Source organism: Nocardia sp. NPDC047648 (assembly GCF_040642815.1).
Lineage (GTDB): Bacteria > Actinomycetota > Actinomycetes > Mycobacteriales > Mycobacteriaceae > Nocardia > Nocardia gamkensis.
The window spans coordinates 227,861-282,902 of the sequence record NZ_JBEYSX010000001.1; the positions used below are offsets into that span (position 1 = coordinate 227,861).

Below are 55,042 nucleotides of genomic sequence, written 5' to 3' on the forward strand. Positions count from 1 at the left end.
CCATCCGCAATGCCACCGTCGTCTTGCCCGTGCCGGGCCCGCCGGTGAAGCTCATGTGCATGGTCGGCCGCGACGAAGTCAGCCCGAATCGCTGCCGCGCGCGGTCGATCAACAGCAGCGCCGCGATCTCGCGCACCCGCCGCTTCACCGGGGCCAGGCCGATCAGTTCCGCGTCCAGTCTGCGCAGCGTCTCCTCGACGTCGTGGCCTGCGATGTCGGCCGACAGATCCAGCACCGCGTCCTCGCCCAGGATCTCCGGCGCCTCCGTTTCGGCGGGCGCCGTCGGCACCGCGCCGGGGAGGTCGGTCCCCGGCCGGTGCAGACGGAATCCCGAGCCGTTGGGCTCAGCCGCCATACCGGTCTCCCGGGCGGACGGTCGTGGCATACGAGTGCAGGCCGTAGGTCTGCCTGCGGTCCGGGCCCTCGGTGCGGGTCAGCACGAAGCCGGGCTCGTCGGGCGGCCGCTGCACCAGGAAACTCAGTGCTGTCGTCTGCCTGGTGTATCGGGCGTCGTAGGCCAGCACCCGTACGTAATGCCGCGGGAAAGTGGCTCGGCAGGCGTTGATCTCGGCCAAGACACCGTCGGGCTCGTCCAGGTCGAACAGCGGCAGTCCCCACATCTCCCAGTAGGCGTTGCGTGGATGCGGATCATCGGTGTATTCGATGGATACCGGCCAGCTGTTGAGCAGCGCGTAGCGCACCTGGGCGGCGATCTGCTCATCGGTCAGCGGCGGCAGGTAGCAGAATGTTCCGTGCCGTAGATACATCGGTTTCTCCTTCCGGGATGGTCAGCGGCTGGCCGTCGGCACGGCGTCCGGCGCGTCGGTGGAGGTGTAATCGAAGGTGACATCGCCCCAGGTAGCGAGGGCGACGTCGAGCGGGCGGCAGATCTCGGCCGCCTTGCGCAACACCTCGGGCCCCTCCTTCAGCAGGTCGCGGCCCTCGTTTCGGGCCTGGACGACCGCCTCCAGCGCGACCCGGTTCGCCTCCGCGCCCGCGGCGATGCCGAGCGGATGCCCGATCGTGCCACCGCCGAACTGCAACACCACGTCGTCGCCGAACAGGTCGAGCAACTGATGCATCTGCCCGGCATGGATACCGCCGGAGGCCACCGGCATCACGCCGGGCAGGCTCGCCCAGTACTGGTCGAAGAAGATCCCGTTCGCCGGTTCGGTCCGAATGTGGTTCTCCCGCAGGGTGTCGTAGAACCCTTTGGTCGTCGCGGGATCGCCCTCCAGCTTGCCTACCACGGTGCCCGCGTGCAGATGATCGACGCCGATCAGCCTGCACCACTTGGCCAGCACCCGGAAGCTGACACCGTGCGTCTTCTGCCGGGTGTAGGTGGAATGCCCGGCGCGATGCAGGTGCAGCAGCACCCCGTTGCGGCGCGCCCAGTGCGACATCGACTGCATCGCGGTGAATCCGACGGTGAGGTCCATCATGATGACGACGCTGCCGAGTTCCTTGGCGAACTCCGCGCGCTCGTACATCTGCTCCATCGACGCCGCGGTCACATTGAGGTAGTGGCCTTTGATCTCGCCGGTCTCGGCCATCGCGCGGTTGACGCCCTCCATCGCGAACAGGTATCGGTCGCGCCAGCGCATGAACGGCTGGGAGTTGATGTTCTCGTCGTCCTTGGTGAAATCCAGGCCGCCTTTGCACGCCTCGTAGATCACCCGGCCGTAATTGCGCGCCGATAGCCCGAGTTTCGGTTTCACCGTCGCACCGAGCAGTGGCCTGCCGTATTTGTTGAGATATTCGCGTTCCATCACCGTGCCGTGCGGCGGCCCCTGGAACGTCTTCACGTATGCCACCGGAATGCGCATGTCTTCCAGCCGCAGCGCCAGCAGCGGCTTGAAACCGAACACGTTACCGATGATCGACGAGGTCAGATTGGTGATCGAGCCCTCCTCGAACAGGTCGAGATCGTAGGCGATGTAGGCGAAGTATTCGCCCGGCCGCCCGGGGACCTCATCGATGCGGTAGCACTTCGCCTGATAGCGCGAGTGCGCGGTGAGCCGGTCGGTCCACACCACCGTCCAAGTGGCCGTGGAGGATTCACCCGCCACCGCGGCGGCCGCCTCGATCGGATCGACGCCGCGCTGCGGGGTCACCCGGAACACGGCGAGCACGTCGGTCTCCGTCGGCTGGTAGTCGGGCGCGTAATACCCCATCGAGGCGTAGGTTTGGACACCCGGATCCCAGCGGTCGCGTTCGATTTCTTCGGCCATCGTTCCTCCTGCTGTGCCACTGCGGGACACCCGCACCCGGGCGAACGGGCGTGCCTTGGGATTTCCAGGATGACGGGCCGGATACCGACAAACAATTTGATTGTTCCTCGCGATACTCAACCTTTTCTTCGAGTTTGTTACCGTCGTTCGGTGGGTATGGTGAGCGCGGCACGGATGGAAACCTTCCTGGCCGTCGCCCGCCACGGCGGCATTCGCCGCGCCGCGGCGCAACTGCACATCACCGAAGCCGCCGTCTCCGCGGCCGTCGCGCATATCGAGAAACAGCTGGGGGCCAAGCTGATCGCGAAGTCAGGGCGCGGCATCACGCTCACCGAGGCGGGCCGCGTCTACGCCGAATACTGCCGCGGCATCCTCGGCCTGATGAAGGAGGCGCAGGCCGCGGTGCGCCGCGCCGAGACCGGGCGCCTGCGCATCGGTGTGGTCGCCACCGCGGGTGAATACGTTCTGCTGCGGCCGCTCGCGTCGTTCCGCCGCCGGTTCCCCGACATCGAACTGAGCCTGTCGGTGCATCCGCGCGACGCGCTGTTCCTCGAATTGCAGCATCACGAAACGGATCTAGTCATCGCCGGTCGCCCACCGCGCGATACCGGGCTGGTGGTGCGCGCCAGGCGGCCGAGCAGCCTGGTCGTGGTCGGCCTGCCGGAATTCGATCCGTTGCATGCCACCTGGCTGCTGCGCGGGCGCGGCTCCGGCACCCGCGAGGCCACCCTCGGCCTGCTCGACCGGCTCCGAATCGAACCGGCCACGCTGACCCTCGGTTCGCACGGCGCCGTCCTGGCCGCCGCGCGAGAAGGCCTGGGCGTCACGCTGATCCACAGCGATGCCATCTCCCATGATCTGGAGAACGGCGTGCTGCGCGTGCTTCCGATCGAGGGCACTCCGCTGGACCGTCCGTGGCATGCCATCACCACTCGCACCCCGACGCCGACCACCCGGCTGTTCCTCACCCATCTGCTCGACCCGGCCGAAGTCGGCTCCGACGCCTTCCACCCCGGTTGATCGCGTTCCCGGGCGGCACGCCGGGCGCGCAGAATCGCCGGATGGATGTGACAGACTGGCTGCCATGACCCGAGGGGACGTACCGTCCGACGTGTCCGACACCGCGCGCTGGGTCGCGGCCTACCGTGCGCGCGAGACGACGCGTCGAGACGCGCTGTTCCGCGATCCGCTCGCCGACCGGCTGGCCGGAGAACGCGGCCATGCCATCGCCGACAGCGCACCCCCCATGATGCGGGACGGGTGGCCGATCGTCACCAGGACCAAGCTGATCGACGACCTCGTCGCGAAAGCGATCGCCGAGGGTTGCGACCGCGTGCTCAACCTCGCCGCCGGCCTGGACACCCGACCCTATCGGCTCGAGCTCCCGGCCGGGCTGCTCTGGATCGAGGCGGACCTGCCCGGGATCGTCGCCGAGAAGGACGCCGCGCTCGCCGGTGAGACACCGCACTGCGTGCTCCTGCGCCGAGCGGTCGATCTGGCCGACCCCGAGGCCCGCGGGAAGTTCCTCGACGAGGCGCTCGGCGCGATCGGCCCGGTCACCGCCCCCGCGTCGAAGGCCCTGGTGCTCACCGAGGGGCTGCTGATGTACCTCGATCCGGCTACGGTGACCGAGCTGGCGGACGCCCTGACCCGTCCGGAAATCGCCTGGTGGCTGCTGGATCTGAGCCTGGGCATGAAGAAGATGCGTTCCGGGGACACCTTCGCCAACGCGCCGATGAAGTTCGAGCCGCCCAACGGCGTCCGCTTCTTCGAAGACCTCGGCTGGCAGCCGGTCGAGCTGGAGAGCCTGCTGGTGCACGCCCGCAAGTTCCGCCGTGCACCTTGGTACCTGCGCCCGTTCACCTATCTCCCCCAGCCCGACCCCCGCAAACCCATGCGCAACCCCTGGTCGGGCATCATCCGCTTCCGTCACGCCTGACCACGGCGATCGGCGACGGTGATCGTCTTGTTCCGGCTTGCGTCGCCGTCATCTGCATGAGCCAAGAGGCCTCACCGCGGCGAGGCCTCTTGTCGGTCGGCGTTGCGATCGGTGAATCAGCGGTTGTCCTGCTGGCGTTGCTCCCACTCCGCCTTTCTGCGCAACCATTCCGCTTCGCGCCGGTCGCGGGCTTCCTCGGTGTTCGATTGCCGATACCACTCGTCTCGCTCGGTACCGGCGAGGTCGTCTTTGAATCGCTCGGGTAGATCGTCCGCGTTCATCTGCGGTGGCCGTGCATCGAATTCTGCGAACGCTGCCTCGGCTGCGGCTCTTACTTCGGGCGGAATGTCATGCACCGGCACCCCGAACGTCTTCCCGATCGCCCTGTATTTCCCATGCTGCTCCACGGCGGTCTCCTAATTACTTCGGAATAACTTCGATCATCTGAATTACCGTGCGGCCGGTCACCCAGTCGGTAGTGATGTTTGTCGGACGGAAAGTGGTACCGGTCTTGAAAAGCACTTCCGGGTTACCGGGCGCGGAATATTGCGTAACGTCTTTTCCGGTTTGCGAGAAATACCGAAATTCGACATTGCCTTCCCGGATACCGCCACCATCTTTCAACGGTGACGTGCTGGTGAACGCATCCTCGGTGACACCTTCGCTTCTTCGCCATGCCGCGTAGTACTTATCGATCTCGTCCGGTTCCAAGTTAGTGACGCGGGTGAGCGGCCCTTGATGGTCCGGCAGTTTGTCCAGCGCGGAATTGAGCGTGTCGACGTAGCGTTGCTGCTCCGGAGTGAGGGGACGCCCGGCCCGCAAGGGGAGATTCGCGTACTGGTGTCCCGATCCGGAGTAATCCGCGATCGCGTCCACCTCGGCACGCGACAGCGACGCGGGTCTCGTCGGCGCCGCAGCCCTCTCCCCCATCCGCTTGAGCCGCTGCAGCTCCTTCTCCTTCTGCGCCAGGCCACCGAGTCGATTAGCCCGGAAGGGCTTGGCTTTCCTGGCGATCTTCCACCCCTCGACCAGCGCACGGATAGGCGTCGCGACCTTCGCGATGATCTGCGCCGCCCGTGCACTTCCGGCAGCCGCGCCCAATCCGGCGGTAACGACGGACGCGGCAGCGGCTATCGCAATCGTGATCGCCAACTCTTTCAACAGCTCTTTGCCCAAGTCCTCCAAGAGGAGAACAAGCTTTTCCCGCAGCTGCTTCAAGTCCTCTTCATGGTCCAGGCAGGACATCGAGAACTCGTCGAAGGCGGCAATGGCATCGTTCGCGGCATCGCGCAGCGTCGCGATATTCTGCACGATGAGCGAAATCTCCGGCGCGGCATTCTGCTCGATTTCCTTGGCAATCTGGTCGAGCGTATCCGGAAAGCCGGTCACCGACGGATCGTTTCGAATCTGCTTCCACGCATCCGCTACGGCCCGCAATTTATCGGTATCGCCATCCGGGACTGTGATACCGATTGCCTCTATCAGCTCGACAGAATCTGAAACCAAGCCGTTTCCGGGACCACCCGCGCTGGGCAGCGGCACCCTGCACAGGTACACGGCCGGAGGAAATGGAGCAGGTTTCTCCGGTCCACTACCGCCTGCGTTGACGGTGGCTGTGTGTTCGGCCATCGCGTAGTTGTGGCCCACGGTCTGCAGGACGGATGCGAAATTCCCACTCGCTTCGGCGATGAGCGTGGTCTGTCGCAGCAGTTCTCCGGCACCGTTGTCGTAGGCTTCCGCCCATTCACGAGCCTCCTTATAGCTTCCCGCCATGCTCGAGCAGTTCGATAGCGCGCCGAAACGTCCGTCGATGGCGGAAAACCAGTTGGTAGCGGCCTCCTGCAATCTGGTCGCTGTCGAGTAGTACGTCTGCGGGTCGACATCCATCACAGTCATGCGGTCTCAGGTCTCCAGCATCCGCATGTTGGTGGTGATCGCCTCGCTGTAGGCGGCATGTGCCGCTGCCGCAGCGGCACGCATGGTTGCGATGCCGTCGCGGACGTCGGCCGCGCCTTCGGCCCAATCTCGGTGCGCCTCAGCGTGGGTCGCCGCAGCGGCACCGGTCCATGCGCGGTGCAGCGCGGTTACCCGTTGCTCGACGCCGGTGAAGGTGTCCTCGGTGAATCCGACGAGCCCGGCGATACGGGCGGTCACGGCGTCCAAGTGGTCGAGGTCCACCCCGAACGCGGAAGTCACGGCAGATCCAGCGAGGATGTCGCGGCCATGATGGCCTCGGTGCGGGCAGTGTCGGTGCCCACGACTGTGTCGACCGATATGCCCAGCAACTCACCCATGCCGTGCAGGGCCTCCAAAATGCTGATGGCGCCCTGACGGGCCTCGCCCCATGCCGTGGAGTAGGCATCCGCGGCCGAGCCGCGCCATGTCGCCATGAGCCCGGCCACCTCGGTATCGGCCGAGCGGATGCCGTCCCGCAGTGTTTGCGCGGCCTGCTGGATGTAGCGGCCCGTGTCGGAGACTTCGGCTGGGACCATAGCGAAATCTGTTCCGAAGCCCGCTGTGTCGGTCATGCAATCCCCTGCCTGCGTAGTGCGTCATACGTGTTTCATCTGTGATCTCAGGTTTAGACGTACCGTCCGTCACGCTGGTTCCGATCGAGTCCACTTCGAAACCAGAAAGGCCGCAACGGTCACCGTGTCCGATCGGCGGACACGTACCGGGATTACAGCTGGCCGTGCGGGGAGTCGAAGGTCAGGACACGGCCGCCCAGTTGGATCTGGGCGCCCGGGGCGAGGGTTACCGGCAGGCCAGGGGCCGCCCGGACCCAGTCCTGACGTCCGGGATGACGAAGGTGGGTGCCGTTGGTGGAACCGCCGTCCACGACCGTGACGTCCCAGTCGACGAGGCGGATCTCCGCGTGTGCTCGCGACATCCCGCCGGAGCTGTCCTCCAGCCGTATCGGTCGCGCGCCACGCGCGACCGCCTCCGAATACTCCGGCTCGCGACCCAGAACGCAGTCGTTGTCCAGCACGAACGACGTGCCGTCGTCGAGGAGCAGCACACCCAGCGGTGGGCGCACCCCTTCGCTGAGCACGCAGGTGAGCTGATCCATCCGGATGCCGCACACCGCGCAGAACGACACTCGCGGATCGTTGTGATGATGCCGGGCGCACTGGAAGCCGTGCACGATCACCCGGTGTCCCAGCGGGTTCGAACCGGTCGAGCCGAGCGCGTCCGCGACGACCTCGGAGGAGGGCACCATCGTCTCGGCGAGATTCGCGTCGTTGGCGATCGCGTATTCCCGATCGGTGCGATGGGCGGGCCGCGCTGGAGCCTGCTCGGAACCCGGCGGTATCGGCTGCGCGACCGGAGGTGTCATGCCTTCGCGTGGCGCGGCCCGCCGCGGCGCCGCCTGGAGATCGACTTCCGTTGCGGTGTCGTTGGATTCCTCGCCTTTGCGCAGGCTCGGCGCCCGCCGTGGCGGTGCTCCGGACACCTGCCCGGAACCCGGCTCAGTCGCGGGACGATGCGGTTGCTGCGCGAGCTGCGGCCCCGTGGCAGGGCGCGGGTGCGGCGCCGCGACCGCGGGCGGCTCCAGGGGGACAGGCGGTTCGGCCGCTGCGCGTCCTTCGAGGTGCTGTGGCACTGCCGTTCGCCGGGGTGCGGGGCCGGGCTCCCGTGCCGATGTAGCCGCGGGCGGCTCGTGCACCGATCGGGATGGCCGCATGGACTCGGTGACGCCCAGGTTCTCCGGTTCGCCGTGGACCGCGCCCGGCCACCGCACCGCACCCGACCCCGGGGCGGTCCCCTCGCCGAGCGCGAAGATCCCGCGCCCCGGCAGGGCCTGCGCGGCCCAGCCCGCCTCGTCCACGAACAATCCCGCGCCGCCGGCGGGTGCGGGCGTCACCATGCGGTCGACGGTGAATCCGGCGTCCCGGCCGCGCAGCACCTCCGGGTGGCCTGGACCGGCGAGCACCGCGGTGACCCCACCGTGCAGGAACACCGCGAGGCCGTCGTCCACCGGCGTGATCACCCCGAATTCGACCTCGTCCTCCGCACCGTTGGACAGGCTCATCAACCACGTCGTAGCCAGTCGCGCCACCGCGCGCCCGCTGCGGTGCCGGTCGCGCGCGACGGCTTCACGCACGATGCCCAGCAGCGCCGTCATCGTCCGGGCCGCCATCGTCTCCGCCGTCACGGCGCTGTCGCCCCGGTGCGCGACGACCACGACCACGCCGCTCGCGCTCGCCACCAGATGAGCGCCGGGCAGCACCTCGATCTGCGCGCTCACAGGAACCGGCCACCCTGGAACCGCCACCGGTGGAACACCACCCGCATCGGCCCGTTCACGATGAGCCAGAAGACGATCCACGTGAGAACGAATTGAATGCCGAACGCCGCGGGCGAGGGACGCAGATGTTCGGGCAGCACCACCGTGGTGTGGCGCACCAGGACCCACATCAGCGCCCCCTCGTTGACGATGGTGATCAGACCGAACAGCGTCGGCCAGTCCTTCTCCCAGCGGAACTGCTGCAGGAAATGGTAGAGCAATTCCCAGAGCACACCGACCAGAACGGTAGCCACCAGGACCGACAACGTCACCCGGTACGCCTGCCCGATGCTCGACGAGCCGGTCGGCAGAAACGGGGTGATGATCAGCGCGACGACGAAGCCGATCACGCTCAGCGCGAGAAGACGGGTCTGGATTCGCCCGTTCAAGGTAGGAAGCATGTGCTCAGATCTTCTCGTTCGTAACCCACAGCCACCATTGCCGCGTCGAGCGCAGCGGACCCATCCTGCGGCAGAACCCGACCGCGGCCAGATCGTCGGCGATCTCCTGCGCGGCGATCTGTAGCCCCAGGAAAGTGTCCACACCCGCGAACGGCCCGCCCAGCGTGGCACTGCCGGAGGCGTACATCCGCCCGGTGCCGCTGCGGGTGCCGATCAGTTCGAACGAGGTGTCCACGTCGAGCCTGCCCAGCGGATTGCGCCCGGCACCGGTGTGGTCGAGCAGGTCGGCCAGCAAACGGTGCTCGCGGATGTCGGCTTCCAGCCCGGTGCAGTCGACGATGTAGTCGACGGTCGTGTCGAACGGTTGCGTCGGCGGCGGAAACGGCAGCGGCGCAGTGGCGTCCGGAAGAATCGTCGCGACCACGCCCTGGCGTCCCCCTGCGGGGCGCGGAGCCCGCATCGTGCCAGCCATCACCTGATACCACCCCTCCCTGCGGCCCCGGCGCAACTGTTCCTGCCAGTTGTCCCGGATCGGGGTGTTGGTGCCGGAGATCTCCTTGTACGCCCGCGCCCGTTCCTCGCCTTGCAGGTTGCGCACTTTCTGCTTCAACTGACCGCCCCATACCGACTTCGGGTAGTTGAACCCCTGATAGGCCCACCCGTCGCCGCCCTTGCGCCTGCTGAAGATGTTCTTGCCGTGCGGGCCGGCGACATACGTGCGGAACAGATGCAGTATCCGGGTGTCGAGCCGGTACTTGTCGCGATCGTCGATGAGTCGTTGCAGGACGCGGCTGGCCACGATCCCACTGCCGCGGATCAGCACGGTACCGGGCCGCCTCTGCAGCGCCTGGTAGACGTGCTCGTGCGGCTCGTAGGCGTTGACCACCCGTGTCGGGTCACGGTGGGTCTCGCGATATTCCTGCAGGTCCGGCAGCAGCTTCAGACCCGGATATCCCACCGCCACATGGACATACGTGCTGCGGAAGGCGACCCGTTTGGTCGGCGCCGCGCCCGCCGGCGGGGTGAGGATGGTGAAGTACCCGCCGCCTTGGCGCTTGCGCACCATGCGTACCTGGCCGCGATGCAGGGACCGGGCGTAGCCGATGCGGTGGAACTCCCGCTCCATGGCGGTGAACGCCTGGCCCGCGCGCGGGGTGTAGTAGTTGGCGAAGATGGGCTCGACGAAGACGTTCCACAGCGGTTTGATCGACTTGTCCGCGACGGCCTCCCGCACCGCGTACGAGGGGAAGCCCCACATGTTGTCCGGCATCGAGGCCGAGTCGCTGCGCAGGCGCTCGCCGCGCGGAATCTGCGAGACCCGGGTCAGGTACTCGTAGGAGGCCCAGGGGTGCTCCTGCGGGCCGAGGACCGCCATCGCCTCGGCGGGCACGCCGAAGATCCGGAGCGTGTCGTAGGTGACGAACGATCCGATTCCGCTGCCGATGGTCACGAACGGCACGTCGATCACCGGTATCCCGGCGCTGCCCAGCATTTCATCGGTCCATACGTCGGTGTCGACGAGGGCCTGGGTGATATCTCCCCGCATCGGCCGGACTCTACCGGCAGATTCTTATCAACTGCTTGCCATCGGCTTTCGGCCGATGACGCCGCTGCTGACGCGCGGTGCACGACGCGCGCGAAACCATCTGCGCCGAACCTGCCACGCGGTCCGCCCTCGCGGACGTACCATGCCGTTCGTGGCCGATTCCCCTCGTTCCACCCCTCTGCGGGTTCTCGTGTACAGCAACGACGCCGACACCAGGCGCCAGGTGATCCAGGCCTTGGGCAAGCGTCCCAGCCCGGAGTTACCGGAGTTCGAGTACCTCGAGGTCGCCACCGGTCCGGTGGTGATCGCGCAGATGGATGCCGGTGGCATAGACCTGGCCATTCTGGACGGTGAGGCGAGCCCGACCGGTGGACTCGGTATCGCCAAGCAGTTGAAGGACGAAGTGGACGCGTGCCCGCCGCTTCTGGTGCTGACCGGGCGGCCGGACGACGCATGGCTGGCGAGCTGGTCCCGCGCGGAGGCAGCGGTGGCGCACCCGATCGATCCGCTCCGGCTCACCGAGGCCGTTGTCGCGCTACTGCGCAGCCGTTCCGCGGCTTGATCACCGAGGCGTCCCCTCGGTCATTCATAGCGATCATGAATTAGTCGCGTCCGGCCCCCGACCGCATTTCGGCGCGGAGAAACGCTGTCCCAGGCCTTCCCCCGTCGGCCCTCCCGGGCACCGTACCTCCATTGCCGTTTCCTACTCTGATCCCGCTCGGGACCACATTCGACGTCGCGATATCCGCCGTCGGCCATCAGCCAACTGACCGTTCACCCAACGTCGCGTGCATCCGCGCGGATTACCACCGTTTCGGTCATAAATGCTTGTACTGAATTCGATCAAACGGCGGCCCCAAACCCGCTGCGGAGCGACTGTTCGGTTGTAGGCTGTGCCCTACCTCACATGGAACCGGATCCAGGAATGACCGGTTCCGTGTGGAGCCGAGGGGCGAGTCCGTCCGAGGCGGACACCGACGTCAGCCCGCCTCGGACGCTGTTATCAGCTGCAGCTCGCAAGAGGGGAAGTGCAGTCGTGAATATCGAGGTGCCGACGCTCGTACTGGGCGCGATCGCGGCGGCGTTCGCGCTGTTCTCCATCGCCCTATCGGCCCTGGTCGGGCCGAAGCGGCGCAATCGGGCGAAGCTGGAACCGTACGAATGCGGGATCGAACCCACCCCGCATGCCGTGGCGGGGGGTCCGGGAAACGCTACGGGACAACGCTTTCCGGTGAAGTACTACCTCACCGCGATGTTGTTCATCATCTTCGACATCGAGATCGTGTTCCTCTACCCGTGGGCAGTCCACTTCGATGCGCTCGGTCTCTTCGGTCTCGCCGCGATGGCGTTGTTCATCGTCAACGTCTCGGTGGCCTACGCCTACGAGTGGAAGCGCGGCGGTCTCAGTTGGGACTGATTGCCGCGCAACCGAATTCGTAGCAGACGAGTGGAAGCGAGTCAGTAGAACATGGGTCTCGAGGAAAAACTGCCCAGCGGCTTCCTGCTGAGCACGGTCGAGGATTTCGCCGGATACCTGCGCAAGGGCTCGCTATGGCCGGCCACCTTCGGGCTGGCCTGCTGCGCCATCGAAATGATGGCCACCGGCGGGGGCCGCTTCGATATCGCCCGCTTCGGCATGGAGGCATTCCGCGCCTCGCCGCGGCAGGCGGATCTGATGATCGTCGCGGGCCGGGTGAGCCAGAAGATGGCCCCGGTCCTGCGCCAGGTCTACGACCAGATGACCGAACCGAAATGGGTACTGGCGATGGGCGTCTGCGCCTCGTCGGGCGGGATGTTCAACAACTACGCCATCGTGCAGGGCGTCGATCATGTGGTGCCGGTCGACATCTACCTGCCCGGCTGCCCGCCCCGGCCGGAGATGCTGCTGAACGCGATCCTGGCACTGCACGCCAAGATTCAGCAGATGCCGCTCGGCGTCAACCGCGAAGAGGCCATCCGCGCCGCCGAACAGGCCGCGCTCGCCTCGACGCCGACCATCCGGATGGAGGGTCTGCTGCGATGACCTTCGACACCCCCGACGACACCGACATCCCGCCCGCGCACGACGCGATCGACGCCGCGGCCACAGCGGGCCCCGAAGGCACTTTGCCGGAGGAGGATTCCGCGCGGAGCGGAGCCGACGTGATCGGGGTGCGCCGCGGCATGTTCGGCGTCACCGGCACCGGCGACACCTCCGGTTACGGCGGCCTGGTCCGCCCGGTCACGCTGCCCGGCAGCACACCCGCCCCCTACGGCGGGTACTTCGACCAAGTGGTCGACGCGCTGCGCGCCGCCCTCACCGCCGCGGGCACCCGCCCGGACGCGGCGCTGGAGAAGGTGATCGTCTTCCGCGGCGAACTCACCCTGCACGTGCACCGGGAGCAGCTGCTGCCGGTGGCGCGCGCGCTGCGCGACGATCCCGCACTGCGTTTCGAACTCTGCCTCGGCGTCGACGGGGTGCACTATCCGGAGGATTCCGGCCGTGAACTGCACGCCGTCTATCACCTCATGTCGATCACGCACAACCGCCGCGTGCGAGTGGAGGTCTCCGCACCGGACGCGGACCCGCATATTCCCTCGCTCTACGAGGTGTACCCGACCACCGACTGGCACGAGCGCGAGACCTACGACTTCTTCGGCATCTTGTTCGACGGGCACCCCTCGCTGACCCGGATCACCATGCCGGACGACTGGCGCGGCCACCCCCAGCGCAAGGACTACCCGCTCGGCGGGATCCCGGTCGAATACAAGGGCGCGCGCATCCCGCCGCCCGACGAGCGGAGGGCTTACAGCTGATGAACGACACCGACACCGCGCCCGGCGTCGCCGAGGGCGTCGCACCCGAGCCCGTCACGGTCACCGTGGCCGGGCAGGACTGGGACCAGGTGGCCGAGACGCTGGCAGGCGCGGGCGAGGAACGCATCGTCGTCAACATGGGCCCGCAGCACCCGTCCACGCACGGTGTGCTGCGCCTGATCCTGGAGATCGAAGGCGAAACGGTCACCGAGGCCCGCTGCGGAATCGGCTACCTGCACACCGGGATCGAGAAGAATCTCGAATTCCGCAACTGGACCCAGGGCGTCACCTTCGTCACCCGGATGGACTACCTGTCGCCGTTCTACAACGAGACGGCCTACTGCCTGGGTGTGGAGAAACTGCTCGACATCACCGAGCAGATCCCGGAGCGCGCCACGATCGTCCGCGTGCTGCTGATGGAACTCAACCGCATCTCCTCGCATCTGGTCGCCCTGGCCACCGGCGGCATGGAACTCGGCGCGCTGACGCCGATGCTGTTCGGCTTCCGCGAACGCGAGCTGATCCTCGACGTGTTCGAGACGATCACCGGACTGCGCATGAACCACGCGTACATCCGCCCCGGCGGCCTGGCCCAGGACCTGCCCGACGACGGGGTCACCAAGGTACGCGAACTGCTCGCACTGCTGCCCAAACGGCTGCGCGACATGGAACACCTGCTCACCGCCAACCCGATCTGGAAGGCGCGCACCCAGAACATCGGCTATCTCGATCTGCAGGGGTGCATGGCCCTCGGCATCACCGGCCCGGTGCTGCGCGCCACCGGCCTGCCGCACGACCTCCGCAAAGCCCAGCCCTACTGCGGCTACGAGAACTACGAATTCGACGTCCCCACCACCAGCGGGTGCGACTGCTACGGCCGCTACGTCATCCGGGTGGAGGAGATGAAGGAGTCGCTGAAGATCGTCGAGCAGTGCCTGGACCGGCTGCGGCCGGGCCCGGTCATGATCGATGACAAGAAGATCGCCTGGCCCGCCGACCTCCAGGTCGGCGCGGACGGCCTCGGCAACTCACCCCGGCACATCGGCAAGATCATGGGCACCTCCATGGAGGGGCTGATCCACCACTTCAAGCTGGTCACCGAAGGCATCCGCGTCCCCGCGGGCCAGGTGTACACGGCGGTGGAGTCGCCGCGCGGCGAGCTGGGCGTGCACATGGTCAGCGACGGCGGCACCCGCCCCTACCGGGTGCACTATCGCGACCCCTCGTTCACCAATCTGCAAGCGGTCGCGGCGATGTGCGAGGGCGGCATGGTCGCCGACGTCATCGCCTCGGTCGCCAGTATCGACCCGGTCATGGGCGGAGTGGACCGATGAACCCGACATCGCACAGCGAATCCACCGACGGCGGTGCCGGCGTGCCGGGCGGGACGCGAGTTCTGCTGAAGCTCGGCACCCGGCCCGAGCCCTATCAGCCCTTCGTGCGCGAACGACTCGAGACCGACGCCAAGGAGATCATCGCGCGCTATCCGCATCCGCGCTCGGCGCTACTGCCCCTGCTGCACCTGGTGCAGTCCGAGGAGGGCTACGTCACCGGAACCGGAATCGAGTTCTGTGCCGAGCAATTGGGCCTGACCGGCGCCGAAGTCACCGCGGTGGCCACCTTCTACTCGATGTTCCGGCGCACACCCACCGGCGACTACCACGTCGGAGTGTGCACCAACACGCTCTGCGCGGTGATGGGCGGCGATGCCATCCTCGCCACGCTCGAGCACCATCTCGGCATCGGGCACGGCGAGACCACGGCGGACGGATCGATCACGCTCGAGCACGTCGAGTGCAACGCGGCCTGCGATTTCGCGCCGGTGGTGATGGTCAACTGGGAGTTCTTCGACAACCAGACCCCGGAATCCGCGCGCGCCCTGGTCGACGCGCTGCGCGCCGGACAGCAGGTCACCCCCACCAGGGGCGCGCCGCTGTGCACGTTCAAGCAGACCGCGCGCATCCTGGCCGGGTTCCCGGACGAGCGCCCCGGCGTGCTCGACGGCGCCGCGGGCCCGGCCACGCTCGCCGGTCTGCGGATCGCCCGCGAACAGGGCATGCAAGCCCCTGCGCCGCAAGAGGATCCGGAGGGCCCGCGATGACGCTCACCCCGGTATTGACCACCCACTGGGACGATCCGCGGTCCTGGACGATGGACGCCTACCTGCGCCACGACGGCTACCAGGCGCTGCGCACCGCCCTGCGGATGGAGCCGGACCAGATCATCCAGACCGTCAAGGACGCGGGCCTGCGTGGCCGCGGCGGCGCGGGCTTCCCCACCGGCATGAAGTGGAGCTTCATCCCGCAGGGCCCCGGGCCCGACGGCGTCACCAAACCGCACTACCTGGTGGTGAACGCCGACGAGTCGGAACCCGGCACCTGCAAAGACATTCCGCTCATGCTCGCATCGCCGCACACGCTGATCGAAGGCGTCGTCATCGCCGCCTACGCCATCCGCGCGGCGCACGCGTTCATCTACGTGCGCGGCGAGGTGGTGCCGGTCCTGCGACGGTTGCAGGCCGCGGTGGCCCAGGCCTACGAGGCGGGCTTCCTCGGGCACGACATCCTCGGCTCCAGCTACGACCTCGAGCTGATCGTGCACGCCGGAGCGGGCGCCTACATCTGCGGCGAGGAGACCGCGCTGCTGGACTCGCTGGAAGGCCGCCGCGGCCAGCCTCGCCTGCGCCCGCCGTTTCCCGCCGTCGCCGGTCTCTACGCCTGCCCGACCGTGGTCAACAACGTCGAATCCATCGCCAGCGTGCCGCCCATCATCCGCAACGGCATCGCCTGGTTCCGCTCGATGGGCAGCGAGAGGTCGCCCGGATTCACCCTCTACTCACTGTCCGGGCACGTGGCCCGGCCAGGGCAGTACGAGGCGCCGCTGGGCGTCACGCTGCGCGAACTGCTCGGCTACGCGGGCGGCGTGCGCGCCGGGCACCGGGTGAAGTTCTGGACCCCGGGCGGTTCGTCCACGCCGCTGTTCACCGAGGAACACCTCGACGTGCCGCTGGACTACGAAGGCGTCGCGGGCGCGGGATCCATGCTCGGCACCAAGGCCCTGCAGATCTTCGACGACACCACCTGTGTGGTGCGCGCCGTGCTGCGCTGGACGGAGTTCTACGCCCACGAATCCTGCGGCAAGTGCACCCCGTGCCGGGAGGGCACCTACTGGCTGGTGCAGCTGCTGCAACGGATCGAAGCGGGCGCGGGCGTCACCGCCGACCTGGACAAGCTGCTCGACATCAGCGACACCATCAACGGCAAGTCGTTCTGTGCCCTCGGCGACGGCGCGGCCAGCCCGATCATCTCCTCGCTGAAGTACTTCCGCGAGGAGTACGCCGAACACCTGCGGCTCGGCGGATGCCCATTCGACCCGGCGCGCTCCACCGCGTGGGCCGAGTCAGGAGAAGAGGTCCGATGAAACCGGTATCGCGCAGCGATTCGATCAGGGGTGGCGGTCGGGCGACGAGTGGGCCCGCCACGGTGGGTGACCGCACCGGCGGGCCCGCGCCCGCCGATCTGGTGACCGTGACCATCGACGACACCGCCGTCAGCGTGCCGCCCGGCACGCTGCTGATCCGGGCCGCCGAACTGATCGGCATCCAGATCCCCCGCTTCTGCGACCATCCGCTGCTGGACCCGGTCGGCGCCTGCCGTCAATGCCTGGTCGAGGTCGAGGGACAGCGCAAACCGGTCGCCTCCTGCACCATGGCCGTCACCGACGGCATGGTGGTGCGCACCCAGCTCACCTCTCCCGCGGCCGACAAGGCGCAGGAGGGCGTGATGGAGCTGCTGCTGATCAACCATCCGCTCGATTGCCCGGTATGCGACAAGGGCGGCGAGTGCCCGCTGCAGAACCAGGCGATGTCCACCGGCCGCGACGAATCCCGGTTCGACGGACGCAAACGCACCTATCCGAAACCGATTCCGCTGTCGACAGCCGTGCTGCTGGACCGGGAACGCTGCGTGCTGTGCGCCCGCTGCACCCGTTTCTCGCAGCAGATCGCGGGCGATCCGTTCATCGAGCTGATGGACCGCGGTGCGCTGCAACAAGTCGGCACCGCGCAGGCCGAGCCCCTGGACTCCTACTTCTCCGGCAACACCGTGCAGATCTGCCCGGTGGGCGCGCTCACCGGCACCGCCTACCGATTCCGCGCGCGTCCGTTCGACCTGGTTTCCAGCCCGAACGTCTGCGAGCACTGCGCCTCCGGTTGCGCACAGCGCACCGACCACCGGCGCGGCAAGGTGCTGCGCCGACTGGCCGGGGACGACCCGCAGGTCAACGAGGAGTGGAACTGCGACAAAGGCCGCTGGGCGTTCGCCTACGCCACCGAACCCGATCGGCTCACCACCCCGCTGGTGCGTGGGTGGGACGGCGAACTCGCACCGGCCTCCTGGTCGGAGGCGCTGGCCGCGGCCGCCGAGGGACTGGCCGCGTCGTTCGGCAACGCCGGCGTGCTCGTCGGCGGCCGGGTCACCGAAGAGGACGCCTACGCCTACGGCAAGTTCGCGCGAGTCGCCCTCGGCACCAACGACATCGACTTCCGTTCCCGCGCGCATTCGGCGGAAGAGGCCGACTTCCTCGCCGCCCGCGTCGCGGGCCGGTCCGCCACGGTGACCTACGACAGCATGGAGGCCGCACCGGTCGTCCTGCTCGTCGGATTCGAACCCGAAGAAGAGTCGCCGATCGTCTACCTCCGATTGCGCAAGGCCGCGCGCAAGCGCCGCCTGCCGATCTACTCGCTGGCGCCGTACTCCTCGCGCGGGCTCGAGCGCATGTCCGGACGGCTGATGCGCGCCGTGCCCGGTGCCGAACCGCATCTGCTCGACGCCATCCGAGGCGGCGAGATCACCACGCCCGGAGCGGATCCCGCCCAGCTCGCCGATCTGGCCCGGCTGCTGCGCGAACCCGGCGCGGTGATCATGGTCGGTGAGCGGATGGCGGGGGTCGTGGGCGCATTGTCGGCCGCCGTGCGCCTCGCCGACGAAACCGGAGCCGCCCTCGCCTGGGTGCCGCGCCGGGCAGGCGAGCGCGGTGCGGTCGAAGCGGGCACCCTGCCCGGCCTGCTCCCCGGCGGCAGGCCGGTCGCCGATCCCCGTGCCCGCCAACAGGTTCGAGCCGTCTGGAACGTGCCGGAACTGCCCGTCGGCGCGGGCCGCGACACGACGGCCATCCTGGAGGCCGCCTCCGGCCTCGGCGCACTGGTCATCGGCGGGGTCGACATCGCCGACCTGCCCGACCCGGCCGCCGCGCTGGCCGCGATCGACGCTGCCAGGTTCGTGGTGAGCCTGGAACTGCGCCGCAGCCCGGTCACCGAACGCGCCGACGTGGTGTTCCCGGTGGCCGCGGCCATGGAGAAATCCGGCACCTTCCGCACCTGGGAGGGCAGGACGCGCCCGTTCGCCGCCGCGCTCGGCGAGGACATGGTGCGCCGCCGCTCCGCGCCGCTGTCGGATCAGCGGGTGCTGCACGCCATCGCCGAGGAGATGTCGGTGCGCCTGGGCCTGCCCGACATCGAGTCCGCCCGCGCCGAACTCGACGAACTCGGCGCGTGGGACGGCGCGCCCGTCACCGCGCCCACACACCAGCCGCATCCGCTGCCGCGGCCCGAGCCCGGCACCGCGGTGCTCGCCAGTTGGCGCATGCTGCTGGACGCGGGACGCATGCAGGACGGCGAACCGAACCTGGCGGGCATCGCCCGGCCGCCGATGGTGCGCCTGTCGGCCGCCACCGCCGCCGAACTCGGCGTACAGCCCGACGATCCGGTCACCGTCGCCACCAGCCGCGGCGCGGTCACGCTCCCCCTGATGATCAGCGACCTGCCCGACCGCGTGGTGTGGCTGCCGCAGCACTCGCCCGGCTGCTCCATCGCCGAGCAGCTCGCCGTTCAGCCCGGCGCGATCGTGCATCTGCGGCACGCCGACGAGAGGATGAAGGAGCACCGTCATGAGTGAGCTCGCCACGCTCGTCACCGCGTCGGCGGTCACGCACGCCGCTGCCTCCGATCCGTATACCCCCGCGGGCTTCGGACACGACCCGCTGTGGCTGGTGATCGCCAAGGCCGTGGCCATCTTCGTCTATCTGATGCTGATCCCGCTGATCGCGGTGCTCGCGGAACGCAAGATCGTGGCACGCATGCAGATGCGGATCGGCCCGAACCGGACCGGCCCCCTCGGGTCGCTGCAGAGCATCGCCGACGGCGTGAAGATGGCCCTCAAGGAGGACATCGTCCCGGCGATCGTGGACAAGCCGATCTACATCCTGGCGCCGGTCATCTCGGTGGTGCCGGCGTTCATGGCGTTCGCGGTGATCCCGCTCGGACCCGAGGTGTCGGTCTTCGGCGTCACCACCCCGCTGCAACTCACCGATCTGCCGGTGGCGGTGCTGTACATCCTCGCGATCACCTCCATCGGCGTCTACGGCATCGTGCTGGCCGGCTGGTCGTCGGGCTCCACCTATCCGCTGCTGGGCGGATTGCGCTCGACCGCGCAGGTGATCTCCTACGAGATCGCGATGGCGCTGTGCTTCGCGACGGTGTTCCTGCTCGGCGGCACCATGGCCACCTCCGGCATCGTGTCCGCGCAGGAGGGCACCTGGTATGTGTTCCTGCTGCTGCCGTCGTTCCTGATCTACTGCGTCTCGATGGTCGGCGAGACCAACCGGGCCCCGTTCGACCTGCCCGAGGCCGAGGGCGAGCTGGTCGGCGGCTTCCACACCGAGTACTCCTCGCTCAAGTTCGCCATGTTCATGCTGGCCGAATACGTCAACATGGGAACGGTTTCCGCGCTGGCCACCACCCTGTTCCTGGGCGGGTGGCACGCACCGTGGCCGCTGAACATGTGGGACGGCGCGAACTCCGGCTGGTGGCCGGTGCTGTGGTTCACCGCCAAGGTCTGGACATTCCTGTTCGTCTTCATCTGGCTGCGCGGCACACTGCCCCGGCTGCGCTACGACCAGTTCATGAATCTCGGCTGGAAACTGCTGATCCCGACCTCGCTGGCCTGGGTCATGGTGGTGGCCACCGCACGGGTGCTGCAGGCCGAGGGCTACCCGGTGCAGACTCCGATCCTGGTGATCGGCGGCTTGGTGGTCACCGGCTTGCTGGTGCTGCAGTTCCTGCGGGCGGGGCGGGCCATGGGAACACCGCAGCAGGTCGAGGAACCCGTGGCCGCGGACTCCACCGATTCGACGGTATTCCTCGGGTTCCCGGTGCCGCCGCTGCCCGCCGACGCGCACGCGCGTGACGCCACCCGCACCAAGGCCGGCCTGCTCGAGCCGCTGGCCGGGTTCGCGGTCACCGCCGCGACCATGTTCAAGAAGCCGAACACCGAGTTCTATCCGGAGCAGAAGACCCCGACCGCGCCGCGCTACCACGGCAGGCATCAGCTCAACCGGCATCCCGACGGCTTGGAGAAGTGCATCGGCTGCGAGCTGTGCGCGTGGGCCTGCCCCGCCGACGCGATCTACGTCGAAGGCGCCGACAACACCGAGACCGAACGGTTCTCGCCCGGTGAACGGTACGGGCGGGTCTATCAGATCAACTACCTGCGCTGCATCGGCTGCGGATTGTGCATCGAGGCCTGCCCCACCCGGGCGCTCACGATGACCAACGACTACGAGATGACCGACGACAACCGGGCCGACCTGATCTACGAAAAGGATCGGTTGCTGGCGCCGCTGCAGCCCGGGATGACCGCGCCGCCGCACGCCATGCACCCCGGCGCCGACGAAGCGGACTACTACCTCGGCCGGGTACCCGGCGACGCGCCGGCCACCAACGGTGCCACGGCGGTCCCCCACCCGGGCGAGGCGCCGCGGCAACCCGCCGCCGCGGCCGCGGAAGGAGTGACACGGTGACCGACTTGATCCTGGCGGCTGAGCCGTTGACCCGCGCCTCCACCGGCGAGACCGTCCACTTCTGGATCCTCGCCCCGGTGGCGGTGCTCGGTGCGCTCGGTATGGTGTTCGCCCCCAGAGCGGTGCACTCCGCGCTGTGCCTGGCCGCCACGATGATCGCGCTGGCCGCGTTCTACATCGCCCAGGACGCGCTGTTCCTCGGCGTCGTGCAGATCGTGGTCTACACCGGCGCGGTTATGATGCTGTTCCTGTTCGTGCTGATGCTCGTCGGCGTCGACTCCGCCGAGTCGCTGCGAGAAACCATCCGCGGACAGCGGCTCGCCGCCGCCGCGGTCGGCGTCGGCTTCGGGTTGCTGCTCAGCGGCGGAATCGCCCACGGCGTGCGCGAATCCGGAATCACCTTTACCGCCAACGGATTTCCCGGCCGCAACGTGATCGCCGAACTGGCCGAGCTGATCTTCCTGCGCTATGTGTGGGCCTTCGAACTCACCGGCGCCCTGCTGATCACCGCCACCATCGGCGCCATGGTGCTGGCCCACCGCGAACACTTCGGGCCCCGTACCGATCAGCGTGAATTGTCGCGCCGCCGGTTCCGCGAGAAAGGGCACCGCGCGACCCCGCTGCCCACCCCCGGCGTCTACGCCAGGCACAACGCGGTGGACGTCCCCGCGCGGCTGCCCGACGGGTCGTTCGAGGAACTGTCGGTCAGCACCATCCTGCGGCACCGCCGCACCAAGGCGCTCACCGAAGCGGCCGTCATCTCGGTCGGCACCACGCCCGCATCGGACGGGACCGACAACCCCAGCGACGAGGAAGGCAACCGGTGAATCCCGAGAACTACCTGTTCCTGTCCGCCCTGCTGTTCACGATCGGCGCGGCCGGAGTGCTGCTGCGGCGCAACGCCATCGTCGTGTTCATGTGCATCGAACTCATGCTCAACGCGGTGAACCTCGCGTTCGTCACCTTCGCCCGGATGCACGCCGACCTGGACGGTCAGGTGTTCGCGTTCTTCACGATGGTGGTCGCCGCGGCCGAGGTCGTCGTCGGCCTGGCCATCATCATGACCATCTTCCGCACCCGCCGCTCGACCTCGGTCGACGACGCCAACCTGCTGAAGTTCTGACGTGGACACCGCAACGCTGTGGCTGCTGCCCGCCCTCCCCCTGGCGGGCGCGATCGTCCTGCTGCTGACCGGACGCTACGCCGACAAGTGGGGCCATCTGCTCGGCACCGTCATGGCGCTGGCCTCGTTCGGGGTCGCGGCGTTCGCGTTCGCCGACATGCTCGGGCGCGACACCGCCGACCGCGCGATGCGCGAGGACCTGTTCAGCTGGGTCCCGGTGACCGGCCTCCAGGTCGATTTCGCGCTGCAGCTGGACCAGCTGTCGATGTGCTTCGCGCTGCTGATCACCGGCGTCGGTTCGCTGATCCACGTCTACTCGATCGGCTACATGAGCCACGATCCGGCGCGGCGGCGGTTCTTCGCCTACCTGAACCTGTTCCTCGCGGCCATGCTGCTGCTGGTCCTGGCGAACAACTACCTCGTGCTCTACCTCGGCTGGGAGGGCGTCGGCCTGGCCTCCTACCTGCTCATCGGGTTCTGGCACGAAAAGCCTTCGGCGGCAACGGCCGCCAAGAAGGCGTTCGTCGTCAACCGGGTCGGTGACATGGGCTTGGCGATCGCGATGATGGTGATGTTCGCGACCTTCGGGTCGGTCGACTTCGGCGTCGTGTTCGGCGCCGCGCCCGGGGCGAGCGAGGGCACGCTCACCGCGATCGGCCTGTTGCTGCTGCTGGCCGCGTGCGGCAAGTCCGCCCAGGTGCCGCTGCAGTCCTGGCTCGGCGACGCGATGGAGGGCCCAACCCCGGTGTCGGCGCTCATCCACGCGGCCACCATGGTCACCGCGGGCGTCTACCTGATCACGCGCTCCAACGCGATCTTCGATCTCGCACCGAACGCGCGCCTCGGCGTGGTGCTGGTCGGCGCGGTCACCCTGCTGTTCGGCGCGATCATCGGCTGCGCCAAGGACGACATCAAGAAGGCGCTCGCCGCCTCCACGATGAGCCAGATCGGCTACATGGTGCTGGCGGCCGGGCTCGGGCCCGCCGGATACGCCTTCGCCATCATGCATCTGCTCACCCACGGGTTCTTCAAAGCCGGGCTGTTCCTCGGCGCCGGTTCGGTGATGCACGCGATGGACGACGAAACCGACATGCGCCGCTACGGCGGACTACGCACTCTGCTGCCGATCACCTATGTCACCTTCGGCCTCGGCTACCTCGCCATCATCGGGGTGCCGCCGTTCGCCGGGTTCTTCTCCAAGGACCGGATCATCGAGGCGGCGTTCAACCAAGGCGGCTTGGGCGGGATCGCGCTGGGACTGGCGGCGCTGCTCGGCGCGGGGCTCACCGCGTTCTACATGACGCGGGTCATGCTGATGACGTTCTTCGGCGAGCGCCGCTGGAAACCGGACACCCACCCGCACGAATCCCCCGCGGTGATGACCGGTCCGATGATCCTGCTCGCCCTCGGCTCGGTCGGAGCCGGTGCGGTGTTCGTCTTCGGCTCCTCGCTGCAGAATTGGCTCGAACCGGTCGTCGGCGCCCACCACGGCACCGAAACCGTTCCGGCGGCGCTGGTCACGATTCTCGCGCTCGGCGTGGTCGCGGTCGGTGTCGCGGTCGCCTACGCGCAGTACGCGCAGCGCGAGGTTCCCGAGACCGCGCCCGAATCGGTCTCCGCACTGACCGTCGCGGCGCGGCGCGATCTGTACGGCGACGCGGTCAACGAAGCCGGGTTCATGCGGCCCGGACAGCACCTGACCCGGGCGCTGGTCTTCCTCGACAACCGCGGCATCGACGGCGTCGTCAACGGCACGGCGGCGCTGATCGGCGGGTTGTCCGCGCGGGCCCGGCGAGTGCAGTCCGGATTCGTGCGCTCCTATGCCCTGTCCATGTTCACCGGCGCGGCCCTGGTGGCCGCCGCCCTGCTGGCGGTGAGGTTGTGGTGAACGAGTTTCCCTGGTTGACGACGCTGTGGCTGGCCCCGGTCGTCGGTGCGGCGATCGTGCTCGCGCTGCCCGCCGCGCAGCGCACCCTCGCTCGTGCGGTGGCGCTGGGCTTCTCGGTGCTGGTGCTGGGAATCGGCATCGCGCTCGCCGTGCGCTTCGACACCGCGGGCGCCCAGTACCAGTTCGTCGAATCCCATCGGTGGATCCCGGCGTTCGGCGCGGGGTACACCCTCGGTCTGGACGGCATCGCGCTGGTATTGGTGCTGCTGACCGCGGCGCTGGTGCCATTGCTGATCCTGGCGGGCTGGCACGACGATCGCGAAGTCGGCAGCGGTAGACGGGTGGCCCACACCTACGTCGCGCTCACCCTGCTCGTCGAGGCGATGGTGCTGATCTCCTTCGTCGCCTTGGACATCCTGCTGTTCTACGTGTTCTTCGAGGCGATGCTCATCCCGATGTACTTCCTCATCGGCGGGTTCGGGCCGCGCACCGGGGACGCGCTGCTGCGCAGGCAGCGCTCCCGCGCGGCGGTGAAATTCCTGCTCTACAACCTGTTCGGCGGGCTGATCATGCTGGCCGCGGTCATCGGGCTGTACGTGCTCACCGCCCGGGAAGGCCTGGGTGAGGGTTCGTCGGGCACGTTCGACTTCCGCACGGTGGTCGCCGCCGCCAACGCCGGGCAACTCGGCGCCGGACCCGCGGTGCTCAATGCCCTGTTCCTCGGCTTCATGTTCGCCTTCGCGGTCAAGGCGCCGCTGTGGCCGCTGCACACCTGGCTGCCCGACGCCGCCGTCGCGGCCACGCCGTCCAGCGCGGTGCTGATGATGGCGGTGGTGGACAAGGTCGGCACCTTCGGGATGTTGCGCTACTGCCTGCTGCTGTTCCCCGACGCGTCGGACACCTATGCGCCGCTGGTGATCACGCTCGCGGTGATCGGCATCGTGTACGGCGCCCTGCTCGCCATCGGCCAGACCGACGTGATGCGGCTGATCGCCTACACCTCGATTTCCCACTTCGGCTTCATCATCCTGGGTGTCTTCGCCATGACCAGCCAAGGCCAGACCGGCGCCACGCTGTACATGGTCAACCACGGCATCTCCACCGCCGCGCTGTTCCTGGTGGCCGGATTCCTGGTCTCGCGGCGAGGGACCAGGCTCATCGCCGAGTACGGCGGGGTGCAGAAGGTGGCCCCGGTGCTGGCAGGGACGTTCTTCATCGCCGGTCTGGCGACGCTGTCGCTCCCCGGGCTCGCCCCGTTCGTCAGCGAATTCCTGGTTCTGATCGGGACATTCACCCGCTACGGGTTCGCCGCCGTGATCGCAGCCAGTGCGCTGGTACTCGCGGCCCTCTACGTGCTGTGGCTCTACCAGCGGATGATGACCGGACCGGTGAAGGAGGGCAACGAGCGGATCTATGATCTGGCGCCGCGCGAAGTCGTCGTGGTGGTCCCGCTGATCGCCGCGCTGCTGTTCCTCGGCATCTATCCGAAAGTCCTCACCGACTTCATCAATCCCGCGGTGAGCCAGACCCTCACCACCATCGGCCGCAACGATCCCGCTCCCTCGACGCCCCCACTGCCCGAGGCGGGCTCGGCCCACCATCCCGGAGGTGCCCACAAGTGAACGACCTCGCCTCCGCTACGACACTCGCCGCGAGCGTCCCCGCGCCGAGCATCGAATACGGCGCCTTGTCTCCCATGCTCATCGTGTTCGGCGCCGCCGTGCTCGGCGTACTGGCCGAAGCGTTCGGCGCCCGCGATTACCGCTATACCGTTCATCTGGTGCTGAGCGTGGCGGGCCTGGCCGCCGCGCTGATCGCCGTAGTGGCGTTGGCGGGCACCGAATCCACCGCCGTCGCCGGTGCGGTCGCGATCGACGGCGTGACGCTGTTCCTGCAAGGCACGATCCTGGTCGTGTCGATCCTCGCCATCCTGTTCATCGCCGAGCGCGGAGCCGAGCCTCGTCCGCAGGCGCGGTCCGGACCGGGAACCTGGAGCCGCGCCGCCGCCACCCGCGAGCGCGGTGTGGACGCGTTCACACCACAGGCTTCGGCGGTGCCCGGCAGCGCGGCCGAAACGGCGGCGCTGCGCGCGGGTGTGGCGACCACCGAGGTGTTCCCCTTGACGCTGCTCGCCGTCGGCGGGCTGATGCTGTTCCCGGCATCCAACGATCTGCTGACGATGTTCGTCGCGCTCGAAGTGCTCTCGCTGCCGTTGTATCTGCTGTGCGGACTGGCCCGGCGAAAGCGGTTGCTGTCACAGGAGGCGGCGCTGAAGTACTTCCTGCTCGGCGCGTTCTCCTCGGCGTTCTTCCTCTACGGTGTCGCGCTGTTGTACGGCCAGGCGGGCACAGTGCGGCTCGGCGGCATCGCCGACGCCATCGCCCAGCATCCGGACAACGCGACGCTGGCGGTGCTCGGGGTCGCGATGCTCGCCGTCGGTCTGCTGTTCAAGATCGGCGCCGTGCCGTTCCAATCCTGGGTGCCGGACGTGTATCAGGGCGCTCCCACCGCGATCACCGGTTTCATGGCGGCGGCCACCAAGATCGCGGCGGTCGGCGCGCTGGTGCGGGTGCTGCAGGTCGCGGTGCCCGGCCTGCGTGACGACTGGCGGCCGATCCTCGCGGCCGTCGCGATAGCCACCATGGCCGTGGGCGCGGTCATGGCGATCACGCAGACCGACGTCAAACGAATGCTCGCGTATTCCTCGGTGGCACATGCCGGTTTCCTGCTCACCGGCCCGGTGGCGGCGAACGACCGCGGTGTCGCGGCGGTGCTGTTCTACCTGGCGGCCTACGGCATCGGCACGCTCGGCGCGTTCGCCGTGGTCAGCCTGGTCCGCGAACCGGACGGCGACGAAGCCACCGGCCTGCCCCGGTGGGCGGGGCTCGGCCGCCGCTCCCCATGGCTGGCCACCGTTTTCGCGCTGTTCCTGCTTTCCTTCGCCGGTTTGCCGCTCACCAGCGGATTCGTCAGCAAGTTCGCCGTGTTCGAGGCCGCCGCGTCGGGCGGCGCGGCGGCGCTGGTCGTCATCGGCGTGATCTGCAGTGCCATCGCGGCGTTCTTCTATCTGCGGGTCATCGTGCTGATGTTCTTCACCGACCCGCCCGCCGACGCTCCACTGCTGGTCACCCCGCCGATGACGACGACGATCGTGGCGATCACCGCGGCGGTCACATTCGCGCTCGGCGTATTCCCGCAGCCGCTGCTCGACCTCGCCGATCAGGCGGCGACATTCGTCCGCTGACGGGCCTCGGCCGCTGCGATGCCGTCGCTGGGCGACAGCGGCGGCATTGCCGTTTCCGCGCTTCGGTGCGCTCAGGAGCCGCGCCGGCGTTCCAAGGCCTTCGCGATCGAGGCCCGGGCGCGATCGCCGTACTCGGCTTGGTCGGCGAGGATCGCGAAGGTTCTCTCGTGCAGGGCGATCTCCGACGGCCGGGTGATGGTCAGTTCGGCCGAGACCGTCTCGGTGAGCACCTGCGCCCGGTCGTAGATGACGAAGTTCGTCGCGGGGGCGCGGTAGTCGGCGCAGATCGGGATGATGCCCAGCCGGACCCTCGGATTGGCCATCACCGCGAGCAGGTGGGTGAGTTGCTCGGTCATGGTGGCGGCGTCGCCGACCGTGCGCCACAGCGCGGCCTGGTTGACCACGAAGTGGAAGCGGTGTTTGGCCCGGAAGAGCACTTGCTTGCGGGCCATGCGCGCGGCCACCGCGTCCTCCAGGTCGTCGCGTCCGCCGGTGACGGCAATGCAGGCGGTCAGGATCGCCCGCGCGTAGCCCTCGGTTTGCAGCAGTCCCGGCAACGTGTCCGGCGCGTACCAGCGGATCTGCGTGGTCTGCGCCTCCAGGTCGATCGACTGCCGTTGCCTGCGCGCGTGTCCGGAGGCGACGGTGCGCTGCCACTCCAGGTACATCGACTGCAGATTGCGCGCGTTGGCCACCAGATCGTCCAGCACCGCCGTATTGCCGCACGCCTCGCACCACGCGGCGAGGTCCGCCTCCGAAGGCGTCTGCTTGCCGCCCTCGATCCGGGAGACCTTGCTCGAATGCCAGCCGCACCTCGCGGCCAGTTCCAAGCCGGTGAGGTGGGCGGCGCGACGTAGTTCACGCAGGCGCGCGCCCAGCACCTCGCGTGCGTCCGACACACCGTTCACTCGTCTACGTGCTCACTCTCGCAATATCGTTGATGGTCGATCCCCTTGGGCCACAGCCGCTCCCGCACCCGTGAGTAGCGGGCGACCAGCGCCGGGTCGGTAGTGATCGACAACCCCGTGAACGCCCCGTCCTCGGCGAAAGTGTTGAAGGCGACCGTGTTCGTGTCGAACAGCCAGTAATCGTCGTAGGGCAGATCGGCGGGATCGACCAGATGTCGCGGCAGCCAGCGCACCGCCTCGCCGGTGGCGATGTTGTCGTCGGTCGCCGACAACAGCCACCGGGTGTAGTCCGTGTGCGGCACCGTCACGACGCGTAGTCGTTCGAGCGCGACCCCGCGACCGGCTGACTCGACCATCAGAGCATCCCAGGCTTTCCACGACTCGGGCTGTTCCTCTCGCTCGTACGCTACTCCGGCATCGAAGCGGCGCAACGCCTCCTGTTCGTCGTCCATCCGGTACTGATCCCGAACCTCCAGATGGAACGCGCGGAACCGAGCCGCCCGGAACAGCGGCTCGTAACAGCGGTCGCCGACGACGTGCAGCATCAGCGCACCACCACGGCGGTTTCGTGACATTCGAGAGTCAGCTGGGCGAGCAACTCGGGATCGGTGACCGGTTCCCCGGCCACCAGTACCGATCCACAGGTTCCGCTCGCCTCCACCCGTAGCCGCATCCCCGGCTCCAGCCAGTCCAGCAGCTGGTGCGGCACCAGGACCGTCCCGGTGCGGTCGGTGGCATCGCCCTGCACCACGAGCACGCCGGTGTCGCTCGCGTACACGGCGGGACAAGCTCCATGATCGGATCCGGATCCGAGAAGTCGCAGGTTCATAGCTGATCCTTTGCGAGAGCTGGCGGACGATGTCGTGCAATCGTCCCTACCGGAGGCTCTGCGGGTCAACGCACTTCGCAAAGTCGCGCAAAGTCGTGGCGGCGGTACCGCTCGGCTTCTACCGTCGATTCGGCAACTCGGGGCCACGGCGCCGGCGTCGATCCCGGGCTGCCTTTCTCCCCCGAGGGAAAGGGCTCCGACATGATTAGACGACCCAGGACTGCCGCCGATTTCGCGGTGCTGGGTGTGCTGGCGCCAGGCGGATTGCTCACCGTCGAGCAACTGGCGCAGCAGGCGCGACTGACCGCATGGTCGGTACGCAGCGCATTGCTGCGGCTGCAGTCGCGCGGTTTGATCATGGACTGCCGCCACCGCGGTCGCTGGACCATCACGCAGCGCGGCCGCGGCGAATGGGCCGCGAAGGGACGCCGATTCACCTTGTGAGCCGAGGCGGGACGGCTTCGCTCGGATCGCCGATAAGGTGCGGGTGGCCGGATCGGCGTCGCGTACGACCAATGGACGTTTAGCATTCCGGTATGGACCGCCGGAGGTGGCTGAGGGCCGCACTGTGTTCGGTCGTGCTGAGCGCCGGTGGATGTATCGGGGCGGTCGACCGCGGCGACTTCGAACAGGATTTGCGGGCGCGGGGCGGCGGACTGGTGAACGGGCTGGCCGATTCGGCGATCACCGCGGTGCGAGAGCATCTGGGAATCGCCGACTTCCAGGCGAATGTCATCCTGCTGACCGCGCCGAATTCCACCCGGTTCCGCCTGGTGTCGGTCGATCAGCCGGACCAGGTGACTCGATTCCTCTCGGCTCGGCCGGATCTCACCGCACGGCAAGCGGCCGTTCGACTGCGCGTGCGCGATCCGGACGGATCCCGCCGCCTCGACGACTACTCGTTCACCCTCGGTGCGCTCGGCGCGCCGCAACCCGTGCGGGTTTCGGCCTTCGACGACATCGACGGTGAGAACTTCGCGATCGGCGAGGTGCCGGGACTCGGGCGGATCGAGGACATCGTCGATACCGCGCTGGTTCGCAGCGAACTCGCCGACGGTCAGGTCACCGTGATCATCGTCAGCCGCTTCGGCCGGGATATCCGGATCGTCGCGAACGTCACCTCCCCGCGGACGGACATGGTCGCCGAGTTCGACCGCACCGGCGCGTTCCTCCGAATCCGGCAGATGTAAGGCCATGGCGAGACCGCTCACCACCGCTTTGTCGACCGGTGTCGGCGTCGGCATGTTCAGCATCGTGATACCCGTGGCGATCTGGCCCGGCGAAGCGGAACTCACCGCGCCACTGTTCTGTGCGGACCCCTACCGCGAACCCGTAGTGGTGTCCGACACCTACCATGACTCCGAGGGCACCTCGGTCGACTACACCCTCTACTGCGTCACCGACCGTGGCGCGGTCACCGACGAGGGATTCTTCCTGCCGTTCCTCGTCCTGATGGCGGTACACGTCGCGATCATCACCGCCGTGGCCTTCCTTGCCGGATGCTGGAGCCGTCGCAGCAGCGCGCCCCCGGTCGATCCGCAGACCACGGCATTCGAACCACCTGTCCACGGATCGCGCGAGCCCGACCCCCTCTGATCACGCCTGGCCGACCGACCCCGGCGGCCCGGAAGCGGTGCCGTGGCGGCCTACTGCTCGGCACGGCGACCGCCGAGACGGCTGTGCCGGGATTATCGCGGTGGCATGGGCAAGCGGCAGATTACTGTCCGGGCCTGCACTGCGGCGGCGGGCCGTCCGGGTGATCGCCGGGCGGCGGGCCATCGGGGTGATCGCCCGGAGGCGGGCCGTCCGGACGCTCGCCGGGCGGCGGACCCTGCGGGTGATCGCCAGGAGGCTGGCACTGCTGTCCCGGCACCGGTCCCTGAGAAGGGTCGGCGCCGGCCACACCGGCCCCGATGCCGAGCGCACCGAGCGCGAGGGCCCCCGTCACGGCGGTCATTGCCAGCTTCGATGTGAAGCTCATCTGCGTTCCTCCTGTTGTCGGATCAGGTCCGAAGCCGTCGGCCCCTGCTCGAGGCCGACCCGAGAATCGTTGAGCGTCAACATTTGTCCTTCGTGGGCGGAAGCTATGTGCCGGCTGTGAACCGCGGCGCGGGCCCGGTTGCGCCGAGCCCGTGCTCACAGCGGACACATAGGTACGGCACAGCGAGCCCCAAGCGTTCGTGGCCATGGTGGGACGATGTCCGCGACGACCACCGGGAACGGCCCGGCCGAACGAGTTGTCCTGCGCCGCGTCGACGGCAGCCCGATCACCGTCCTGGTGGTCGACGACGAGCCCGTGCTGGCCGAGATGATGTCGATGGCGCTGCGGTACGAGGGGTGGGAGGTCACGACCGCCGGAGACGGCCGGACCGCCATCGCCAAGGCCCGTGAGGCCCGCCCGGACGTGGTGGTGCTCGATGTGATGCTGCCGGACATGACCGGTCTCGAAGTACTCGGAAAACTGCGCGCGCAGCTCCCGTCCCTGCCGGTGCTCCTGCTGACGGCCAAGGATTCGGTGGAGGATCGCATCGCCGGGCTGACCGCCGGTGGCGACGACTACGTCACCAAGCCCTTCAGCATCGAAGAGGTGGTGCTGCGGCTGCGTTCGCTCCTGCGCCGCACCGGCGTGGCCACCGAGGACAGCGACGCGCAGCTGGTGGTCGGTGACCTCGTGCTCGACGAAGACAGTCACGAGGTCACCCGTGCCGGTGAGGTGATCGTCCTGACCTCCACCGAATTCGAATTGCTGCGGTACTTCATGCGCAATCCGAAGCGGGTCTTGAGCAAAGCGCAGATCTTGGACCGAGTGTGGAGTTACGACTTCGGCGGCCGGTCCAACATCGTCGAGCTGTATGTCTCCTATCTGCGCAAGAAGATCGACAACGGCCGCGCACCGATGATCCACACGCTGCGCGGCGCCGGGTATGTCCTCAAGCCCGCAGGCTGAGGCGGCGCGCCGGGTGCTTCGGCCACGGCGCTGGTCGTTGCGGGCCCGCCTGCTGGTCGGTCAGGTGTTGTTGCTGGTGATCGTCGTCGTCGGGATCGGCGCCGCCACCGAATTCGCGCTGCGGCAGTTCCTGGTGCACCAATTGGACACCGAACTGATCGACGTGCAGAAGCGCTCGCTCGGTGATGTCGGCGGCGGTCCGAGTCTCGGGCCACCCCCCAGCGGGCAGCCGCCACCGCCACCACCGCCTCTTCCACCCCCTGGCACCGGTCCGGGACCGGCCTTCCTCGACCGGCGGGGCATCCAGCCCGACATGATCGGCGCCATCGTGCACGAAGGAAGCGTCACCAAAGCGGGCCGCGTGGGCGCCGACGGCACACAGGGGTCGCTGTCACGGCGCGCGCAACAGCAACTCGCCGCGGTGGCCGCCACCGGCAGACCGGTGGATGTCGCTCTCGGCGGCCAGGGCCGGTATCGAGTGGTCGCGGACAAGACCTGGTCGGGCGACGTCGTCATCACCGGTTTGCCGTTGACCACTGTCGACGCGACGTTGCTGCGCGTCCTGCTGATCCTGGGAATCGTCACGGCGGTCGTGTCGATCGTCGCCATACTGGTCGGCATCTGGCTCATCCGGCACGCGCTCGCGCCGCTGGACCGGGTCGCGGCGACGGCCGCGCGGGTGGCCGGCCTCGAACTCGGTCGCGGTGAAGTGGTCCTGCCCGTGCGGGTTCCGGCCGCCGACGCCGATCCGCGCACCGAGGTCGGCCAGCTCGGCTCGGCGGTCAACCGGATGCTCGATCACATCACCGGCGCGTTGTCCGCGCGCCACGACAGCGAGACGCGGGTCCGGCAATTCCTCGCCGACGCCAGTCACGAACTGCGCACCCCGCTGGCCGCCATTCGCGGTTATGCCGAACTGGCGCAACGCAAACGCGCGGAGGTGCCCGGTGAGGTGGCCAACGCGATGGCCCGGGTGGAGTCCGAATCCCGGCGGATGACGGGTTTGGTGGAGGACATGCTGCTGCTCGCGCGGTTGGATTCCGGCCGCGGACTCGAACACGAGCCGGTGGATCTGACCCAGCTCACGGTGGACGCGGTGAGCGACGCGCACATCGCGGGGCCCGAGCATCGCTGGGATCTGGAGCTACCCGACGAGCCGGTAATGACCACCGGTGACGCTGCCCGGCTGCATCAGGTGCTGGCGAATCTGCTGACCAACGCCCGGGTCCATACCGGCCCCGGCACAACGGTGCTCACCTCGCTGAACTTCCACGGCGACGGAGGAGCCGTTCTACAGGTGACCGACGATGGTCCGGGCATACCGGAAGCTCTGCAGCCCACGGTTTTTCACCGTTTCGCGCGCGGCGACTCCTCGCGCTCGCGGCGGGCGGGCAGCACCGGCCTCGGCCTGGCGATCGTCGCGGCCGTCGTCAAGGCGCACGGCGGTGACATCTCGGTGGCCAGCGAACCCGGCCACACCGAATTCACCGTGCGCCTGCCCGGTTCCGCGCACTGATCGGCCTGTCAGCCGCATCAATGCCTGTTGAGAACAGCGCAACGTCGTGGTTGTGCCTACGCTGCCGGTTCGTTCGTCACGGGTACACGATGCTCTTCGCGCCCACCATGCGCACCAGGCTGAAGATGGGCAGCCCGATCACCAAATGCTCGATCCCCGTCGAGATACCCACCCACAGGTCACTGGACAGGGCCAGTGGAATGATCACCGCCGCGGCGGTGAGGATTCCCACGATCCAGCTGAAGAACAGTTCCGGTGACGGAGTGCCCAGCCGAAGCAGATACCAGAGCACCCCGCCCAGCAGAGCGCAGATGAAGGCCACCACCGCGAACCAGTACGCGTCCTGGGCCATCGGGTTCCACACCCCGAAATTGCCGCTCTCGCTCACCCTGGTTGCGATGATTTCGATGATCCAGGCGCACAGCCAAGCCGCCAGCGCGGTCACCACCGCCGCCGCGATCACACCGCCGGTGAACATGCCGATGTTGACCTCCGGCCCCTGCTGCGCCCGGGATCGCTGCTGGTCCGGATGATCGGACTGCTGATACGCGCTGTATTCGGGCTCCCGGCCGTAGCCGGCGCCCTGGCCGTATCCGGGATCCCGGCCCTGCCCAGGGCTTTGGCTGTACCCGTGATCTTGGCCGTATCCGGGATCACGGTAATTCCCCGGCTGATAACCGGCTTCGTAACGTGCGGTGTGCTGGTCGCGCGGATCCATGGGATTCAACCGCCGATCACCTCCGTCGAAAGCGTGTGTGTGCGTCGAGTGTAGGGCCGGACCGGACACGCCGCTGCCCCCTGTCCCACTCCGCTCGGCCCGTGAGCCGGCCGCGGAAGGTAGCCGCGCTCGGACGAATCCCACCGTCTCTCAACGGGCTTACATCTGCTCGCGTCCGGCGCGACCGGGCCTGCCGTTGCCGCTGCTCGCTGAACGGCGGTCGACCAGCGAAAACCGCTACGTCGGTCCGGAGCGCAGTGACCCACCCGACAGTGCATTCTGGAATGATTCCAATAAAGCGACGGTTGGTCCTACTGAAGGATTCCGAAAGGAGTACAACCATGACTGCCGCACCCCGGACCGAGCAGCGGACCAATCGCCGCCTCGCCGACGATGTCCGGAATTTCACCGCCTCCCCCCGGCTGGCCGCAGACCTACAGCGCGTGCTCGTCGATCTCATCGAGCTGCATCTGCAAGGCAAGCAGGCGCACTGGAACGTCGTCGGGACCAACTTCCGCGACCTGCACCTACAGCTCGATGAACTCGTCGACGCGGCCCGCGAGAGCAGCGACACCATCGCCGAGCGGATGCGAGCCCTCGACGCCGTCCCGGACGGGCGTTCCGACACCGTCGCCGCGACGACGAGCCTGCCGCCCTTTCCCGCCCAAGAGGTGAACACCACCGACGTCGTCGATTTGATCACGACGCGGACCTACGCGGCGATCGACACCATCCGCGACGTGCACGACGCCGTGGACGCCGAGGACCCCAGCACCAGCGATCTGCTGCATCAGGTGATCGCCTCGCTGGAGAAGCTGGCGTGGATGATCAAGTCGGAGAACCGCGGCAGCTGACCGCCCGCCCCGCCGCGCGCTGCTCGCTCGCGGCGGGTCCGCCTCAGAAGTGCGCGGCGCCGCCGTCGATGGACAGCGGCACCGCGGTGATGTACTTCGATTCGTCGCCGACCAGGAAGAGCACCGTGTCGGCGATCTCCTCGGCGGTCGCGGCCCAGCGCGGCAGGAACGGGGTGCCCATCCCGTTGAGCAGCGGGTTGGTCTCCCCCGCCGCGGCGAGCGCGGACTGCATGTCACCGGAACCCATGGGCGTGTTCACCCCGCCGGGATGGATGCTGTTGACCCGGATCTCGTACTTGCCGAGTTCGGCGGCGAAGGCCCGCGCCATCCCGGTCACCGCGTGCTTGCTGGCGGTGTAGTGCACCATGAACGGCTGCATCTTCACCCCGGCGTAGGAGCTGGTGAGCACGATCGAGCCGCCGCGGCCGCCCGCGATGACGTGCGGGGCGGCGACCATGACCGTGTTCCAGACTCCGATCACGTTGGTGTCGATGGTGTCCCGGAACGCCTGGGGGGTGATTTTGTCCCATGCGGCCGGGATACAGATGCCCGCATTGGCGATCACGATGTCGAGTCTGCCCAGTTCGGCGACCGCGGCATCGGTGGCCGCGCGCAAGGCATCGATATCGCGCACGTCGGCGATGGTGGCGACGATCCGTCCGCCGGCCTCCTTCACCTGCCGCACGGTCTCGTCCAGGTCGTCGGGGGTGGGCGAGTCGTAGGGCACGCCGGGCAGCGGCCCGGCCAGGTCGATCGCGATGATGTCGGCGCCCTCCTGGGCCAGCCGTACCGCGTGTGCCCGGCCCTGACCGCGCGCCGCGCCGGTGATCAGCGCGACCTTGCCTGCTACACGTCCTGCCATGACGGATCCTCTCAGATGCGAAGAAACGACGGGTCCGGGGTGAACCCGCCGGGGACGGTGACCGGCGCGGCGAGCATCCCGGCCGCGGCGTCGGTGAGGAAACAGCCCAATGCCGCCCAGTCGGGCTCCCGCTCCCCCGCCGCGACCTCCGCTTCGTAGGCGGCACAGACCTCGAACACCATCCGGGTGAGAATCCAGCCGCGCCCGTCCAGCACTCGTCGGTCGATGGACCGCAACCGTTCCCGGGTCGCCGCCATGATCGTGTCGGTGGCCGCGCGCCCGCCGATCGGCCGCTCCAGCAGCGCCGCCGTCGACGGCGTGGCGCGCACCTGGTTGACGAACCGCGCCCGCCACGACGGTGCGGGCCGGTCGGCCAGGCTGCGGACGGCCGGGACGATCAGGCAGCGCAGTAGTTCCACCAGGGTGGGCTCCGGTCCGAGCGCGGCGAGCATGCCGGCCCGCATCGGCTCGGACTGCTCGGTGTAGCGGTCCAGCATGGCGCCGATCAGTCCGTCCCGATCGCCGAAGTGGTAGGCGACCGCGGAGTGGTTGGCATTGCCCGCGTGCTCGGCGATACGCCGGCTGGAGACCTGGTCGACGCCGTAGCGGCCGTACAGTTCCTCGGCCGCGTCCATCAGAGCCCGCCGGGCCGCGTCGCTGTGCCGTGCCATCTGTCTCCGCTCTTCGTCACCGGCGAGATTAAGTCAGGTGACGTAATTTGTCGAGGGCCACCGACGAGACCAGCGCCCCGAGGCCGCATCTACTCGACGGGTTACCCGTCTTTCGGATACGACCCGGCGCTATGTGACTGAATATTCACGCAATATAGGAGGATTGGAACCGTCGGCGACGCGCTGGCGCCGCAGGTTCCGCCACTCCTGGCGCAGGACAGCTTCGACACGCGTTGAACCGGGCGTATGCGCTGATTAGAGCGCGTCGGCCACTCGCCGCAATGAGCCGCCGCCTACGCCTCCGGACCCGGCAGCTTTGCGATTTCGCGCACAATCCGGCACGGATGCGCGTTACGATGTGAACAATGATTCACGGACATAGGAGCGCGATGATGCGTACCCCCCTTCGGCTCGCCGCCGCCTCGGCCGCAGCGGCGACTCTCGTCGTCACCGCGGCCGGCGCGACGGCCGAAACGATCAGCGCCGCCCCGGTGACCACCGTCGCGGCCGGAACCGGCTCGTCGGCGGCGGACTCCGGATCGGCGGCGGCGCGCACGGGTTTGTACTACCTCGAGCGCGGCGACATCATCGGCATCCTCGTGCTCATGGTCGCCGCCCCTTTGCAGATATTGACCAGTGGAATCTGCGACCTGGCCACGATGTCCGCGCTTCCGAGTCCGTGCGTCGCAGGGCCCCAGTGAACCGCACCCGGCTCCCGTTCAGAAGCGTGGCCGAGTGCATGAACAGGGTTGGCGGGCAGAGTTTCTGACGCGCGAGGTCTCCGGTGGCGGGTGATCGACCGGCTCCGGCTCCGGAGGCCTCGGGACCAGCCCGGCGGGTTCGACGATATCGACCGACCGCCGGCACTCCGAGATCGCCGCTGGATGGCTTCTCCCGGTTTGTCCTGCACACCAAGGGGTAGGCGATGGTCGCGACAGCGACGATCCAACCCCTTCAGGAGAACCACCCATGAATCGACCCCGCGACACCGCCGACGAGGCAGACTCGCACGAAACCTCGGATGCCCGAGAAAAGAGCATTCTCGAGGGCCGATCCGAGGCGTCCGGCAACCTGGCGGGCCCAGGTCCGCACAGCGACCGAGACGAAGACCCCGATACGTGATCCGCGACCAGAGCACGAGGCGGTCACCGAGAATCTGCGCCACAGGGCGCAGGTGACTACGAACTGAAGCTGCAGTCAGCCCGCGGTCACCCCCTGCTGGAGCCGATAGAGAACACCGTGTCGATGAGCCGGCCAAACCGGCGGGTGAGCCCCTCGGCCGACTCCTCCGGATGTTCCCGGGCCCAAGCCATGATCGCGTCCACCGCGGCTGTCCAGATCCGGGCGAGCGCGTCGATGTCCTTCTCGTCGGTGTCACCGACCTCGTGCAGGAATCGGCGTACTCCCGCGGCCGCGTGGTTCGCGATCCGTTCCCGGTAGGCGTGGGCCGATTCGCCCGCGCCACCGGCATCGGGAGCGGTGGGGTCGTGGATGATGCGCCAAGCGGTGCGGTCCGGGCCGAGAGTGTCGAAGATGCCGCGCAGCGCGTTCGCCGGTACGGCGAAAAACTCCGCCTCGCCGCCCATTTCGAGATCCAGGCGTTCGAGCAGCGGCTCCCCCACGATGGTCAGGCATTCGGCGTACAGCTGCTCCTTCGAGACGAAGTGCTGATACACCAGCGCTTTGGAGATACCCGCGCGCGCCGCGATGGAGACCATCGACACTCCCGCGAATCCGTGCTCGGCGAACTCCCGCAAGGCGGCCGCCAGAATCTCTTGGCGTCGATCGTCGGAGGGCATGCCCTTGGTTCCCAGACCCGCGGCCGTTGACATGGCCTCGAACTTACCTTACGGTCACTTCAACGGAAGTGACCGTAAGGTCATATCAAGGGTGTGGGAGGAACCAGGCCATGTCCCTGTGGCAACAGATCAATCAACCGGTAACCTACGCCATCCCGTTCTTCGTCCTGGCCATGGTGCTCGAGATCGCCGCCCTGCGCGGGCACGACGACCTGGCCGGCTATGCGAAGGTCGATGCCCGCGCCAGCCTGATCATGGGGGCGGTATCCGTATTCATCAGTGGCGCGGCGAAATTCGCCGCACTGATCGCCTACGCGGCGCTGTACGTGCGCGCACCGTGGCAGCTCGATCCGCGCGATCCGCTGGCATGGGTCGCGGTCATGGTCGGCGTTGACCTGCTCTGGTATCTCTACCACCGGGTCTCCCACCGCGTCCGGCTGGTCTGGGCCGCGCATCAGGTGCACCACAACAGCCGGTACTTCAACTACGCGACAGCGCTGCGGCAGAAGTGGAATCCGTGGTTCGAACTGCTCTTCTGGACGCCGCTGCCCCTGCTGGGCGTACCGCCGTGGATGGTGTTCACGGCCTGGTCGTTCAATCTCGTCTACCAGTTCTGGGTGCACACCGAGACCATCGGGAAACTGCCGCGGTGGTTCGAGTTCGTGTTCAACACTCCCTCCCACCACCGCGTGCACCACGCCAGCGATCCGGAATACCTCGACAAGAACTACGGCGGAATCCTCATCCTCTGGGACCGCGTGTTCGGGAGCTTCCGCGCCGAAACGTTCCGTCCGACCTACGGACTCACCAAGAACATCGAAAGCACCGATATCCTCACGCTGCAGTACTACCAATTCGGCGCGCTGTGGCGTGACCTCCGCTCCACGCGGCGCGTACGCGACTGGCTCGGCTACACCTTCGGACCTCCCGGCTGGGAGCCCGGTGCGGGGGCGACACAGATCGCCACCCGAGCCGGCCTGGATTGAATTTCGCGATCGCGACCGAGCACAGGGTCACGGTCGGTCGATACCGGGCGTGATCACCTCCATGTGGCGGCGTTCTCGCGGGCGTAGGACTTCAGATCCCGTGCGGGGTGGCCGGTGAGCCGTTCGACCGTATCGGTCACCACGGCATTGCCGCCGTCGCGGATCAACCGGAACAGGGCCAGCTGCCAGATGATCGAGCGTTCGTCCAGACCGGCTTCGCGCAGCCCGTCGGCGAACCGGTCGGCGGTGATGGCCCGGTAGCGCAGTTCCCGGCCCGCGGCTTCGCCCAAGGTTTCGGTGACCTGCCGGAGGGTCAGGACCTCCGGGCCGGTGAGGATGTGGACCTCTCCCCCATGTCCGTCCTCGGTGAGCGCGGCGGCGGCCACTTCCGCGATGTCCCGGGTGTCGACGAAGCCGACGACGGCATCGGCGGCCGGAAGCGCGAGTTCGCCGTTCTCGCGCAGGGACGCCGCGAAGCCCTCGCCGAAGTTCTGCTGGAACCAGTTCGGCCGCAGAATGATCCACTCCTTGCCCGAAGCGCGCACGTCCGCCTCCCAAGCGGCCATCGGAATCGCGTCGGGCAACTCGTCGACGCCCAGCACCGACAGCAGCACTACTTTGCGCACGTGCGCGGCGGCGGCCAGCAGCTCGCCGACGAGGCCGGGTTCGCCGGGCACGGCGTACGGGCCGACGACGTACACGACGTCGATGCCGTGCAGCGCGGGAGCCCAGGTGGAACGGTCGGCCCAGTCGAAACGCACCGGTTCGACCCCGGTGGTGGCCGCGACGGGGGTGCGGCTTGCCGCGCGCACGTGGACACCGCGGGCTACCAGCGCGTCCACCACGGGCCTACCGGTCTTGCCGGTCGCGCCGAGCACCAGAACAGTCATCGTATTTCTCCTCGGATCGGTTGTACCGGAAGAAATCTACGGATCATCACCCGGATGATGAATGCCTGAAAATCCGGAATACATGTCCTATAGTCCTGAACCTGTGGACGTTCTCTCCGACGCGCTCGCCGCCATGCGAACGGGCCGAACCCGCGCGGCCCGCACCGACGTACGAGCGCCGTGGGGCCTGCGCTTTTCCGCCGTCACCGGCACGACCTTCCACGTCGTGCTCAGCGGCACATGCTGGCTGCTGGCCGAGGGAACCCCGCCCCTCGCGCTGAGCCCGGGCGATGTGGTCTTCCTCCGCACAGGGAGCTCACACGCTCTCGCGGACAGCCCGCACACGCCGCTGATCGACTTCGCTCCCGAGCGCTCGGAACCGGATTCGCCGATCGGTCATGTCCGCGTGGACGGCACGGGAGCGCGGTCGATCCTGCTCTGTGGCGCATACCAGCTCGATCGAACGCGGCCGCATCCGCTGATGAAGGAATTGCCCGTGTTCCTGCACCTACCCGCCGGGAACGCGGAGCTCGGTCATCTCGTCGGCCTGCTGGCGACCGAATTCGACCGGGACCGGCCCGGCCGGGATGGCATCGTTCCCCCGCTGGTCGACGCGATGCTGCTCTACATTCTGCGCACCTGGGCCGACCAGCGCACCGATGCGCCGGGATGGGCGCGGGCGCTCGCCGACCGGGCGGTCGGCCAGGCGTTGCGCGATATGCACACCCACCCGGCCGCCCCCTGGACCGTGGAACAACTGGCGGCGCGAAACGGATTGTCCCGGTCGGTGTTCGCCCAGCGGTTCACCGCACTGGTGGGCGAACCTCCGGTGTCGTATCTCACCTGGTGGCGAATGACCAGCGCAGGCCGCATGCTCCGTGAATCCGACGCCCCGCTCAGGAATGTGGCCGCGCAGGTCGGCTACAGCTCCGAATTCGCCTTCGCCAAGGCGTTCAAGCGCGCCTACGGCGTCGCGCCGGGGACATACCGCCGCTCGGCGATGATCGATATGACGAGCGTTCCGACCCCAACCCTGGCCTGATCTCGAGATTCCTCGGCGCGGTCGAGGGTGTCGAACAAGACCTCGCCGGTGAGAATCCGTGCGGGCGCCTCGGTGGTCGGCGGTGGCTGTAGGAGTTCCGCAGCGCGGATGTCACAGCGTCAGCAGAACTTTGGTGGCGCGGCGCTGGTCCATCGCGCGGTAGCCCTCGGCAGCGTCGTCGAGGGGCAGCGTGAGGTCGAAGACGTCACCGGGATCGATCTCGCCACGCATGATTCGGTCGATCAGGGCGGGCAGGAAGCGGCGCACCGGGGCGGGACCGCCGTGCAGGTGCACGCCGGAGAAGAACAGCTCCATGCCGTCGAGCCGCACGTCGTGGGCGACGCCCACGTAGCCGATGTGCCCGCCGGGGCGGGTTGAACGGATCGCCTGCGTCATCGACTCCTGGGTTCCCACCGCCTCGATCACCGAGTGCGCGCCGAGCCCGCCGGTGAGCTCCTTGATCCGGGCCACACCCTCGTCGCCGCGTTCCTCGACGATGTCGGTGGCGCCGAACTTGCGGGCCAGAGCCTGGCGGTCAGGGTGACGGCTCATCGCGATGATCCGCTCGGCCCCGAGTTGCGCGGCGGCCAGCACGCCGAGCAGCCCGACCGCGCCGTCACCCACCACGGCGACGGTCTTGCCGGGCCCGGCTTCGGCCGCGACCGCGGCGAACCAGCCGGTGCCGAGCACATCAGAGGCGGCCAGCAGATGCGGGATCTGCGCAGCGTTCGGCTCGCCCGCGACGGGAACGAGGGTGCCGTCGGCCAGCGGGATACGGGCCCGTTCGGCCTGGGTGCCGATCATGCCGATGGGCACGTTGTGCACGCAGCGGCTCTGGTAGCCGGCGCGGCAGATCTCACAGGTGTTGTCGGAAGCGAAGAACGACCCGACCACGAAGTCGCCTACCGCGACATTGCGCACGTCGGCGCCGATCTCTTCCACGACACCGACGTACTCGTGCCCCATCGGGGTGGGCCCGTTCAGTGTCTCGATGCCGCGATAGGGCCACAGGTCCGAACCGCAGATACAGGTCGCGGTGACGCGAATGACCGCATCGGCCGGTTCGATGATCCTCGGATCCTCCCGCTCCTCGACCCGCACATCCCCGGGAGCGTGCATAACGACTCCACGCATGATCAGTTCCTCCTTACCGTCGGTTCCGGATCACCCCCAGTGATGCCCAGTCAACCCCCGTGCACCCAGTACAGCCACGCCGACGTGCCGTCCGTGGGTCTAGCCACGGTGCTGCGGCGGAGGGCAACAGCGAGCGGTCGTCGATCGGCTACGCCTCAGGTCCGGCCGTGGCCCGCTTCTCGAGTACTCCGGCGAGGGCCGAGGCGATCATAGCGACCGCCCGATCATCGTCCTGGGCCGTTCGCCGCAGGATGCCCAGCGCGATGGTCCCCGGCATCTCGGCGAATGCCTGAGTCAGGCGTATCCGCACGGCGGAGTCCGCAGTGGGTGCGGCGAGTTCATCGGCCAGCGCGCTCATGATCCGGTCCGCGCACTCCGGATCCAGTGCCAGCGTGCCGAGCACCTCGGCCGCCTCGACGTCGTTCGCACCCTCGACCACCATGCCGACCAGCGCGGGCACGGCTGCGGTCACGCCACGCGTACCCGATGCCAGAGCCGCGTGCCTGCGCACTGTCGCGTCGGTGTCCTCGAGGGCGTCCGCGAGCAGCGAGGTCGCTTCGTCGCCGGGCATCTCGGCGATCGCCCGCACCGCGCGCCGCCGGATGTCGACGTTCTCGGAGTACACGCCGGATGCCACGCTCGCCACACCGTCACCGCCCGCACGCGCCAAGGCCCACCGCAGAGCCCCGGCCACGTTCGGATCGGATTCGGCGAGCACCGCCTCGGCCAGCAACTCCGGCGGAACCGGCACGTCCTCGGGCGGGGCCAGGACGGTTTGCTGGCGGCGCGCGGCGCTGGGTGAGTGGAGGCCGTGCAGCAGCTCGACGATGCGCAGGACGCCCTGCCAGCCGGTGGGCGCCGAGGCATCGACGGCACGCAGTCGCTCGAGCAGTTCCTGCTCGCGCCGCAATCGCTCCTCGGTCCGTCGGATGAGGTCGCCGACCAGCGCGGACGGTGTGAAGGCGGGATCCTCCAGGGCGGATCCGATCTGCCGCAGCGACAATCCCAGGGACCGCAGACTTTCCACGTGGAAGATCCGGCGGATGTCCTCGGCGGAGTACTCGCGGTAGCCCCCCACGGTGCGGCCGGTGGGCCGCACCAGCCCCAGGGAGTCGTAGTGCCTGAGCATCCGGGTACTCACTCCGGAACGGTGCGCCACCTCGCCGATCAGCACGCTGTTCCCTCGACCCGTTCCCGGCCGAGCGCGACGATCCGTTTCGCCTCGTCGACGGCCGGGTCGAAAGCGGCATCCGGGTCGTGCAGGAGCTGCTGGGTGGCGCGGGCATGCGCACGCACCGCCGGGTCCGCACTCGCCCGCGCGGTTCGCAGGGCGGGCTCGATCACGTCCCCGAGCGCGACGAGTGCCCGGCTGAGGCTCCGTTGCACATTCCGGTCACCGCGACCGAGTTGTGCGGCCAGTTCCACGACCAGATCTTCCTCCTCCCCGGCGGGCACGAGGACCACGGCGGCACACCACGCACTTCGCGCGACCTCGTCGTCGGCGTCGTGCAGCAACGACCGGGTGATCGCGGGCCACGAATCCCGGTCCCCGATCTTCGACAGCGTATGCAACGCCTGGCTTCGGGCCTGGGAGCGTTCGGACCGCAGCTCCGCGCGGAGTCTGGGCACCGTGATCTCCGCTGGGAAGCGCGTCAACGCCCAGGTGAGCATGTCGCGCACGAAGAAGTCGGGCTCGATCGCGCACCGTGCCACGAGCGCGTCGACGAAACCGTCGTCGGGGTGCGTGCCGACCGCCAGCGCCGCCTGGAGCCGCGTCGACGAGCCTCCGGCGGACAATGCTTCGAGCAGCCGCGTGGCGTGTGAATTCCTGTGTGCCGAGTTGATGGGGACCACCTCCTGCACCCAGTGAAGACCATGTCACAGTGTCAAGGTCAAGCGCGGGGCGATCAGCAGCTCGGCGGGAACCTCGGCTTTCGCCGATCCCCTCAGCGCTGGCGCCAGCTCAGCGGACCCGGCAGGTCGACACTGTTCTTCTTGCTGCGGGAGTTCCACGACCACGGGCCGATCTTGATACCCCACGAGGACAGACCCGATTGGGTGAAATTGAACTTCAGCGGTCCGAAGGATCTACGCTGACGGTACTTGATGGGCATGAGCGACCTCCCTGACTCGACCCCGGCTACGGAACCGGTTATCTCCCATTACTTTCCCTGGTCAGAAGAGACCAAACAACGACGAACCAGCCGCAACGGCAGCGGGGTGATCGCACGATCGCCCACGGCCCCGGGAACCGCCCGACGGTGCCTTCTGTACGCGAACCGAGCCGGTAGCGTAGCCGCGCGGCCTGGATAATGTTGACGGCCAATGGTTCTCCGGGGTGGAGGTGGGATGACACGGGTCTTCCTGAGTCATTCGAGTCGGGACAACATGCGCGCCGTCGCCCTCGTGTGTTGGCTGGGCGAGCAGCAGCCAGCGCTGGCGGGAAATTTCCTCCTGGACTCGGACCGAGAAGGCGGAGATCCCCCCGGGCGTGCGCTGGCGGGATGCGCTGCGGCGCGCCATCACTCGCTGCGAAGCGGTGATCTGCTTGACTTCCCGGGATTGGCATGCCCCACCGAGTGTGTAGCGGAAGATCTGACAGCGGAGAACCTGGCACGCGCATCTATTGCGCGGCACCGGAACCGGTGACCGATCTCGATGCCACCCGCGTGTGGCAACGCTGCGATCTGTTCGGCGACGGTCCCGTCACGGAGATTCCGGTCGACGGCTTTCCCGAACCGGTGCGCTTCCGTACCGAGGGCTTGCGCCGGTTGCCGGCCGGGTTGGGCGATGCCGGGATCGACGCCGGAATTCCCCCTGGCCGCCCACGAATGAGCCGGACAGGTCGCCGGATAGCGGCTCGCAACCGTTCGCCGCGGTGCATTTCGGTCGCGACGCGCAGATCAGGCAGGGCTTGGATCGCCTGCGCGTGGGATTCGAGCGGCCGGGTCGGAGTCGGTGTTCGCCGTGGTCGGCCCGTCGGGTACCGGGAAGTCGTTCCTGCGCGCCGGGTTGTTGCCGCGGTTGATGCGTGAGGACCGGCAGTTCCTCGTGCTAGGGCTGGTGCGGACGGAAAAGCACGCGCTCCCCGGTGCGGCGCACGGCTTGGCCGCTGCGATCCACGCCACCCGGGCTCGGCTGGGTCTGACCACGCCTGCGCTCGGGGATATCAAGGCCGCCTTCCCTGGAGACATCGCTCGGATCCGTGATCGGCTGCTCGAGATGCAGCATGCCGCGCGAGGCAGGCAGCTCGACGACGGGGCCGCACCTGCCGCGCGCGCCGACGAACACGCGCCGTTGACCATCGAGACCCAGCTGGTGGATCGGCTCTCGGCCGTCCGGGCGGAACGCGACGCTGCTACCGCGGCACCTACTGCGTCATGGCACCCGGCGCCGTACGCACGGCCCGAACCGGGACGACCGTAGCGGACCGGCCCTCCGCACCATCCAACGCGGCGCGGCTACGGCGAACCGCGCCCGCAGGTCCGGTGAGCGAACCCGGCGCGACGACCGAGAATGCCGCACACTGCTCCCATGACGACGCCCGAGACGCGAACAGGACCGATGTTCCGGTGGACCGAGGTCGGCACCGGCGGTGTGATCGCCCCTGGCGAGCGATTGACCTGGCCGCGCACGATCGGGATCGGGTTGCAGCATGTGGTGGCGATGTTCGGCGCCACCTTCCTCGTGCCGGTCCTCACCGGGTTCCCGCCGTCGGCGACGCTGCTCTTCTCCGGGGTCGGCACCCTGCTATTCCTGGTGATCACCCGCAACCGGCTGCCGAGCTATCTCGGTTCGAGTTTCGCGATCATCGCGCCGGTCCTCGCGGCCACCGCCTCCGACGGCATGGGTGCGGCCCTCGGCGGGATCGTCGTGGTGGGCGCCCTGCTGATCGTCATCGGCGTGGTGGTGCACTTCGCAGGCACGCACTGGATCGAGGCGCTGATGCCGCCGGTCGTTACCGGCACCATCGTCGCCCTCATCGGGTTGAACCTGGCACCGACCGCCGAAACGAACTTCGAGAAGGACCCGATCACGGCCACGGTCGTGCTCGTCCTGCTGATCTCGTGTCTCGTACTCTTCCGCGGATTGCTCGGCAGGCTGGCCATCGTCACCAGTGTCGTGCTCGGCTATCTGCTGGCACTCGCGCGCGGCGAGGTCGACACGGCGGCAATCGGGAACGCCGCGTGGGTGGGGCTGCCCGACTTCCACGCGCCGAGCTTCCACCTCTCGGTGATTCCGATGTTCCTGCCGGTGGTGCTGGTACTCGTGGTGGAGAACATCGGGCACGTCAAGTCGATCACCACGATGACCGGTATCGACTACGACCGGCGCATGGGCCGGGCGCTGGCGGCCGACGGCCTGGCGACAGTCCTCGCCGGCAGTGGCGGAGGCTCGGCGACCACCACGTACGCGGAGAACATCGGCGTGATGGCGGCGACGAAGGTGTACTCGACCGCCGCGTACTGGGTGGCAGGCGCCGCCGCCATCGCGCTCAGCCTCTCACCGAAGGTAGGAGCGGTGATCGCAGCCATACCGGCCGGTGTGCTCGGTGGTGTCACGACCGCGCTCTACGGCCTGGTCGGGATCCTCGGCGTGCACATCTGGGTGAGCAACCGGGTGGACTTCGGCACACCGATCAACCAGTTCACCGCGGCCATACCGCTGGTCATCGGCATCGCCGACTTCACATGGAAAGTAGGCGATCTCGATTTCGGCGGCATCGCCCTCGGCGCCCTCGCCGCGCTGGTGATCTACCACGCGATGCGGCTGATCGGGGGATGGCGCGGAACGGTCGAACCCCACCATGCGCACGACGAGGTGATTGAACCTCCACGCCCCGGGTAGACAGGAGTCGAACACATGTTCTGTCGAGCGTGAGGAGCGACGATGGTACAGCCGAAACCGGAAAAGGATCCGGACCAGTGGACCACCGGCGACGAACCGATGACCGGGCCGCAAGACTCCTACCTGCGCACCCTGGCCCAGGAAGCGGGTGAGGACGTGCCCGAGGGCCTGACCAAGGCGGAGGCGTCGCAGCTCATCGATGAGTTGCAGCAGCGCACCGGCCGCGGCGCCTGACCGGCCGGGCTCGCCGGCGCGCCCGAAGTGATCTTGCCGAGTCCTCCGATGGTTGGACAGGACTCCGGGCGGCCGGCTTGCCCTGGGTACCGACCAAGCGCGTCGAGTCCCTGACGAGGTGAATGCGCTTGCGGTCGGGAACGCTACTGCTGTAGGACGGACAGGACATTGCCCGCGGGGTCGGTGAACCAGGCGATCAACGGACCGCCTCCGCGGTGAATGCCTTTCTCGTCCTGCTCGGCGAATTCGTACCGTTCGAAGCGCACGTCGCGGCGCGTGAGTTCATCGACGGCCGCTTCGATATCGGGGACGGGGAAGTTCAATACGGTGAAGGTCGCGGGCGCATGGTCCGGCTTCGGATACACCAGGACCGTACCCCCGCCGCCGAGGTGCAGCTGGAGCATCCCGTTCTCCTCGGTGACTCGTATCCCGAGCGTCTCCGCGTAGAACCGCTTCGCCGCCTCGATGTCGTCCACCGAGAATCCACTGAACGCGCTGCTGTCGGTAAGCATCACTCGCTCCTCTCGGTCATCGCAGCCCGGTGCTGCTCATCGAATCGAACGTAGTCGCCATGGGAGTCGATCGGGGTGGCGAACGCACCGATATATAGATGCGCATATCTACGTAAAGTCATGAATCTGCCCTCCGGCCACGGCGGTCGGTCTGAGCCGGCTTCGCAGCCTGCGCAATGCCACACTGCCACCGGCGCCCCACGACGACCCGCGCCCGGTCGAGCCCCCGCCCCCGCCCCGGGAGAACTCGATCGGCACAACCGTATGGTGGCGCTGTCAGATGTTCAGCGGAGCGGTGGGCGGGAAGGTGACCGGCAATTCGGTCAGTGCCCGGTGGAAGGGACCCGGCCGCCAGTTCGGTTTCCGGTCAGGCAGATTCAGTTCGATCTCCGGCAGCGCGTCGAGAAGTTGGTCGATCGCCTCTTGTGCGATCAGATAGGCCAAGGATCGCGCCGGGCAGGCGTGCGGGCCGAGGCCCCAGGCCAGGTGGGAGCGATTGCCGGTCAGGTCGCCGGTACGGATAGCGGGATCGTTGTTGCACGCGGCCATGCTGATGACGACGGGCTGGTGCGCGGGCAGCCAGACGCCGTCGATGAGGATCGGGTGCCGGGGATAGGTGATCAGCAGGTTCGCCAGGGGCGGGTCGTTGAACAAGACCTCGTCCAGGGCATCGCGAGACGACAGGTTGCCGCCGAGGAAGCTGTCGCCGAAGCGCTCGTCGGTGAGGATCAGCAGCAGGGTGTTGGTGATCAGATTCAGCTCGAATTCGATCCCGGTTCCGTAGACCTGGGACACGTGGTGAGACGCCTCCACGTCGTCCAGCCGGGCGGAATGCTGGAGCAGGACCGAGGTGATGTCACGTTGCGGTTCGGCGCGTTTGAGTGCCACCAGTTTCATCAGCGCCTCCCCGAGCATCTGATTGCCCTTCTCGGCGTCGACCCCCTCGAGCAGGGCAGCGGTACCGGCGGCAACCTGCCCGCCGATATCAGGCGGGCAGCCCAGCAGATAGTTCACGACCTCGAATACGAGGGGGAACACATATTGGCGGATCAGGTCGGCATTGCCGTCCTGGCAGAAGGAGTTGATCAGCGGAACGGCCACTCCCTCGACGACGGCGTGGAGGGCGTACAGATCCACCTCATCGATGCTCGCGGTGATCGCCCCCCGGTAGCGGGTGAAGTCGGACCCGGTGCTGCGACTGGCCATGGGCCGCCACTCCAGGAGCGGGAGAATGGGGCAGTCGGCGGGGATGTTCTTCTGCCAAGCGCGTGGGTCGGCGGGGAAATGCTCGGGATCGTTGAGGATTCGCACCGCGGTGCCGTAACCGATCACCAAGGTGGCGGGCACGCCGGGCGCCAACTCCACCGGCGCCAGGGACCCGTACTGTCGGCGCATTTCGCGGTAGGCACGGTGCGGCTCGGCCGCGAACTCGGGCGAATACAGGGGCACCCGTGTGTCGTCCGCATCGATCGGCGAGCCGTGCACAACCGGGCACGACGACGCTGGAACCTCGGACTGCGGCGTACTCAAGAAGCAAACTCCCAAACTGTCGGTATGCACTGCACGATTGCTGATATACCGGCCCACCGCTCGAGCGAGGAGCGGGTCGCCGGGCTACGCCGGAACCGGTCGATGGTATAGCGCGCACGCATCAGCCTCGTCAGCGCACGAGAACGTGCTGATCAGAATGTTTTTCGGTCCCGCGCGGCCGGACTTCCGTCCGGCCGCTACACAGCGCTGGGCAGCGGAACAGAGTTCTATCAGACTCCGAGCGCATCCAGCGAATCGTGATCGTCTATGGCCGTGGTGATTCGCTTCAGCAGCGTCAGGCACGTCTCCACCGGTTGCATCTCGGGTTGGTACACCGCCCGGCCGATCGTGAACGCCCACGCCGCGTAGGCGAACATGGATTGTTGCCGGTAGGCCAGCCACGCGTCGTCGAAGGCCGGGGCCCGGCCGTCGAGGGGGCCGAGTTCGTCGAGGTAGGCCGCCAGCAGTTCACGGTCCCAGGCCCGGCGATCCTCGGGCTCGCATCCCGAGTTGACGGTGTAGGCGAAGTCGTGCGCCCAGCCGCCCCGCATCACCACCTGCCAGTCGACAAATCCCATTCGCCCGGAATCGGTTCGGTAGGTCTGGCCGATGTGCGGGTCACCGTGCAGGAGGGTCGGGGGCAGCTCGTTCGTCGCCTTGTCGATCGCTCGCTCGACACCGGCCCACAGCCGATCCGCTTGCCCGTGCAGCGCCTCGGGCACCACTTCCTCGGCCCGCCGCAGTCCGACCTCGCAACGCTTCTTCATGTCGATGGCGGCGAGATATGCCTGGAGGGCTTCGGTCGTGGTTTTGAGGTCCGTGATCGAAGGGTGGATCCAGAAGGCGCGGTGCAGCCGAGCGAGATTGCGCACCAGATCTTCGATCTGGTCTCGGGCGATCGGGGCGTTCGGCTCGATGAAGCGCGCACCGCGGGTCGAGGCGATGTCTTCCATCAGAGCGATCGAACGCCACGACCCGGCGTCGGCGGCGCCCCAATAGCCGAACGGGGCCTCGATATCGACCTGCGGACGGAAGTCCCTGAAGAAACGGGTTTCACCGTCGATCATCTGCCCGCCGCCGAGCAGAATCCGCTGCGAGAAGGCTGTTGTCGTCTTCGCGAACAGATCGGTCGGCAAATTCGCCTGCTTGCCCGCGTCGTTGTACTCCACGCGGATCGCTACGCGAGTGGACGTTCCGCGGCTGCCGTCGGAGGTTTCGAACGAGAGCACCTCGGCCCCGGGGACATCGCGGCACAGGACGGCCGTCAGCCACTGCGGTGTCACCGTTTCGCCGGACACCGGGACGTCGTCGATGTCCCGGGCCTTCGGCCGGAAGATCTTCTCGCCCATGATGTGAGCACCGACCGTGACGGACCGTCCGAGCAGCCAGAGCTTGTGGTTCATTCGCTTGCCTCGATTCCGGAATACGACTCGACCGCCCGGGCGACCGGATGCCTGGCGCACGGGCCCGCAGGACAGTAACCCATCCTCCCGAAAAGCCCTTCCGACGATGCGATCGCCGAACCCCGTCGGCGAGAACGGCTCCGGGCTGACATGCGGATGAACCCCACCGCACTTCTCACCCGTGGGATGAGGAGCCGTCCGCGTCACCTGAGACGGCCGCGTATCAATCGCGCCGAGCGGACCTCGCGGCCTGCGCCGCGTCCTTCTCCGCCTCGTCGAGTTTGCGGGTGTCGCGCGGTTCGGCGAAAGGCTGCATGTCCTCCGGCAATCCCTGGGCGATGGCTTTGCCATGGTCGAGTTCGGCGTTGATCTCGGCTCCCAGCAACAGCGCGATGTTGGTCAGCCACAACCACACGAGGAAGATCACGACACCCGCCATCGACCCGTAGGTCTTGTCGTAGGAGGAGAAATTGGCGATGTAGACCGCGAACAACGCCGAGACGATCAGCCAGATGAGGACCGCGATGACACCGCCGGGGCTGATCCATTTCACCCCGCCCTGCCTGGCGTTCGGGCTGGCCCAGAACAGGATGGCGAGCAGCACCGACAGGAGCGCGAACAGCACCGGCCATTTGGCGATGTTCCAGAGCGTCACCGCGGTGTTCCCGAGTCCGAGGAAATCGCCGATCTGCTGGGCGACCGGCCCGCTCGCCACCACGATGGCGGTGCTGATCACCAGGAGGATCACCGCGATGAGGGTGACGCCGAGCCGGATAGGCGTGGTCTTCCAGATCGGGCGCCCCTCCCCGATGCCGTAGACGACGTTCGAGGCGCGCATGAACGCCGCGACGTAGCCCGACGCCGACCACAGCGCGATGGCGAGACCGAATATCGCTCCGAGGCCGGCGCCCTGCTTGTTGGCCTGGGCTTGGGTGATGAGCGTGTGCACGAATTCCGCGCTCGATCCCGGCGCGATCTGCTGCGCTTGGTTCATGAGTTCCTCGGCGGCATTCGGCCCCAGCAGCCCGAGCAGCGAAACCAGGACGATGAGGCCCGGCACGATCGACAACACCGCGTAATAGGTGAGCGCGGCTGCGAGGTCGGTCAAATTGTCACGCTGGAACTCCCTGCCCGCGCGTTTGATCACCGCGAGCAACGATGGTTTCGACAGTTCGGCCGGGCTGCTCGGCTCGTTCGGGTCCAGATCCGGCCGGGCTCCGGTATCCGTCGCGCGGCCTCGCGCCTCGACGCGGTTGCGCGTACTCGACGAGTCGACAGCCTCGTCCTCGTGCCGGTTCGGTCTGCCGCGATCTGTAGCCATGTCGATTCGCCTCGCTCGAACGCATCTCTCGGTCACGCGCGTGCAGGTGCCAGCACTTCCGCGCTGAACGAGTGGTGCCCGAAGCAGCAGTTCTGAAACACCCGGGCCCCGTCGCCTCCGGTGACTTGGAGATCCGAGGTCGTTCGGTCGGGGCGCAGCACCGTGGCACAACGCCGACCACGCGATCAGGAAACTCGCGCACCATCGCGATTCCACACCGGGCGAGCGCCCAGCTCACCCGCGGCGTGCGCTAGGGTTCGAACCCGTGTCCAAGCTGCGGCGGCGCGTGGCCGAGGCTGCGGAAGCGGCTCTGGCCCAGCGCAAATACGTGTCGGCGGTCGATGTGTTCGCCGTTCTGGGGTGGGTGCGATCCAGTCATGTCGATCGCTGGCGGCAGGGGCAGGTGCCGTCGTTGGAGCAGGTCACGGCGGTGGACGGGCGGCGGATGCACGATGCGGCGCAACTGCTGGGCGAATGGGCCCGTGAGCGCGACCTCACCGCGAGTACAGCGGCGTATCTGTCGGGCGGGCGCGATCGCGAGGCGCTGCGGTTCGTCGACACCGGAGAAGACGAGGTGTTCCGGGTGCACTGGCTGTCGGGAAAGCTCACCCCGGCGCAGCGCGAACAGGTCGTCCGACGCCAGAACCGCGCCCCGGATCTGACGGTTGTCGAGGCCGCTGAGCCGTGGACCTGCACCGAGTGCGCCGAGACCGGCCCGTATCTGATCACCTCCGCCGCCGGACCGCTGTGCCTGACGTGTTCGGACCTCGACCATCTGGAGTTCCTGCCCGCCGGGAACGCGGCGCTGAGCCGACGCGCCAAGAAGGAGAGCCCCCTCGCGGCCGTCGTGGTGCGCTTGAACCAACGGCGTAAGCGCTACGAACGGCTCGGCATCCTCGTCGAGGAGGCCGCCCTGACCCGCGCCGAACAGCAATGCCTGGCCGACGACGATGCCCGCGCCCGCCGCCGCGAGCGCGACGGCGTCCGCCGCGCCGCCCAGGACGTCGAATACCGCGCCCGCATGTCCGACGAAATCCGACGGCTGTTCCCCGGCTGCCCCACCGATCGTGCCGCCGAGATCGCCGAACACGCCGCCGCCCGCGGCAGCGGCAGGGTAGGCCGCACCGCCGCAGCCAAACTCCTCTCCCCCGAAGCGCTCACCCTCGCCGTCATAGCCTCCATCCGCCACGCGACACCGACTACGACAACCTCCTCATGACCGGCATCCCCCGCAGGGAGGCCAGGGCCCGGATCCGCCCCACCGTCGACCACGTGCTCGAAACCTGGCGCGGCTGAGACGCGGCCACGTCACCCGAGGAGCGGGAACCGCCGCCCCATCGTTCGGTATGCCGACCGAGGAGCCGGGTGGACCGCGTCAACAGGCCTACCGCCGACTCCGCCACGCCTGTAGGGCCGCTGCCGTCAACACGTCGCCGTGGCCCACACAGACGACGTCGACATCCAACCGGGTCAGCCGGTGGGCGGCCGCCTCGACGGCGGCGCTGTCCAGGTTGAACACACCCGCCATGGTGACACCGCGGACATTGGCGAGTGTGTCACCGGTGAACAGCACGCGGTGACGCGGCAGATGCAACGCCACACTGCCCTCCGTGTGGCCGGGGACGGCCAATACTTCCGCGCCGCCGCCGAAGTCGAGTACCTCACCATCGCGCAATTCGCGGTGCACGGGGGCCGGGCGCGGAGGCGGGCCCAGTTCCAGGGCGTCGGCGATCGGACGTTCCCAGTCGCGCAGCGCAGGCGCCGGTTGCGGACGTTCGCCCCGCACGATGTCGGCATCGGCGTGATGGACCCAGATCTCCGCTCCCCACTCGGCGAGATCGGCCGCCGACCCGATGTGATCGTCGTGGGCGTGGGTGAGAATCACGCGCCGTACTCGGTCGGTGGTGAAGCCCAGCGCAACGAGACCTTTTCCGATCTCTTCGGCCGCGCCGGGTAGCGCGCAGTCGATCAGCGTCACCTCCGCACCGTCGTTCCACACATAGACGTTGAGGTCGTTCACCTCGGGGAACCGCAGCACCGAAAGCTGGGGCGACACAGGCACTATTTCCACACGGCGAAGCTACCCGCGGCAAGCCGCGATACCCGCTCGATCTGCTTCAGGCGGAAAGACAACACCTCGGCGTCGACAATCTGTTACGCGGTAGCGGCTCTCTGATCCCGTCGGCGACCTGCCCGGGATCGGCGTCGTCCAGCACCACCGCCGCCGATTTTCCGCCCAGCTCGAGGCTCACCCGGCGCAGCGCAGGCGCGCAGGCGGCGGCGACTTGCCGTCCCGCGGCGGTGGAGCCGGTGAACGACATCTTGTCCACGCCGGGGTGGGCGACGAGATGGGCGCCGAGGCTCGTCAGCAGGCCGGTGATGGAGAGTTGCCGAGTAGAGCCAGGTCGACCGTCTCGGCCATCGCACGGTAGCCGGCGAGGCTGGGATGCAGGCGATCCGGGCTGGCGTAGTCATTTCGCAGCACGGACGGGTTTGCGGGGTCGCGCAGGGCGGCGTCGAAGTCGACGATGCCGTCGGCGAGGTTCTGGGTGCGTATCCAGGCGTTGATCTGCTGCCGGTCGGTCTCGCTGCGGGGTGCCAGAAGTACACCGTCGACGAGGGCGTCGGAGGCGGGAAGCAGTGTGCCCAGCCAGATCTTCTTGCCGTGCCCGTGTGCGGTGGCGATGAGTTTCTCGTAGCCTGCGATCATCTGGGCGGCTCCGGC

The 55,042-nt window shown here is 68.0% G+C and carries 57 protein-coding genes and 4 pseudogenes (2 of these 61 cut by a window edge); 31 read left to right on the plus strand and 30 right to left on the minus strand.

The genetic code is table 11. From position 1 onward, the window contains the following. The 3 genes in view from ABZ803_RS00960 to ABZ803_RS00970 are tightly spaced (at most 21 nt apart) and all read right to left on the minus strand, a layout consistent with a single transcriptional unit that may run on beyond the window. Positions 1-355, minus strand: the beginning of a protein-coding gene (locus ABZ803_RS00960) for an AAA family ATPase (protein WP_357031014.1). The gene continues 650 nt to the left of window position 1, outside the view; only the first 355 of its 1,005 coding nucleotides appear in the window; it begins with the start codon at positions 353-355; its stop codon lies beyond the left edge, outside the window. Continuing rightward, a complete protein-coding gene (locus ABZ803_RS00965) occupies positions 345-767 on the minus strand; it encodes a ribulose bisphosphate carboxylase small subunit (RefSeq protein ID WP_043691098.1) in 423 nt (140 codons plus the stop codon). Before ABZ803_RS00965 ends, ABZ803_RS00960 begins: the two co-directional genes overlap by 11 nt. Positions 768-788: 21 nt before the next feature. Next, a complete protein-coding gene (locus tag ABZ803_RS00970) occupies positions 789-2,231 on the minus strand; it encodes a form I ribulose bisphosphate carboxylase large subunit (RefSeq protein ID WP_357031017.1) in 1,443 nt (480 codons plus the stop codon). Between the two features lie 156 nt (positions 2,232-2,387). Between ABZ803_RS00970 and ABZ803_RS00975 the strand changes: the two genes are divergently transcribed. Both ABZ803_RS00975 and ABZ803_RS00980 read left to right on the plus strand, forming a co-directional pair. Further along, a complete protein-coding gene (locus tag ABZ803_RS00975) occupies positions 2,388-3,251 on the plus strand; it encodes a LysR family transcriptional regulator (protein ID WP_357032589.1) in 864 nt (287 codons plus the stop codon). A gap of 64 nt (positions 3,252-3,315) precedes the next feature. Then, positions 3,316-4,170 (plus strand): SAM-dependent methyltransferase, encoded by an 855-nt coding sequence (locus ABZ803_RS00980; RefSeq protein WP_357031020.1) that lies wholly within the window; start codon positions 3,316-3,318, stop codon positions 4,168-4,170. Positions 4,171-4,286: 116 nt separating this feature from the next. Here ABZ803_RS00980 and ABZ803_RS00985 read toward each other — a convergent pair whose 3' ends face one another. The 7 genes from ABZ803_RS00985 to ABZ803_RS01015 all read right to left on the minus strand — a co-directional run bounded on the left by ABZ803_RS00985 (position 4,287) and on the right by ABZ803_RS01015 (position 10,405). Then, positions 4,287-4,451, minus strand: a complete 165-nt coding sequence (locus ABZ803_RS00985; RefSeq protein WP_357031023.1) for a hypothetical protein — start codon at positions 4,449-4,451, stop codon at positions 4,287-4,289. A gap of 139 nt (positions 4,452-4,590) precedes the next feature. Next, a complete protein-coding gene (locus ABZ803_RS00990) occupies positions 4,591-6,066 on the minus strand; it encodes a hypothetical protein (RefSeq protein ID WP_357031026.1) in 1,476 nt (491 codons plus the stop codon). A gap of 6 nt (positions 6,067-6,072) precedes the next feature. Continuing rightward, on the minus strand, positions 6,073-6,366 hold the full coding sequence (locus ABZ803_RS00995) for a WXG100 family type VII secretion target (RefSeq protein ID WP_357031029.1): 294 nt from the start codon (positions 6,364-6,366) through the stop codon (positions 6,073-6,075). Continuing rightward, a complete protein-coding gene (locus tag ABZ803_RS01000) occupies positions 6,363-6,698 on the minus strand; it encodes a WXG100 family type VII secretion target (RefSeq protein ID WP_357031031.1) in 336 nt (111 codons plus the stop codon). Before ABZ803_RS01000 ends, ABZ803_RS00995 begins: the two co-directional genes overlap by 4 nt. A gap of 152 nt (positions 6,699-6,850) precedes the next feature. Further along, a complete protein-coding gene (locus ABZ803_RS01005) occupies positions 6,851-8,419 on the minus strand; it encodes an FHA domain-containing protein (RefSeq protein WP_357031034.1) in 1,569 nt (522 codons plus the stop codon). After that, complete coding sequence (locus tag ABZ803_RS01010; RefSeq protein ID WP_357031037.1) at positions 8,416-8,859, minus strand: hypothetical protein; 444 nt, start codon at positions 8,857-8,859, stop codon at positions 8,416-8,418. The genes ABZ803_RS01005 and ABZ803_RS01010 overlap by 4 nt, the downstream gene beginning before the upstream one ends. 4 nt (positions 8,860-8,863) lie before the next feature. After that, a complete protein-coding gene (locus tag ABZ803_RS01015; protein WP_357031040.1) occupies positions 8,864-10,405 on the minus strand; it encodes a hypothetical protein in 1,542 nt (513 codons plus the stop codon). Between the two features lie 142 nt (positions 10,406-10,547). Here ABZ803_RS01015 and ABZ803_RS01020 point away from each other — a divergent pair, with 142 nt between their 5' ends. The 15 genes and pseudogenes from ABZ803_RS01020 to nuoN all read left to right on the plus strand — a co-directional run bounded on the left by ABZ803_RS01020 (position 10,548) and on the right by nuoN (position 27,313). After that, the gene (locus tag ABZ803_RS01020) at positions 10,548-10,967 is read left to right on the plus strand and encodes a hypothetical protein (protein ID WP_357031042.1); all 420 of its coding nucleotides are present in this window, start codon (positions 10,548-10,550) and stop codon (positions 10,965-10,967) included. A 474-nt stretch (positions 10,968-11,441) separates the two neighbouring features. After that, positions 11,442-11,822, plus strand: coding sequence for an NADH-quinone oxidoreductase subunit A (locus ABZ803_RS01025; protein ID WP_357031045.1), 381 nt, complete (start codon positions 11,442-11,444; stop codon positions 11,820-11,822). Positions 11,823-11,873: 51 nt separating this feature from the next. Beyond that, positions 11,874-12,428 carry an NADH-quinone oxidoreductase subunit B gene (locus ABZ803_RS01030; RefSeq protein WP_040866749.1) on the plus strand — a complete coding sequence of 185 codons (555 nt, stop codon included), beginning with the start codon at positions 11,874-11,876 and terminating at the stop codon, positions 12,426-12,428. After that, positions 12,425-13,201 (plus strand): NADH-quinone oxidoreductase subunit C, encoded by a 777-nt coding sequence (locus tag ABZ803_RS01035; RefSeq protein WP_357031047.1) that lies wholly within the window; start codon positions 12,425-12,427, stop codon positions 13,199-13,201. Before ABZ803_RS01030 ends, ABZ803_RS01035 begins: the two co-directional genes overlap by 4 nt. Then, complete coding sequence (gene nuoD / locus ABZ803_RS01040; RefSeq protein WP_357031050.1) at positions 13,201-14,535, plus strand: NADH dehydrogenase (quinone) subunit D; 1,335 nt, start codon at positions 13,201-13,203, stop codon at positions 14,533-14,535. Before ABZ803_RS01035 ends, nuoD begins: the two co-directional genes overlap by 1 nt. Then, on the plus strand, positions 14,532-15,302 hold the full coding sequence (gene nuoE, locus ABZ803_RS01045) for an NADH-quinone oxidoreductase subunit NuoE (protein WP_357031053.1): 771 nt from the start codon (positions 14,532-14,534) through the stop codon (positions 15,300-15,302). Before nuoD ends, nuoE begins: the two co-directional genes overlap by 4 nt. After that, positions 15,299-16,621 (plus strand): NADH-quinone oxidoreductase subunit NuoF, encoded by a 1,323-nt coding sequence (nuoF, locus tag ABZ803_RS01050; protein ID WP_357031056.1) that lies wholly within the window; start codon positions 15,299-15,301, stop codon positions 16,619-16,621. The genes nuoE and nuoF overlap by 4 nt, the downstream gene beginning before the upstream one ends. After that, the gene (locus ABZ803_RS01055; RefSeq protein ID WP_357031058.1) at positions 16,618-19,155 is read left to right on the plus strand and encodes an NADH-quinone oxidoreductase subunit G; all 2,538 of its coding nucleotides are present in this window, start codon (positions 16,618-16,620) and stop codon (positions 19,153-19,155) included. The genes nuoF and ABZ803_RS01055 overlap by 4 nt, the downstream gene beginning before the upstream one ends. Continuing rightward, positions 19,148-20,452 (plus strand): annotated as a pseudogene (nuoH, locus tag ABZ803_RS01060) (NADH-quinone oxidoreductase subunit NuoH); the annotation flags it as partial. The gene ABZ803_RS01055 and the pseudogene nuoH, both read left to right, overlap by 8 nt. A 6-nt stretch (positions 20,453-20,458) precedes the next feature. Beyond that, positions 20,459-21,058 (plus strand): annotated as a pseudogene (gene nuoI, locus ABZ803_RS01065) (NADH-quinone oxidoreductase subunit NuoI); the annotation flags it as partial. Beyond that, positions 21,055-21,885 (plus strand): NADH-quinone oxidoreductase subunit J, encoded by an 831-nt coding sequence (locus ABZ803_RS01070; RefSeq protein WP_357031061.1) that lies wholly within the window; start codon positions 21,055-21,057, stop codon positions 21,883-21,885. The pseudogene nuoI and the gene ABZ803_RS01070, both read left to right, overlap by 4 nt. Next, entirely contained in the window at positions 21,882-22,181 is a 300-nt protein-coding gene (gene nuoK, locus ABZ803_RS01075; RefSeq protein ID WP_040866745.1) for an NADH-quinone oxidoreductase subunit NuoK, read from the plus strand. The genes ABZ803_RS01070 and nuoK overlap by 4 nt, the downstream gene beginning before the upstream one ends. 1 nt (position 22,182) lies before the next feature. Beyond that, positions 22,183-24,069 carry an NADH-quinone oxidoreductase subunit L gene (nuoL, locus tag ABZ803_RS01080; protein WP_357031065.1) on the plus strand — a complete coding sequence of 629 codons (1,887 nt, stop codon included), beginning with the start codon at positions 22,183-22,185 and terminating at the stop codon, positions 24,067-24,069. Continuing rightward, on the plus strand, positions 24,066-25,691 hold the full coding sequence (locus tag ABZ803_RS01085) for an NADH-quinone oxidoreductase subunit M (RefSeq protein WP_084498755.1): 1,626 nt from the start codon (positions 24,066-24,068) through the stop codon (positions 25,689-25,691). The genes nuoL and ABZ803_RS01085 overlap by 4 nt, the downstream gene beginning before the upstream one ends. Continuing rightward, positions 25,688-27,313, plus strand: a complete 1,626-nt coding sequence (gene nuoN, locus ABZ803_RS01090) for an NADH-quinone oxidoreductase subunit NuoN (RefSeq protein WP_357031069.1) — start codon at positions 25,688-25,690, stop codon at positions 27,311-27,313. The genes ABZ803_RS01085 and nuoN overlap by 4 nt, the downstream gene beginning before the upstream one ends. A gap of 71 nt (positions 27,314-27,384) precedes the next feature. Here nuoN and ABZ803_RS01095 read toward each other — a convergent pair whose 3' ends face one another. From ABZ803_RS01095 to ABZ803_RS01105, 3 genes are read right to left on the minus strand one after another with little or no spacing between them, the layout of a single operon-like run. Next, on the minus strand, positions 27,385-28,212 hold the full coding sequence (locus ABZ803_RS01095) for a helix-turn-helix transcriptional regulator (protein WP_357031072.1): 828 nt from the start codon (positions 28,210-28,212) through the stop codon (positions 27,385-27,387). Positions 28,213-28,217: 5 nt separating this feature from the next. Then, entirely contained in the window at positions 28,218-28,766 is a 549-nt protein-coding gene (locus ABZ803_RS01100) for a DUF6879 family protein (RefSeq protein WP_357031074.1), read from the minus strand. Then, positions 28,766-29,050, minus strand: coding sequence for a hypothetical protein (locus ABZ803_RS01105; RefSeq protein WP_157113886.1), 285 nt, complete (start codon positions 29,048-29,050; stop codon positions 28,766-28,768). Before ABZ803_RS01105 ends, ABZ803_RS01100 begins: the two co-directional genes overlap by 1 nt. Before the next feature lie 201 nt (positions 29,051-29,251). Between ABZ803_RS01105 and ABZ803_RS01110 the strand changes: the two genes are divergently transcribed. The 3 genes from ABZ803_RS01110 (at position 29,252) to ABZ803_RS01120 (ending at position 30,646) form a co-directional block, all read left to right on the plus strand. Then, complete coding sequence (locus ABZ803_RS01110) at positions 29,252-29,494, plus strand: GntR family transcriptional regulator (protein WP_062968982.1); 243 nt, start codon at positions 29,252-29,254, stop codon at positions 29,492-29,494. Positions 29,495-29,586: 92 nt separating this feature from the next. Continuing rightward, a complete protein-coding gene (locus ABZ803_RS01115; RefSeq protein ID WP_357031078.1) occupies positions 29,587-30,240 on the plus strand; it encodes a hypothetical protein in 654 nt (217 codons plus the stop codon). Between the two features lie 4 nt (positions 30,241-30,244). Beyond that, entirely contained in the window at positions 30,245-30,646 is a 402-nt protein-coding gene (locus ABZ803_RS01120) for a hypothetical protein (protein WP_357031081.1), read from the plus strand. A gap of 121 nt (positions 30,647-30,767) precedes the next feature. Here the strand turns inward: ABZ803_RS01120 and ABZ803_RS01125 are convergent, their stop codons facing one another. Then, a complete protein-coding gene (locus ABZ803_RS01125; protein WP_357031084.1) occupies positions 30,768-31,031 on the minus strand; it encodes a hypothetical protein in 264 nt (87 codons plus the stop codon). A 261-nt stretch (positions 31,032-31,292) separates the two neighbouring features. Between ABZ803_RS01125 and ABZ803_RS01130 the strand changes: the two genes are divergently transcribed. Both ABZ803_RS01130 and ABZ803_RS01135 read left to right on the plus strand, forming a co-directional pair. Continuing rightward, the gene (locus ABZ803_RS01130; protein WP_357032592.1) at positions 31,293-31,997 is read left to right on the plus strand and encodes a response regulator transcription factor; all 705 of its coding nucleotides are present in this window, start codon (positions 31,293-31,295) and stop codon (positions 31,995-31,997) included. Beyond that, on the plus strand, positions 31,975-33,513 hold the full coding sequence (locus ABZ803_RS01135) for a HAMP domain-containing sensor histidine kinase (protein ID WP_357031087.1): 1,539 nt from the start codon (positions 31,975-31,977) through the stop codon (positions 33,511-33,513). The genes ABZ803_RS01130 and ABZ803_RS01135 overlap by 23 nt, the downstream gene beginning before the upstream one ends. Positions 33,514-33,589: 76 nt before the next feature. Here the strand turns inward: ABZ803_RS01135 and ABZ803_RS01140 are convergent, their stop codons facing one another. Then, positions 33,590-34,231 (minus strand): DUF6069 family protein, encoded by a 642-nt coding sequence (locus ABZ803_RS01140; protein ID WP_357032595.1) that lies wholly within the window; start codon positions 34,229-34,231, stop codon positions 33,590-33,592. A 341-nt stretch (positions 34,232-34,572) separates the two neighbouring features. Between ABZ803_RS01140 and ABZ803_RS01145 the strand changes: the two genes are divergently transcribed. Then, positions 34,573-35,085: a DNA starvation/stationary phase protection protein gene (locus ABZ803_RS01145; RefSeq protein ID WP_357031090.1), complete on the plus strand. Its 513-nt coding sequence runs from the start codon at positions 34,573-34,575 to the stop codon at positions 35,083-35,085. 43 nt (positions 35,086-35,128) lie between these two features. On the opposite strand, the gene ABZ803_RS01150 is transcribed toward ABZ803_RS01145, so the two are convergent. Together ABZ803_RS01150 and ABZ803_RS01155 are read right to left on the minus strand one after the other, a co-directional pair. Beyond that, on the minus strand, positions 35,129-35,947 hold the full coding sequence (locus ABZ803_RS01150; protein WP_357031093.1) for a mycofactocin-coupled SDR family oxidoreductase: 819 nt from the start codon (positions 35,945-35,947) through the stop codon (positions 35,129-35,131). A gap of 11 nt (positions 35,948-35,958) precedes the next feature. Then, positions 35,959-36,618 (minus strand): TetR family transcriptional regulator, encoded by a 660-nt coding sequence (locus tag ABZ803_RS01155; RefSeq protein WP_357031096.1) that lies wholly within the window; start codon positions 36,616-36,618, stop codon positions 35,959-35,961. Between the two features lie 392 nt (positions 36,619-37,010). Here ABZ803_RS01155 and ABZ803_RS01160 point away from each other — a divergent pair, with 392 nt between their 5' ends. Together ABZ803_RS01160 and ABZ803_RS01165 are read left to right on the plus strand one after the other, a co-directional pair. Further along, on the plus strand, positions 37,011-37,319 hold the full coding sequence (locus tag ABZ803_RS01160) for a hypothetical protein (RefSeq protein WP_357031099.1): 309 nt from the start codon (positions 37,011-37,013) through the stop codon (positions 37,317-37,319). 268 nt (positions 37,320-37,587) lie between these two features. Next, entirely contained in the window at positions 37,588-37,740 is a 153-nt protein-coding gene (locus ABZ803_RS01165; RefSeq protein WP_357031101.1) for a hypothetical protein, read from the plus strand. Positions 37,741-37,826: 86 nt separating this feature from the next. Here the strand turns inward: ABZ803_RS01165 and ABZ803_RS01170 are convergent, their stop codons facing one another. Further along, positions 37,827-38,450: a helix-turn-helix domain-containing protein gene (locus tag ABZ803_RS01170; protein WP_357031103.1), complete on the minus strand. Its 624-nt coding sequence runs from the start codon at positions 38,448-38,450 to the stop codon at positions 37,827-37,829. Positions 38,451-38,527: 77 nt separating this feature from the next. On the opposite strand from ABZ803_RS01170, the gene ABZ803_RS01175 reads away from it, so the two are divergent. Continuing rightward, a complete protein-coding gene (locus tag ABZ803_RS01175) occupies positions 38,528-39,403 on the plus strand; it encodes a sterol desaturase family protein (protein ID WP_357031105.1) in 876 nt (291 codons plus the stop codon). A 53-nt stretch (positions 39,404-39,456) separates the two neighbouring features. Here ABZ803_RS01175 and ABZ803_RS01180 read toward each other — a convergent pair whose 3' ends face one another. Continuing rightward, positions 39,457-40,293 (minus strand): NAD(P)H-binding protein, encoded by an 837-nt coding sequence (locus ABZ803_RS01180; RefSeq protein ID WP_357031108.1) that lies wholly within the window; start codon positions 40,291-40,293, stop codon positions 39,457-39,459. A 61-nt stretch (positions 40,294-40,354) separates the two neighbouring features. On the opposite strand from ABZ803_RS01180, the gene ABZ803_RS01185 reads away from it, so the two are divergent. Continuing rightward, positions 40,355-41,335 carry an AraC family transcriptional regulator gene (locus ABZ803_RS01185; protein WP_357031111.1) on the plus strand — a complete coding sequence of 327 codons (981 nt, stop codon included), beginning with the start codon at positions 40,355-40,357 and terminating at the stop codon, positions 41,333-41,335. 111 nt (positions 41,336-41,446) lie between these two features. Here ABZ803_RS01185 and ABZ803_RS01190 read toward each other — a convergent pair whose 3' ends face one another. From ABZ803_RS01190 to ABZ803_RS01205, 4 genes are all read right to left on the minus strand, one after another. Then, positions 41,447-42,469: a zinc-dependent alcohol dehydrogenase family protein gene (locus tag ABZ803_RS01190; protein ID WP_357031114.1), complete on the minus strand. Its 1,023-nt coding sequence runs from the start codon at positions 42,467-42,469 to the stop codon at positions 41,447-41,449. 148 nt (positions 42,470-42,617) lie between these two features. After that, positions 42,618-43,643 carry a MerR family transcriptional regulator gene (locus ABZ803_RS01195; RefSeq protein ID WP_357031117.1) on the minus strand — a complete coding sequence of 342 codons (1,026 nt, stop codon included), beginning with the start codon at positions 43,641-43,643 and terminating at the stop codon, positions 42,618-42,620. Continuing rightward, positions 43,637-44,323 (minus strand): HEAT repeat domain-containing protein, encoded by a 687-nt coding sequence (locus tag ABZ803_RS01200; protein WP_357032598.1) that lies wholly within the window; start codon positions 44,321-44,323, stop codon positions 43,637-43,639. Before ABZ803_RS01200 ends, ABZ803_RS01195 begins: the two co-directional genes overlap by 7 nt. Before the next feature lie 92 nt (positions 44,324-44,415). After that, positions 44,416-44,583, minus strand: coding sequence for a DUF4236 domain-containing protein (locus tag ABZ803_RS01205; RefSeq protein WP_083863484.1), 168 nt, complete (start codon positions 44,581-44,583; stop codon positions 44,416-44,418). An 844-nt stretch (positions 44,584-45,427) separates the two neighbouring features. Between ABZ803_RS01205 and ABZ803_RS01210 the strand changes: the two genes are divergently transcribed. From ABZ803_RS01210 to ABZ803_RS01220, 3 genes are all read left to right on the plus strand, one after another. Then, entirely contained in the window at positions 45,428-45,895 is a 468-nt protein-coding gene (locus ABZ803_RS01210) for a hypothetical protein (RefSeq protein ID WP_357031121.1), read from the plus strand. A 138-nt stretch (positions 45,896-46,033) separates the two neighbouring features. Further along, positions 46,034-47,317 (plus strand): solute carrier family 23 protein, encoded by a 1,284-nt coding sequence (locus ABZ803_RS01215; protein ID WP_357032601.1) that lies wholly within the window; start codon positions 46,034-46,036, stop codon positions 47,315-47,317. A 42-nt stretch (positions 47,318-47,359) separates the two neighbouring features. Beyond that, positions 47,360-47,551, plus strand: coding sequence for a DUF3072 domain-containing protein (locus tag ABZ803_RS01220; protein ID WP_357031124.1), 192 nt, complete (start codon positions 47,360-47,362; stop codon positions 47,549-47,551). Positions 47,552-47,694: 143 nt separating this feature from the next. Here the strand turns inward: ABZ803_RS01220 and ABZ803_RS01225 are convergent, their stop codons facing one another. The 4 genes from ABZ803_RS01225 to ABZ803_RS01240 all read right to left on the minus strand — a co-directional run bounded on the left by ABZ803_RS01225 (position 47,695) and on the right by ABZ803_RS01240 (position 52,317). Then, positions 47,695-48,063, minus strand: coding sequence for a VOC family protein (locus ABZ803_RS01225; protein WP_357031127.1), 369 nt, complete (start codon positions 48,061-48,063; stop codon positions 47,695-47,697). Between the two features lie 276 nt (positions 48,064-48,339). After that, positions 48,340-49,593 carry a cytochrome P450 gene (locus ABZ803_RS01230; protein ID WP_357031130.1) on the minus strand — a complete coding sequence of 418 codons (1,254 nt, stop codon included), beginning with the start codon at positions 49,591-49,593 and terminating at the stop codon, positions 48,340-48,342. Between the two features lie 230 nt (positions 49,594-49,823). Then, positions 49,824-50,996 (minus strand): aminoglycoside phosphotransferase family protein, encoded by a 1,173-nt coding sequence (locus tag ABZ803_RS01235; protein WP_357031133.1) that lies wholly within the window; start codon positions 50,994-50,996, stop codon positions 49,824-49,826. A 223-nt stretch (positions 50,997-51,219) separates the two neighbouring features. Further along, positions 51,220-52,317, minus strand: coding sequence for a YihY/virulence factor BrkB family protein (locus tag ABZ803_RS01240; protein WP_357031136.1), 1,098 nt, complete (start codon positions 52,315-52,317; stop codon positions 51,220-51,222). A 1,021-nt stretch (positions 52,318-53,338) separates the two neighbouring features. On the opposite strand from ABZ803_RS01240, the pseudogene ABZ803_RS01245 reads away from it, so the two are divergent. Continuing rightward, a pseudogene (locus ABZ803_RS01245) lies at positions 53,339-53,613 on the plus strand (DUF2293 domain-containing protein). Positions 53,614-53,701: 88 nt separating this feature from the next. On the opposite strand, the gene ABZ803_RS01250 reads toward ABZ803_RS01245, so the two are convergent. From ABZ803_RS01250 to ABZ803_RS01260, 3 genes and pseudogenes are all read right to left on the minus strand, one after another. After that, positions 53,702-54,388, minus strand: coding sequence for an MBL fold metallo-hydrolase (locus ABZ803_RS01250; protein WP_357031139.1), 687 nt, complete (start codon positions 54,386-54,388; stop codon positions 53,702-53,704). A 100-nt stretch (positions 54,389-54,488) separates the two neighbouring features. Next, positions 54,489-54,680 (minus strand): annotated as a pseudogene (locus ABZ803_RS01255) (aldehyde dehydrogenase family protein); the annotation flags it as partial. Between the two features lie 2 nt (positions 54,681-54,682). Next, positions 54,683-55,042, minus strand: the end of a protein-coding gene (locus tag ABZ803_RS01260; RefSeq protein WP_357031142.1) for a GDSL-type esterase/lipase family protein. It continues 837 nt past the right edge of the window; the window shows 360 of its 1,197 coding nt (coding positions 838-1,197); its start codon lies off the right edge, out of view; the stop codon is at positions 54,683-54,685.

Bases quoted from the DNA above. Each gene is read 5' to 3' on its own strand.
- ABZ803_RS00965 (WP_043691098.1), bottom strand. From the start codon at position 767: ATGTATCTACGGCACGGAACATTCTGCTACCTGCCGCCGCTGACCGAT.
- ABZ803_RS00970 (WP_357031017.1), bottom strand. From the start codon at position 2,231: ATGGCCGAAGAAATCGAACGCGACCGCTGGGATCCGGGTGTCCAAACC.
- ABZ803_RS00975 (WP_357032589.1), top strand. From the start codon at position 2,388: ATGGTGAGCGCGGCACGGATGGAAACCTTCCTGGCCGTCGCCCGCCAC.
- ABZ803_RS00980 (WP_357031020.1), top strand. From the start codon at position 3,316: ATGACCCGAGGGGACGTACCGTCCGACGTGTCCGACACCGCGCGCTGG.
- ABZ803_RS00985 (WP_357031023.1), bottom strand. From the start codon at position 4,451: ATGAACGCGGACGATCTACCCGAGCGATTCAAAGACGACCTCGCCGGT.
- ABZ803_RS00990 (WP_357031026.1), bottom strand. From the start codon at position 6,066: ATGACTGTGATGGATGTCGACCCGCAGACGTACTACTCGACAGCGACC.
- ABZ803_RS01000 (WP_357031031.1), bottom strand. From the start codon at position 6,698: ATGACCGACACAGCGGGCTTCGGAACAGATTTCGCTATGGTCCCAGCC.
- ABZ803_RS01010 (WP_357031037.1), bottom strand. From the start codon at position 8,859: ATGCTTCCTACCTTGAACGGGCGAATCCAGACCCGTCTTCTCGCGCTG.
- ABZ803_RS01015 (WP_357031040.1), bottom strand. From the start codon at position 10,405: ATGCGGGGAGATATCACCCAGGCCCTCGTCGACACCGACGTATGGACC.
- ABZ803_RS01020 (WP_357031042.1), top strand. From the start codon at position 10,548: ATGCCGTTCGTGGCCGATTCCCCTCGTTCCACCCCTCTGCGGGTTCTC.
- ABZ803_RS01030 (WP_040866749.1), top strand. From the start codon at position 11,874: ATGGGTCTCGAGGAAAAACTGCCCAGCGGCTTCCTGCTGAGCACGGTC.
- ABZ803_RS01035 (WP_357031047.1), top strand. From the start codon at position 12,425: ATGACCTTCGACACCCCCGACGACACCGACATCCCGCCCGCGCACGAC.
- nuoD (WP_357031050.1), top strand. From the start codon at position 13,201: ATGAACGACACCGACACCGCGCCCGGCGTCGCCGAGGGCGTCGCACCC.
- nuoE (WP_357031053.1), top strand. From the start codon at position 14,532: ATGAACCCGACATCGCACAGCGAATCCACCGACGGCGGTGCCGGCGTG.
- nuoF (WP_357031056.1), top strand. From the start codon at position 15,299: ATGACGCTCACCCCGGTATTGACCACCCACTGGGACGATCCGCGGTCC.
- ABZ803_RS01055 (WP_357031058.1), top strand. From the start codon at position 16,618: ATGAAACCGGTATCGCGCAGCGATTCGATCAGGGGTGGCGGTCGGGCG.
- ABZ803_RS01100 (WP_357031074.1), bottom strand. From the start codon at position 28,766: ATGCTGCACGTCGTCGGCGACCGCTGTTACGAGCCGCTGTTCCGGGCG.
- ABZ803_RS01105 (WP_157113886.1), bottom strand. From the start codon at position 29,050: ATGAACCTGCGACTTCTCGGATCCGGATCCGATCATGGAGCTTGTCCC.
- ABZ803_RS01110 (WP_062968982.1), top strand. From the start codon at position 29,252: ATGATTAGACGACCCAGGACTGCCGCCGATTTCGCGGTGCTGGGTGTG.
- ABZ803_RS01115 (WP_357031078.1), top strand. From the start codon at position 29,587: ATGGACCGCCGGAGGTGGCTGAGGGCCGCACTGTGTTCGGTCGTGCTG.
- ABZ803_RS01120 (WP_357031081.1), top strand. From the start codon at position 30,245: ATGGCGAGACCGCTCACCACCGCTTTGTCGACCGGTGTCGGCGTCGGC.
- ABZ803_RS01125 (WP_357031084.1), bottom strand. From the start codon at position 31,031: ATGAGCTTCACATCGAAGCTGGCAATGACCGCCGTGACGGGGGCCCTC.
- ABZ803_RS01135 (WP_357031087.1), top strand. From the start codon at position 31,975: ATGTCCTCAAGCCCGCAGGCTGAGGCGGCGCGCCGGGTGCTTCGGCCA.
- ABZ803_RS01140 (WP_357032595.1), bottom strand. From the start codon at position 34,231: ATGGATCCGCGCGACCAGCACACCGCACGTTACGAAGCCGGTTATCAG.
- ABZ803_RS01145 (WP_357031090.1), top strand. From the start codon at position 34,573: ATGACTGCCGCACCCCGGACCGAGCAGCGGACCAATCGCCGCCTCGCC.
- ABZ803_RS01150 (WP_357031093.1), bottom strand. From the start codon at position 35,947: ATGGCAGGACGTGTAGCAGGCAAGGTCGCGCTGATCACCGGCGCGGCG.
- ABZ803_RS01155 (WP_357031096.1), bottom strand. From the start codon at position 36,618: ATGGCACGGCACAGCGACGCGGCCCGGCGGGCTCTGATGGACGCGGCC.
- ABZ803_RS01160 (WP_357031099.1), top strand. From the start codon at position 37,011: ATGCGTACCCCCCTTCGGCTCGCCGCCGCCTCGGCCGCAGCGGCGACT.
- ABZ803_RS01165 (WP_357031101.1), top strand. From the start codon at position 37,588: ATGAATCGACCCCGCGACACCGCCGACGAGGCAGACTCGCACGAAACC.
- ABZ803_RS01170 (WP_357031103.1), bottom strand. From the start codon at position 38,450: ATGTCAACGGCCGCGGGTCTGGGAACCAAGGGCATGCCCTCCGACGAT.
- ABZ803_RS01175 (WP_357031105.1), top strand. From the start codon at position 38,528: ATGTCCCTGTGGCAACAGATCAATCAACCGGTAACCTACGCCATCCCG.
- ABZ803_RS01180 (WP_357031108.1), bottom strand. From the start codon at position 40,293: ATGACTGTTCTGGTGCTCGGCGCGACCGGCAAGACCGGTAGGCCCGTG.
- ABZ803_RS01185 (WP_357031111.1), top strand. From the start codon at position 40,355: ATGCCTGAAAATCCGGAATACATGTCCTATAGTCCTGAACCTGTGGAC.
- ABZ803_RS01190 (WP_357031114.1), bottom strand. From the start codon at position 42,469: ATGCGTGGAGTCGTTATGCACGCTCCCGGGGATGTGCGGGTCGAGGAG.
- ABZ803_RS01205 (WP_083863484.1), bottom strand. From the start codon at position 44,583: ATGCCCATCAAGTACCGTCAGCGTAGATCCTTCGGACCGCTGAAGTTC.
- ABZ803_RS01215 (WP_357032601.1), top strand. From the start codon at position 46,034: ATGTTCCGGTGGACCGAGGTCGGCACCGGCGGTGTGATCGCCCCTGGC.
- ABZ803_RS01220 (WP_357031124.1), top strand. From the start codon at position 47,360: ATGGTACAGCCGAAACCGGAAAAGGATCCGGACCAGTGGACCACCGGC.
- ABZ803_RS01225 (WP_357031127.1), bottom strand. From the start codon at position 48,063: ATGCTTACCGACAGCAGCGCGTTCAGTGGATTCTCGGTGGACGACATC.
- ABZ803_RS01235 (WP_357031133.1), bottom strand. From the start codon at position 50,996: ATGAACCACAAGCTCTGGCTGCTCGGACGGTCCGTCACGGTCGGTGCT.
- ABZ803_RS01240 (WP_357031136.1), bottom strand. From the start codon at position 52,317: ATGGCTACAGATCGCGGCAGACCGAACCGGCACGAGGACGAGGCTGTC.